This window comes from Thermostichus sp. OS-CIW-33 (assembly GCF_054059615.1).
On sequence record NZ_JBSSCH010000002.1, the window covers coordinates 228,907 to 271,685 of the forward strand.

General features: G+C 58.7%; 39 protein-coding genes, 1 pseudogene and 1 riboswitch (1 of these 41 running past the window's edge). Of the genes and pseudogenes, 21 read left to right on the plus strand and 19 right to left on the minus strand.

Annotated elements, in window-relative coordinates; all coding sequences use genetic code 11:
* Both ACVWZG_RS02430 and ACVWZG_RS02435 read left to right on the plus strand, forming a co-directional pair.
* Positions 1–1,138, plus strand: partial view of a DUF3769 domain-containing protein gene (locus tag ACVWZG_RS02430; protein ID WP_457405532.1) — the 3' portion only. 695 nt of this gene lie to the left of the window's left edge; the window shows 1,138 of its 1,833 coding nt (coding positions 696–1,833); the start codon falls outside the window, past its left edge; the stop codon is at positions 1,136–1,138.
* A gap of 278 nt (positions 1,139–1,416) precedes the next feature.
* Positions 1,417–1,701: a DUF1830 domain-containing protein gene (locus ACVWZG_RS02435; protein ID WP_457402739.1), complete on the plus strand. Its 285-nt coding sequence runs from the start codon at positions 1,417–1,419 to the stop codon at positions 1,699–1,701.
* A 24-nt stretch (positions 1,702–1,725) separates the two neighbouring features.
* On the opposite strand, the gene ACVWZG_RS02440 is transcribed toward ACVWZG_RS02435, so the two are convergent.
* From ACVWZG_RS02440 to ACVWZG_RS02465, 6 genes are all read right to left on the minus strand, one after another.
* Entirely contained in the window at positions 1,726–2,115 is a 390-nt protein-coding gene (locus ACVWZG_RS02440; protein ID WP_457415177.1) for a hypothetical protein, read from the minus strand.
* Between the two features lie 31 nt (positions 2,116–2,146).
* Entirely contained in the window at positions 2,147–2,872 is a 726-nt protein-coding gene (locus ACVWZG_RS02445) for a hypothetical protein (RefSeq protein WP_457405535.1), read from the minus strand.
* Between the two features lie 41 nt (positions 2,873–2,913).
* Positions 2,914–3,483 (minus strand): DUF3110 domain-containing protein, encoded by a 570-nt coding sequence (locus ACVWZG_RS02450; protein WP_414343197.1) that lies wholly within the window; start codon positions 3,481–3,483, stop codon positions 2,914–2,916.
* Between the two features lie 89 nt (positions 3,484–3,572).
* Positions 3,573–3,800, minus strand: coding sequence for a hypothetical protein (locus tag ACVWZG_RS02455; RefSeq protein ID WP_457405538.1), 228 nt, complete (start codon positions 3,798–3,800; stop codon positions 3,573–3,575).
* Positions 3,801–4,047: 247 nt separating this feature from the next.
* Positions 4,048–4,392: an ArsR/SmtB family transcription factor gene (locus tag ACVWZG_RS02460; protein ID WP_457405583.1), complete on the minus strand. Its 345-nt coding sequence runs from the start codon at positions 4,390–4,392 to the stop codon at positions 4,048–4,050.
* A 376-nt stretch (positions 4,393–4,768) separates the two neighbouring features.
* Positions 4,769–5,962 carry a metallophosphoesterase gene (locus ACVWZG_RS02465; protein WP_041437268.1) on the minus strand — a complete coding sequence of 398 codons (1,194 nt, stop codon included), beginning with the start codon at positions 5,960–5,962 and terminating at the stop codon, positions 4,769–4,771.
* Positions 5,963–6,181: 219 nt separating this feature from the next.
* Here ACVWZG_RS02465 and ACVWZG_RS02470 point away from each other — a divergent pair, with 219 nt between their 5' ends.
* Complete coding sequence (locus ACVWZG_RS02470; RefSeq protein ID WP_414331897.1) at positions 6,182–6,616, plus strand: Fur family transcriptional regulator; 435 nt, start codon at positions 6,182–6,184, stop codon at positions 6,614–6,616.
* A gap of 47 nt (positions 6,617–6,663) precedes the next feature.
* Here ACVWZG_RS02470 and ACVWZG_RS02475 read toward each other — a convergent pair whose 3' ends face one another.
* The 3 genes from ACVWZG_RS02475 to ACVWZG_RS02485 all read right to left on the minus strand — a co-directional run bounded on the left by ACVWZG_RS02475 (position 6,664) and on the right by ACVWZG_RS02485 (position 9,920).
* A complete protein-coding gene (locus ACVWZG_RS02475; RefSeq protein ID WP_457405539.1) occupies positions 6,664–8,769 on the minus strand; it encodes a thioredoxin domain-containing protein in 2,106 nt (701 codons plus the stop codon).
* Positions 8,770–8,875: 106 nt separating this feature from the next.
* Positions 8,876–9,379, minus strand: coding sequence for a GNAT family N-acetyltransferase (locus ACVWZG_RS02480; protein WP_414329522.1), 504 nt, complete (start codon positions 9,377–9,379; stop codon positions 8,876–8,878).
* A 73-nt stretch (positions 9,380–9,452) separates the two neighbouring features.
* Positions 9,453–9,920 carry an SRPBCC family protein gene (locus ACVWZG_RS02485; protein ID WP_457415180.1) on the minus strand — a complete coding sequence of 156 codons (468 nt, stop codon included), beginning with the start codon at positions 9,918–9,920 and terminating at the stop codon, positions 9,453–9,455.
* A gap of 294 nt (positions 9,921–10,214) precedes the next feature.
* Between ACVWZG_RS02485 and ACVWZG_RS02490 the strand changes: the two genes are divergently transcribed.
* Complete coding sequence (locus ACVWZG_RS02490; protein WP_238376947.1) at positions 10,215–10,991, plus strand: DUF502 domain-containing protein; 777 nt, start codon at positions 10,215–10,217, stop codon at positions 10,989–10,991.
* On the opposite strand, the gene ACVWZG_RS02495 is transcribed toward ACVWZG_RS02490, so the two are convergent.
* Both ACVWZG_RS02495 and aroA read right to left on the minus strand, forming a co-directional pair.
* Positions 10,988–11,338 (minus strand): TIGR03792 family protein, encoded by a 351-nt coding sequence (locus ACVWZG_RS02495; RefSeq protein WP_457405542.1) that lies wholly within the window; start codon positions 11,336–11,338, stop codon positions 10,988–10,990. The two genes, ACVWZG_RS02490 and ACVWZG_RS02495, sit on opposite strands and share 4 nt — an antisense overlap.
* 35 nt (positions 11,339–11,373) lie before the next feature.
* Complete coding sequence (aroA, locus tag ACVWZG_RS02500; RefSeq protein WP_457405545.1) at positions 11,374–12,708, minus strand: 3-phosphoshikimate 1-carboxyvinyltransferase; 1,335 nt, start codon at positions 12,706–12,708, stop codon at positions 11,374–11,376.
* Between the two features lie 234 nt (positions 12,709–12,942).
* Here aroA and rsmH point away from each other — a divergent pair, with 234 nt between their 5' ends.
* The 14 genes from rsmH to ACVWZG_RS02570 all read left to right on the plus strand — a co-directional run bounded on the left by rsmH (position 12,943) and on the right by ACVWZG_RS02570 (position 31,708).
* Positions 12,943–13,854, plus strand: coding sequence for a 16S rRNA (cytosine(1402)-N(4))-methyltransferase RsmH (gene rsmH / locus ACVWZG_RS02505; RefSeq protein WP_457405548.1), 912 nt, complete (start codon positions 12,943–12,945; stop codon positions 13,852–13,854).
* Between the two features lie 176 nt (positions 13,855–14,030).
* Entirely contained in the window at positions 14,031–14,579 is a 549-nt protein-coding gene (locus ACVWZG_RS02510) for a hypothetical protein (protein ID WP_414423782.1), read from the plus strand.
* Between the two features lie 328 nt (positions 14,580–14,907).
* A riboswitch (cobalamin riboswitch) is annotated at positions 14,908–15,060 on the plus strand.
* 42 nt (positions 15,061–15,102) lie between these two features.
* On the plus strand, positions 15,103–17,073 hold the full coding sequence (locus ACVWZG_RS02515; RefSeq protein WP_457405550.1) for a TonB-dependent receptor plug domain-containing protein: 1,971 nt from the start codon (positions 15,103–15,105) through the stop codon (positions 17,071–17,073).
* A 128-nt stretch (positions 17,074–17,201) separates the two neighbouring features.
* The gene (locus ACVWZG_RS02520) at positions 17,202–17,609 is read left to right on the plus strand and encodes a DUF1636 domain-containing protein (protein ID WP_457405551.1); all 408 of its coding nucleotides are present in this window, start codon (positions 17,202–17,204) and stop codon (positions 17,607–17,609) included.
* 11 nt (positions 17,610–17,620) lie between these two features.
* Positions 17,621–18,490: a (2Fe-2S) ferredoxin domain-containing protein gene (locus tag ACVWZG_RS02525; protein ID WP_011432955.1), complete on the plus strand. Its 870-nt coding sequence runs from the start codon at positions 17,621–17,623 to the stop codon at positions 18,488–18,490.
* A 237-nt stretch (positions 18,491–18,727) separates the two neighbouring features.
* A complete protein-coding gene (locus ACVWZG_RS02530) occupies positions 18,728–19,135 on the plus strand; it encodes a hypothetical protein (RefSeq protein ID WP_457405554.1) in 408 nt (135 codons plus the stop codon).
* Positions 19,136–19,239: 104 nt separating this feature from the next.
* A complete protein-coding gene (locus tag ACVWZG_RS02535) occupies positions 19,240–21,306 on the plus strand; it encodes an ArsA family ATPase (protein ID WP_457415183.1) in 2,067 nt (688 codons plus the stop codon).
* Between the two features lie 32 nt (positions 21,307–21,338).
* On the plus strand, positions 21,339–23,399 hold the full coding sequence (ligA, locus tag ACVWZG_RS02540) for an NAD-dependent DNA ligase LigA (RefSeq protein ID WP_457405559.1): 2,061 nt from the start codon (positions 21,339–21,341) through the stop codon (positions 23,397–23,399).
* An 828-nt stretch (positions 23,400–24,227) separates the two neighbouring features.
* Positions 24,228–25,574 carry an ATP-dependent protease ATP-binding subunit ClpX gene (gene clpX, locus ACVWZG_RS02545; RefSeq protein WP_414343692.1) on the plus strand — a complete coding sequence of 449 codons (1,347 nt, stop codon included), beginning with the start codon at positions 24,228–24,230 and terminating at the stop codon, positions 25,572–25,574.
* A 70-nt stretch (positions 25,575–25,644) separates the two neighbouring features.
* A complete protein-coding gene (locus ACVWZG_RS02550) occupies positions 25,645–26,334 on the plus strand; it encodes a potassium channel family protein (protein WP_011432960.1) in 690 nt (229 codons plus the stop codon).
* An 11-nt stretch (positions 26,335–26,345) separates the two neighbouring features.
* Complete coding sequence (locus ACVWZG_RS02555) at positions 26,346–27,818, plus strand: TrkH family potassium uptake protein (protein WP_457405561.1); 1,473 nt, start codon at positions 26,346–26,348, stop codon at positions 27,816–27,818.
* Positions 27,819–27,896: 78 nt separating this feature from the next.
* Positions 27,897–29,003 carry a phosphotransacetylase family protein gene (locus ACVWZG_RS02560; RefSeq protein WP_414343695.1) on the plus strand — a complete coding sequence of 369 codons (1,107 nt, stop codon included), beginning with the start codon at positions 27,897–27,899 and terminating at the stop codon, positions 29,001–29,003.
* Positions 29,004–29,468: 465 nt separating this feature from the next.
* The gene (locus tag ACVWZG_RS02565) at positions 29,469–29,969 is read left to right on the plus strand and encodes a ribonuclease H family protein (protein ID WP_457405563.1); all 501 of its coding nucleotides are present in this window, start codon (positions 29,469–29,471) and stop codon (positions 29,967–29,969) included.
* Between the two features lie 95 nt (positions 29,970–30,064).
* Entirely contained in the window at positions 30,065–31,708 is a 1,644-nt protein-coding gene (locus tag ACVWZG_RS02570; protein WP_457405566.1) for a DUF3352 domain-containing protein, read from the plus strand.
* A gap of 47 nt (positions 31,709–31,755) precedes the next feature.
* On the opposite strand, the gene ACVWZG_RS02575 is transcribed toward ACVWZG_RS02570, so the two are convergent.
* The 6 genes from ACVWZG_RS02575 to ACVWZG_RS02600 all read right to left on the minus strand — a co-directional run bounded on the left by ACVWZG_RS02575 (position 31,756) and on the right by ACVWZG_RS02600 (position 38,809).
* Positions 31,756–32,499, minus strand: a complete 744-nt coding sequence (locus ACVWZG_RS02575) for a response regulator transcription factor (protein WP_011432966.1) — start codon at positions 32,497–32,499, stop codon at positions 31,756–31,758.
* 68 nt (positions 32,500–32,567) lie between these two features.
* The gene (locus ACVWZG_RS02580) at positions 32,568–33,326 is read right to left on the minus strand and encodes a sensor histidine kinase (protein ID WP_414343700.1); all 759 of its coding nucleotides are present in this window, start codon (positions 33,324–33,326) and stop codon (positions 32,568–32,570) included.
* Between the two features lie 109 nt (positions 33,327–33,435).
* Positions 33,436–34,914: a sensor histidine kinase gene (locus ACVWZG_RS02585; RefSeq protein WP_011432968.1), complete on the minus strand. Its 1,479-nt coding sequence runs from the start codon at positions 34,912–34,914 to the stop codon at positions 33,436–33,438.
* 143 nt (positions 34,915–35,057) lie between these two features.
* Complete coding sequence (locus ACVWZG_RS02590; RefSeq protein ID WP_457405568.1) at positions 35,058–36,044, minus strand: pentapeptide repeat-containing protein; 987 nt, start codon at positions 36,042–36,044, stop codon at positions 35,058–35,060.
* A 140-nt stretch (positions 36,045–36,184) separates the two neighbouring features.
* Positions 36,185–37,744, minus strand: a complete 1,560-nt coding sequence (locus ACVWZG_RS02595; RefSeq protein ID WP_457405570.1) for a hypothetical protein — start codon at positions 37,742–37,744, stop codon at positions 36,185–36,187.
* A gap of 147 nt (positions 37,745–37,891) precedes the next feature.
* A complete protein-coding gene (locus tag ACVWZG_RS02600) occupies positions 37,892–38,809 on the minus strand; it encodes a CoB--CoM heterodisulfide reductase iron-sulfur subunit B family protein (protein ID WP_457405572.1) in 918 nt (305 codons plus the stop codon).
* A 319-nt stretch (positions 38,810–39,128) separates the two neighbouring features.
* On the opposite strand from ACVWZG_RS02600, the gene ACVWZG_RS02605 reads away from it, so the two are divergent.
* The gene (locus ACVWZG_RS02605) at positions 39,129–39,881 is read left to right on the plus strand and encodes a hypothetical protein (protein ID WP_457405573.1); all 753 of its coding nucleotides are present in this window, start codon (positions 39,129–39,131) and stop codon (positions 39,879–39,881) included.
* Positions 39,882–40,053: 172 nt separating this feature from the next.
* On the plus strand, positions 40,054–40,803 hold the full coding sequence (locus tag ACVWZG_RS02610) for a YebC/PmpR family DNA-binding transcriptional regulator (RefSeq protein ID WP_011432973.1): 750 nt from the start codon (positions 40,054–40,056) through the stop codon (positions 40,801–40,803).
* A 53-nt stretch (positions 40,804–40,856) separates the two neighbouring features.
* On the opposite strand, the gene ACVWZG_RS02615 is transcribed toward ACVWZG_RS02610, so the two are convergent.
* Entirely contained in the window at positions 40,857–41,168 is a 312-nt protein-coding gene (locus tag ACVWZG_RS02615; RefSeq protein ID WP_457405575.1) for a YbjQ family protein, read from the minus strand.
* 388 nt (positions 41,169–41,556) lie between these two features.
* Between ACVWZG_RS02615 and rbsK the strand changes: the two genes are divergently transcribed.
* The gene (rbsK, locus tag ACVWZG_RS02620) at positions 41,557–42,474 is read left to right on the plus strand and encodes a ribokinase (RefSeq protein WP_457405576.1); all 918 of its coding nucleotides are present in this window, start codon (positions 41,557–41,559) and stop codon (positions 42,472–42,474) included.
* Positions 42,475–42,701: 227 nt separating this feature from the next.
* On the opposite strand, the pseudogene ACVWZG_RS02625 reads toward rbsK, so the two are convergent.
* Positions 42,702–42,779 (minus strand): annotated as a pseudogene (locus ACVWZG_RS02625) (IS5-like element ISSoc13 family transposase); the annotation flags it as partial.

Sequence of the window (42,779 nt, forward strand, 5' to 3'; positions counted from 1 at the left end):
TCAGCCTCCGGTCAGCATCTTCTACGATGATTTCGACAGGGAAGAATTGCGGCGCGGCTTGATCCTCCAGTCCAACATCGAGCTGCTGCGGGATCCCAATGTGAGCTTGGTGCTCTCCCCGCAACTGTATCCGCAGCGCCTTTGGGGCAGTGAGCAGGGCCTTTTGGATGGGATCGGGCTGCGGGCCGATTTGCGTTGGCGGCAACCGGAAGCCAACGCTCAAACCTCGCTGTTTGCCGAGCTGCGGGGGATCGTCTTCCAGGAGTTTGCTCAGCGCTTGCGAGCCCAGGTCGAACACCGCATCACCACCGGCGATGGCGGAGAAGTCGCCTACACCTACGCCTATCGGGAACGCTTCTTCAGCGGTCGCCTGGGGTTTCAAATTGTGGAAAACCGCCTCGGTGCCAGCTACCGCTCACCCACCCTCCGCCTGGGCAATACCGGCTTGGATCTCAGCTATCGCATAGCCGCTGACTACATCGATGCCTTGGGGCAGCCGGATGAAATCGACACGGATCCGGAGTTGGCCTTAGCCAACACCACCGACCGCATTCAGCTCTCCCGCCTGCAACTGGGGGCAACCTTGAATCGCTCCTTTCCCCTCTGGAGCCCTCCCAAGACGGCGGCGGATCCCCCACCCCGCTTTTCCGCTCTGCCCATCGAGCAAGGGATCTGGCTCAGCACCGGTGTGAGCAGCAGCCAGTCTTTTTACTCCAATGGCCGAGCCCAGAGCTATACTGCCGGCAGTATTGGTATCGATGCGGTGATCGGGGCTTTTGTGGCCGATACCTTCGACTACACCAACCTGAGGGTGACCTACTCCAACGGTTTTTTGGCCGGAGCCTCGCCATTTTTGTTTGACCGCATCACCACGCGGGAACAGCTCGTCCTGGGCTTTTTGCAACAACTGTACGGCCCGCTGCGGGTAGGGGCAGAGACAACGGTAGATTTGCAGTCGGGCCAACAGGTGGATGTCGTCTATCGCCTGGGCTACGACCGCCGCACCTATGGCTTTAGCCTGCAGTACAATCCGGTGCGCCAGTCGGGGGCTCTGGAGCTGCGGGTGGAGGGCCTGAACTGGGATCCCGGCCAATCCTCGCCGCAGCCGACGACGGGATCGAGGATCCAAGAGCCCTGATCCCCAAACTCCAAGGCAGCTTAAAAGTGTAGTCTTGACTACTACTCTGCGGAGATTTTCTATGAGAAATTGTCCCATATTGGGGAAAAATCCTAATTCAAATCTTCCTCGAATTGCAGAACCCTCTTGGAAATCGAAACAGTAAGGTAAAATACAGAAGTTATTTTTTCCAGGATTGATTTCTGCCAGTTGGGATCGCCGTATCGCAGACTACCGCAGTGATCCCCAGACGGTGTTAGGGTAGATGATAGGCTGAGCAAAGTGGGCTGGTAATCTGAATTATGCAAACACTCGATGCAATCCCCGATAAAAAACGAGCAGAGCGAATAACCTGTAGCTACATCAATGCGACCAGCTCCATTCAGGTGGTTCGCATCACGAATATCGAAAACTGGTACTTTGAGCGGGTGGTCTTTCCAGGCCAGCGGCTGCTGTTTGAGGCGGTGCCCGGAGCCAAACTGGAGATTCACACGGGTATGATGGCCAGCTCTATTCTGGCGGATACCATCCCCTGTGAAAAGCTGCGCGTTCGAGAAACGGAGCCGGTGACTGCGGGCGCCTAAATCCCCAGAGGCCAGGGGTGCGGACTAGGTTTCGCGGCCTTGCTGCCTTCTCTCCTCACTCTCTGGGCTGGGGGAAGGCTGAGGTGAGGGGCTGGCGGAGCGGCGGGGCTTGGGAGGTAGGGGGATCTCCAGGAAACGGGCGCTCAATCTCACCAGGCTGGTCTCTTGGGGCGGCCAAGGGATCCCCAACCAACGGGCTGTGAGCTCCAGCAAGCTGGGGGGTGGTGTCGGGGTAGGAGTTGGTGTTGGTGATGGGGTGGGATAGAGATCCAGGCGCGGTGGCCGTGGGGTGCTAACCCGAAAAGCATCGGGGGGCGGTTGGGTCAGAGGTACATTCGGATCCCCGCATCCCAGCAAGCCCAGCCCGCCAGCAAGCAACAGGCCGTACAATTTTCGAGTGCCTCTGCTGCCCATGAATACGCTGCTGGACACCTCTAACAGGGTATCATCGGGATCCCAAGGCTCTGAGCTGGGCTTGCAAATCTTCCTCCAGCACAGATAGCTGGCGAGCCAAGGTCACGTAGCGGTTGGCGGTCAGGTTTTTGGCGGTAAACTGCTCCAGCAGTTGCTGATCCCGGGCAACCATTTGGTTGAGATACTGAGCCACAGAGGCTTGTGGATCCTCGATCAAAGCTCGGCACACCTGTAGGGCCATCACCAGTTGGGCCCGCACCTGCAAAAACAGCGACTGGATGTACTTTTGCTCAGCCTCGCTGAGTTGCCGAAAATCCCGCCAATGCTGCCCCCCCTGCAGGGATTGTTGGAGCTCGTTGACCCAGTGGTTGTAGTCTTTTACTTTGCGGGCCAGATCGGTGGCAAACTTCATCACCTCGGGGGTGCTGTTGAGCAGATGGGCTTCCTGCCAACGCTGGCGGATGCGATGCAGGCTTTTTCCCAAGCGCAGGCTGACTCTCAGGATCCCCAGCACGAGCAGCAGCAGGATCCCGGTAGCTGCGGCATAGGACACCCAAGAGCCGGGATCCCGCATCCCCAAGAAGATGACCAAGGCTATTGCCACCCAACCAAAGGCCAGCATGCCCCAGAAGCGTAGCCGCTGTTGCTGCAAACGCAGGTACTCTGCCCGCAGATCAAAGGCCTCGCAGCAAGCGTCCAGATCGGCGGCCATGAGCTGGCGAAACTCGTCCGCGGAGATCGGTTCCACACTAATCATCGAGGGCACCCTTAACGCAAGTGGATCGAGGCCAAACGGCATCAAGACCTGCCCTGCCAATCACGGGCAGCTTCCGTGCTTTCTTGTAGGGGCTCCAGGGTTTCGCTGGCCGGAACCACCATCAACCCATACCCTCCGCTGCGGCAAAAATCGACGATCTCCTGCGTGTCAAAGCGTTCTGCCACGGGCTTGGGCAGTCCCTGTTGAGCCAACCGCTGCGCATATTTTCTTGCCGCAAACGAGCTCTCGAAAGCAATGACGATATCTTGACCCCCAACCTGGCGCGTGCAGATTCCCTCCTGCCCATTGGCTTGGTAAAGCAGCACAATCACCTGGGGGGGCAAGTCCTCTGGGCTGACCCAAGACAAACCCTTCTCAGCCTGGGATCCCCCGCTGAGCAATACATCCCGCGCCTCATTCAGCCGCGCCAGTTGCGCCTCTAGCAAGGGTCTTTGTCGCTCGTCCTCCAGTTCTGCGAGGGCAGTACTGAGGGTTTGGTATTCCTGAAACAGTCGCCCCCGGATCTGCCGCTCGGTTGCGTCCGGCGGAAGGTTGAGAATCTGAAGGGCTTCGGCGGTGTTCATCATGGGCTCTGATTTATTCAAAATCATTGCCTAGACTAGCTGCTTTGAGAGTCTCTGGAGAGAAATTCTCCCATGACCGTGGCTGCTCGTTTTCTCGGCCAGAAGAGAGGGTGGACTCACCGAGTGTGGCGATGATGACTTCCATCTTGGGGCTGCTCAGCAGGGGAATTGACCTGGGGTTGGTCAGATAAAGAGGGAAGGGGAAAGCCCAACTCAAAAGCCTCTCGTGCCAGCAAAGCCAGCAGAGATGGATTCAACTGGGCGCGTTTCACCCGCTCCTTGAGGCGATTCCACAGGTGTGCTCGGTGGATGCGTTCCAACTCTTCTCGCTGTTCACGTATCATGTTGTTCCCACCTCTCTTGTATCAATCCTAACTAAGCAACAGGGGAGCTGGTGTCAGGGAACTTTGATGGATTTTAGGAGATGGGATCCTCATTTTCTCCGAGTTGACCCGCCGGGATCCCTGGAGTTGCCAGCAGGGAACACCATTCACATCTGTAATTTCTTGTGTTGCAGCAAGCCCGTCTTCGGAATGTACAAGGGCGGGATCCGACAGTTTTTCTAGGGACATTTTGGGATCCCTGCGCGCCTTAGAGGTCTTCCACACAGGGAACTGCGGCCTTGACAGGGCCAGCTTGCCCCAATCTATCCAAAAAATGCTGCAGGAGCTGAAAACCGGGTGGGTTGAGGCTGTAGTAAATCCAGCGGCCCTGCTGGCGAGCATTGACCAATTTCGCATCCCGCAGGGTTTTTAGGTGAAACGAGAGCTTGGATTGGCTCACCTTCAGCTCCTCGCAGAGATCACAAACACACAACTCACGCCCCTGCAGCAGTTGCAGCACACGCAGGCGAATCGGGTCAGAGAGGGCGTGGAACCCCGCCCGCACCTGCTCATCTGTCAAATTCCCCTCTACCTCAACCAGGAACGAAACCATCATTCAACCAGGGTAGCAGGAGTTTTGCGCTCCAGTTGTCGATCAGTTGGACGGCAGGGAAAAGGCGCAACAGTCAACCGGCTCAGCGACGGTAGGTCAACCGCGCTTGAAGATAACACTGCCAACATTCCGTTGCCAACTTTGTGTTCTCTTTAACGTTTCTTGTTGCTGCCTTCACAAGCTCTCCACAGTTTCGCTGAAATCAATCACTGGGATCCGTTATGCGAGAGACACAGTTGCACCGGCTATGGCTGGTGTTGCTGGAAAAAGCTGCTTTGAATCATCTGTTGAAAAGCCTGGGCTGCTCGCGAAGTGTGCAGAACCCTCGCGAGAGCATCTACAAACGGCTCATCAATCTTTTGCCAAGACGGAGACGTTAATCCCGACACAGGGATCCAATACGAGCTTGGCAGGTGGCGATTTCTTGGGGGGTGAGGTTGTCCCAATTGACGTCGCGGCGCAGCACCAAGCCATTATGCCCAGTGATGAAACGGGGCAGCTCTGCTTGGTCGATCACGCTCAGATCCCGCATGTGATAGGTAGTGTAATAGGTAACATCTGGGCTCTCGAAATCCACGTCGATAAGGGTGAGGGTCTTGCGGGGGGGCAGAGGGCTGCCCAAGAGGGGACGAGGGCCAGAGCCGAGAATGCCGCAGTGAAGCAGTTGCAGTTGCCCTTTGTGGCCAGGGTAGTAGCCGTGGTCGTGGCCGCTGATGTAGGTGTGGACGCGGTACTTCTCCAGCAGAGCCCGTTTGGCATCCGCCTCCAGCAGCACTTCTCCCGGATCGTCGCGCCCGACGGTGATGGCGTAGAGGGGCAGATGGCCGATGACAATGCGCAACTTGGCCTTCTGAGCCCGTTCGCTGGCCAGAGCCGCTTCCGCCCAGGCCATTTGTTCGGGCGGGATGTAATTGCAGGTGGCATCCCAGACTAGGTAGAACACATCGTCTTTTTCAAAGGTGTAGTAGAAGGGAAAGTCCCCCCGATCCACAAAGTTCAAACCTGGGTCGTGGGCCGGATCGTTCCAAAACTCGCGGGCCAGATCCCGTTCTTTTTGAAAGAGAAAGCCGCCCCGCGTGGTGCGGGCACAGGAAGCATCGTGATTGCCCAAGGTAAAGCCGTAGGGAAGTTTGGCCGCACGGATTGGGCCAGCCACATGCCGGTCGAAGGCTGCCCACATGGCGCGAATGCGCTCCTCCGACAGGCGGGGATCCTGACCGGCCACCATATCTCCTCCTCCCAAAACAATATCCGGCTGAAGATAGGGGATGAGGCCGATGCCCCGATCCACCTCTGGGTCGTATTCCACCGAGCCGTAGATGCCGTTCATGTCACTGATGACCAAGAGGCGCAGATCTCGGCGGGGGGGGATGTAGAGGCCATGGGGGGCATCTGGATGGGGGACGACGGTGGGGGTGGGCTGGGGGGTAGGAGAGGGGAGAGCGGCTCTAGGGGATCCCATCCCTGGGGCTAGATGAGAGGGCTGCTGCCGACTGGCCCAATAGGCTCCTGCCAATCCACTGCTGCTGGCCAACCCCAACAAACCCAGAATTACCTTGCGCCGCTGCATGATCTTTGCCCCCAACACTCCAGCGGTATTGTAGAAAATCAAAAGGCTGATGTTGGGCTCTTCCATCTGCGCACGGCCTGGACTCGGCTCGAAGATGGCTATGCGCGGCAGCTCTTGTAGAGTTCGGGGTGTTTTTTGAACAACTGTTGACGCACAAATGCTACCTTGGTAGAGATGAGCAACTACCTATCTCAGACTCGGTATGACTTGAGGTTTTCCATGCCTCGCCCCTTGGATTCTTTGGAAGCTGCTTTGGAACGGTGCCGGGAGTGCAATCTGCGTTTGAGCCGACAGCGCCGTTATATCCTGGAGCTGCTGTGGCAGTGTGGCGAGCACCTCTCCGCCCGCGAGATTTACGATCGCCTAAATCAGCAGGGCAAACCGATTGGCCACACGTCCGTTTATCAAAACCTGGAAGCTTTGGCCAGCCACAACATTGTCGAGTGCTTGGATCGTGCCGATGGGCGCCGCTACGGCAACCGCACCCATCCCCACAGCCACGTGAACTGTCTGGATAGCAACCGCATCTTGGATGTGGACGTGGAGCTGCCGCCTGAACTGCTGGCCCAAGTGGAGCAACAAACGGGCACCCGCATCCAAAGTTACCGCATTGAGTTTTTTGGGGTGGAAAAGCCTGCGGAGCCCCAGCAGTAACCTTGGCAAAGGGATCCCTGCTGCCCTGAGCAAAAGTTGGGCAAAGGTCAGTAAGCTCGATTTTGGCCTTTGCCGATTTGCGACTGGATTTGCTCGAGAGAACTGGCAGGGGCCAGGCATTTGTTGCCCCAGCACACCAGCCCTAGAGCTCCTTCCGGCAGAGGTTCGGCTTCGGTGGGGAGAGCAAAGACGGTGGTGGGCCAAGATCGTTGCTGAAAGGCGGGAATGGAATCGGCCTCCAGGGTGACTTTCACCCAATTGCTATACCAATCCAGTCCGGCAAAAAGGCTGGGGCAGGTGCGCGGCTGGGTGCTCATGATGTGGGCAAAGGTTTTCAAGGCCTGCTCTGCCCGCTCCAGGTAGTCCAGATCTCCAGTGAGGGCGGCAAGGCGCACCAGGTTGGCAATGGCCACCCCATTGGCTGCAGGGGTAGCGTTGTCCTGGAACTCCTTCTCTCGCACCAACAGCTCAGGGGCACTCTGGGCATCGCTGACAAAGTACCCTCCCCTGGCCGGATCCCACAGTTGCGCATCCATCTCCTGCTGGAGCTGGAGGGCAGCCTGCAACCAGTCTTGAGGGGTGGGATCCCCCACCAGAGGCAGGCAGGCTTGCTGCAAGTCCAACAGGGCCTTGATCAGCAGGGCGTAATCTTCTGACTTGGCGGGCACCTGAGCTGTGCCATCGTAGTTCAGGCGCAACAGGGATCCGGTCTCAGGGTGGCGCTGCTGGCTGAGGATGAATTGGGCAGCCCGCAGAGCGAATTGCAGATAGTCTGCGTTGCCGAACACTTGATAGGCCCGCGCCAGGCCGGAGATCATCAAGGCGTTCCAAGAGACGATCATCTTGGTGTCGGTGACAGGTGGGATTCGCCCTGGCCAGGATTGCAGACGGGCCGACTGGGCATCCACTGCCGGAGGGAAGGGAACTCGTCGCTCCGCAGAGCCATAGCGTGCCTGAAACAGATGGGTGGTCAAGGCGGCTTCAACTTCTGGCGGCAACGCTCCTCCCTGTTTGCGCTGCAAGACGATGCAGCCGGGCCGATCAGGGAAATTGCCCCCCGGCGATAGGTCAAACGCCTGCTGCAAGGCGCGGAAGGTTTCTTCCCCCAAGAGATCCTGCAGCTCCTGCCAGCGCCAGACGTAGAACTCTCCCTCCTCTGGCTCTCGATCTTCTGCCCGGGCAAAGCTGTCGGCATCTTGAGCGGCGTAGAAATACCCGGCAGGGGCGGTCATCTCTCGCGCCACCCACTCCACCGTCAGCCGCACCGCCCGCTCAATGGCCGGATCTTGGATACCGTGCGCCCACAGATCGGAGAGAAACTCTAGGATCTGCCCGTTGTCGTAGAGCATCTTTTCAAAGTGGGGCACCGTCCAGGTGGGATCCACGGTGTAGCGGTGAAATCCTCCGGCCACATGGTCGAAGATCCCTCCCAGCACCAAGGCCATGCCTCGCTCTTTGGCCCGTTCCAGAGCGCTCTGCGAGCCGGGGATCCCTTCTGGTGGGTCGAAGCGGGCCGAACGCAATACCAACTGAGCGTAGGGCATCATGGGAAATTGCTGCACCGCCCCGGCATTGGCGAGCAAAGGCTGGATCTTAGGGATCCCAGAGCGCAGCAGGTCGGCGGGAATGTGGTCTTCCGGCACTAAGTCGCTGAGGGTGGTCAGAGCCGTCAAAATCTGGCCTTTCATCTCCTCTATTTTTTCCTTTTCCTGCCGGTAAAACTGCAGGATGCGCTGCAGCAAGGCCAGAAACCCCGGGCGGCCAAAGCGGGGCTCTACGGGAAAATAGGTGCCGGCGTAAAAGGGCACCAGGTCATCGGGCGTGAGGAAAACATTGAGGGGCCACCCCCCCTGCCCGCTCATGAGCTGCAACGCCTGCATGTAGATGCTGTCGAGATCCGGCCGCTCCTCGCGATCCACCTTGATGGGCAAAAAATGGGCATTCAAAAAGGCGGCAATTTCAGGGTTGGAGAAGGCCTCGCCCTCCATGACCGTACACCAGTGGCAACTGGAATAGCCGATGGACAGAAAAATCGGCCTATCCTCGGCCCGGGCTTTCTCCAGAGCTTCTGGGATCCAAGGCCACCAGTCCACCGGGTTCTCGGCGTGCTTGCGCAAGTAAAGGCTGGAACTTGTGGCGAGGCGATTGGCCATGAGTACACCCTCTCACCCTTTTTGCTTTTCAGGCTAGCGCGTCCTCCTCCCAAGGCAGAGCCAACCCACTGTTGTTCAAGATACACTCACCCAGGATCCCTGTCGGTCAAGCCTGCTCCTGCTCGGCAGCCGGGACTAAAAACTCCAGAGGGCGCCCGTGTAAAACCAAGGTGGTGCTGGGATTTTCCACAAAGCCGATTCGCTCGTAAAAGCCACGCTGATGGGTTGTGAACAGGTAGATGCGCTCCACCGACTGCAGGTGGGGATGGCTGATCAGGGTTTCCACCAACTTGCGGCCAATGCCCTGACGTCGGTAATCGTGATCAACCACGATATCCCAGAGGACGGCTCGGTAAACCCCATCGGAAGTGGCGCGGCCAAAGCCAATCAGGCGCTCCCCATCCCAGGCGCTGACCACCGGATGGCTGTGGGCAACGGCCCGCTCCATCTCCTGCCGCTGGCGATTCTGCGCCCAAAAGGCATTGCGGTTCAACAGCAGGAGAAGTTGATCCAGATCCAGCTCGCCCCGCTCCAGAGAGAAGCGAATGTTGCGGTTGTCCACCGGCTGACGAGAGAGGGCAATGACAGGCTCAGGAGAGGGATCGGGCATGAAGCGGCCTTTGCAGTGGCGAGGGTTGACAATGGGGAAGGTCGGCGAAACACTTGGGCCTGACGAACGGAGACTAGCTGGCCGAGGCATTGTCGGCGGCTGGCCCCGCCTGCTCTAGGGCATAGGCTTTGAAGCGCTCCAGATCTGCCTGGATGGTGCTCTCCACCACTTTGCCCACAAACAGGCCATCCAAGATTTTGCCGAGGATCCCCGGGATCTTGTAGGCCACCGACAGCTTCACAATGGTACTGCCTTTGCGGTCGTAAAAGCGCAGCGCGCCCCGATTGGGCAGCCCCTCCACCGAACTCCAGCGGATGTGTTGGTGTTTCACCACCGTGTGGGTGCGGGAGATCCAACTGAAGGTGAGGCCGCGGGTATCCAGTGTCCACCGGGACAGCTCCTGATCCAGCAATTCCACCGAGCGGATCCACTTCATCCAACGGGGCATGAGGGTGAGGTTGGCCCACAAATCCCATACCTGCTCAATGGGAACAGGCACCTCCACCTGACAGGTATGCTCTAGCCAATCCGACTCTGACATAGGGCCTCCCACGCAACACCCAGCAGAAACACAAACCATCCAGGGGCTTGGCCACAACGCCTCGGGACGGGATCCCTGCCTTTACAAAATTTTATATCGACCTAAGATAGCATTATCGGCCTGATGAAAGTTTGGGGCTCTGCGCTTTTTGGCAGCCCGATTTCTTTTGCCGGCAAGTTGCGGCTGCCCCCCATGAGGGCAACGCAGAAGGCAGGTATCATGATTGCCATCTGCAAGCTCCACTTGCAAGGGTTCGATGCATCCACTCGGTTGACTCGACGGGACGACCTCACCATGGTTTCACAATGGAAACAGCATCTTAAGAACTACTTCGTGGCGGGGTTGCTGGTGGTGATCCCTCTGGCAACTACCATTTGGCTGACGGTGGAGGTGGCCACCTGGAGCATTGGCTTTCTGACCAGCATTCCGAAGCAGTTCAATCCCATCCAGGGTTTGCACCCGATCTTGATCAACCTCATCGATCTGGCGGTGGGCCTGTTGACGCCGATTGTGCTCATCCTGTTGATTGGCTTCATGGCCCGCAACATTGTCGGCCAGTGGCTGCTCAATCTCAGCGAACAGTTGCTCCATGCGATTCCGGTGGCGGGGCTGGTGTACAAGACCTTGAAGCAATTGGTCAGTGTTTTGTTTGCCCCCAACAATCAGCGCTTTCGGCGGGTGGTGCTGGTGGAATATCCCCGACCAGGAGCTTGGGCGCTGGCCTTTGTGACGGGCACCATTCAAACTCCCATTCGGCCCGATGGGCCGCAGCGCTCCCTTGGCCTGTTTGTGCCCACCACCCCCAATCCAACGACGGGCTGGTACGCCATTGTGCCGGAAGACCAGGTGGTGGAAGTGTTCATGCCGGTGGAAGATGCTTTTAAGATGCTCATTTCCGGCGGCATTGTCACCCCTGAGAGTTTTGAAGCGGGGCTGCAGCGGCGAGAAGGAGCTTTGGCCGTGACCATGCCCAGTTTGCGGGAGCTGGTGGAGCAGGAGCGGGTGGCAGGATCCCCCAGGGCTGACTCGGTGGGCTCTGAGGTAGGTTTTGAGACTGAAGGGATCCCTTAATCCTGCTTTCCTGTCCCTGCAGAAGGGCCGGGCTGCCAGAGCTGGTATTCTTTGGCCTGTTCCAAGCGCACATAAAAAGGCCGCATTTGCCGATCCAATGCCTCCACTTGCTCGGAGGGAAAGGCCTTCCAGTCAGCACGGTTGGCCCAGCGGAGGATGAGGTGGACAAGTTCGGGATTCTCTTGATCCAGCCAAACTTCTTTGCCCAGAAAACCCGGATGCCGGCGCAGGGCGGATCCCCAAACCCGCTCGTCTTGCTCAAGAAAGGTTGCTTGCCCACCGGGAGGAACCCGGAAGCAGAGATGTTCAATAGCGATAGGGCCGGGCGGGCTGGGGCAGGTCGACATAGGAGCAGAGGCGGCAAAGTTAAAGATGGGCCCTCTCAAGACTCCAGGGGGGAAGCAGTCAATCGTTGCAGGGTGGGAATGAAGTCGGGGTAGGAGATGCGGGCACAGTCGGCTCCTCTGAGGAGGGTGGATCCCTGCGCTCCTAGAGCTGCCACCATCAGGCTCATGGCGATGCGGTGATCCTCGTGGCTGTCGACCTCGGCCCCGTGAAGAGGGATCCCTCCCTTGATTTCCAGGCCATCAGGATATTCAGTGACCTGGGCTCCCATGCGGCTCAGCTCTTGGGCTATGGCAGCCAGACGGTCGCTTTCTTTGACCCGCAGCTCTGCGGCATCGCGAATCACGGTGATCCCCTCGGCAAAGGCCGCCGCCACCGCCAAAACCGGGATCTCGTCGATCAGGGTGGGGATGAGATCGCCGGCGATGGTGCAGCCGCGCAAGCGGGCCGAACGCACCCGCAGATCTCCCAGGGGCTCGCCGGCCATTTCCCGGAGGTTCTCAATTTGGATGTCAGCCCCCATCTCCTGCAACACCCGTAGTGCACCGGTACGGGTGGGGTTGAGGCCCACATCCCTTAGCAGCAATTCGCTCTCGGGCACAATGGAGGCGGCCACCAGCCAAAAGGCTGCCGAGCTGATATCTCCCGGCACCTGAACTTTTTGGCCCACCAGGCGGGATCCGCCCACCACGGCCACGGTTTTTGTTTCCGGATCCACCTGAATGTTGGCCCCGAAGGCCCGCAACATCCGTTCCGAGTGGTCCCGAGAGAGAGCCGGCTCGGTGACTTGGGTGGTGCCTTCCGCCAGCAGACCCGCCAGCAAGAGGCAGGATTTTACCTGCGCTGAAGCCACCGGGGAGCGGTAGTGAATGCCCTTGAGGGATCCCCCTTGTACGGCCAAAGGTGCCAACGTCCCACCGGCCCGTCCCCAAATGCTGGCCCCCATCTGCCGCAGCGGTCCTACCACCCGCCCCATGGGCCGCGAGCGCAGGGAGCGATCGCCGGTGACGGCAAAAAAGCGCCCGGCCTGGCCAGCCAGGATCCCCAGCATCAGGCGCAAGGTGGTGCCGGAGTTACCTGCATCCAACACGTCTGCCGGTTCTTGCAGCTGGCCCAGGCCAACTCCCCGAATGCGAACACACTCGCTGTTGAGCTCCGAAATATCTGCCCCCAGCGCCCGAAAACAGGCTGCCGTACTGCGGGGATCCTCTCCCAGCAACAGCCCTTGGATGGTGGTTTCTCCTTCGGCCAGGGATCCCAGCATCAGGGCGCGGTGGGAAATGGACTTGTCACCGGGGATGCTCACTTGGCCGCGCAGGCCCTTGGCCGGCGAGAGGGTCAAGATATCAGCAGCAGAAGAGTGAGTCAACACAGCAACCCTGACGGCAGACTAGGCAAAAGCGGGAGCAGTCTCATCATACTCAGAGCGGGACTCGCGCCCCAGAGATTTTGCCGGGGATCCCAAGACAGCCTGTCTTTTGACGGCCACCCCTCTTTTCTCAGAGGATCACCTTAACAACATGGATTCCTCGGTCGGGGCCTGGCCTCGGCCTTTTTTTTGCAGATACTGAACTTTGTAGCAGCAGAAATAGAACCCCCGCAGACCGTGCTTGGCAAGGTGTATCAACACGACTCTGTTTTGACCGAGGAGGTGATGGCCTACCTGCAACCCCAGGGGGGCGGCACTTTTCTGGATGTGACGTTGGGAGGGGGTGGGCACAGCTTGGCGCTGCTGCGGGGGGGAGCTGCCCGAGTGGTGGGGTTGGATCGGGATCCGGCGGCTCTACAGGCGGCGCAAGCGCGTTTTGCAGCAGAAGGGATCCCCAGTAGTCGCATCCAACTGTGGCACCTCAATTTTGCCGATTTCGATCTGCAGCAGCACGGCTTTCGGGATGAGCAGGGGCAGGGGATCCCCTTCGATGGCATCGTGGCCGACTTGGGGGTGAGTTCGCCGCAACTGGACTGTCCTGAGCGGGGATTTAGCTTTCGCGGGGAGGGGCCGCTGGATATGCGCATGGATCCCAGTACAGCTCAGGAGACTGCCGCCGATTGGGTTAATCATCGCCCGGTCGAAGAGTTGATCGAGATTTTCACCCGTTACGGCGAAGAGCGATTTGCCCGCCGCATCGCCCATCACATCGAGCAGGCTCGTCCCCTCGCCACAACCACTCAGTTGGCCCAGGTGGTTTGGCAGGCAGTACCTCCGGCAGCTCGGCGAGGCCGCATTCACCCGGCCACTCGGGTCTTTCAGGCGTTGCGCATTGCCGTGAACCGAGAACTGGAGGCTTTAGAAACCTTGCTGGCCCAAGCCCCCACTTGGTTGAAACCCGGCGGCAGGTTGGCCGTGATCAGCTTCCATAGCCTTGAAGATCGCTTGGTGAAATGGGCCTTCCGCAGGGATCCTCGTTGGCAGGTGCTCACCCCCAAGCCCTTGTCCCCTTCCGAACTGGAACGGCAACGCAATCCACGGGCCCGCTCTGCCAAACTGCGAGTGGCTGCCCGCAGCAGTCAGATGTAGGTTTAGGTTGGTTCTCCCGCTCTCAAGAGATCGGCTACCGTGAAGCGGACGGCTAGCCCGCCGAGACCAGGAATCGGGAGAAGGGGGTTGCTGTTGGGGGGCGCGGGGAACTAGGGTGAAGCGGAACCGGCAGTCCTGCACCGTCGGATCCCTTGGTGTGTGTGAGGTTAAGCCCTATGGTTAGCCAGCCTTTGAACGCAGGTCTTGATCGTCCCAAGAGCCCTCGTCGCCACAGACAGCCTTCTGCTCTGAGCCGACCCCTCTCCGGTACAGTTCAAGCCAGCCGCACCCAGCCTTTGGATTTGAAGTTGAAATCAGCCCATCCTCGCAGCCAGCATCTTGCTTGGGCAGAACACCTAGCCTGGTGGAAGCAAATCTCCACAGGGATGGCTATCCTCTCCGGCGTTTCAGTGTTGAGCCTTTACAGTTGGACTGTGCATACCCAAAGCCGGTGGAGCCAGCGTTACCAGGTGTGGCAGCAGATGCAGCGCAACGAACGACAGTTTCTGCTGACTCAAGAATCCATTGCCAATTCTCTGCGGGAAATCGCCGACCGCTCCGAAATGGTGCCGCTGGTACCGGATCGGATGATTGAGGTGCCAATTGCCTCTCCCAGCCAAGTTGAGCCGGATCCAGCCCACCAGGCAACGGCTTTGCCAGAAAGAGCGCTCCGCGCCGCTCACGCGACCGAAAAAGCCCCTCTTTTCTATCCGGTTGGGTACTAATTCATACGGATCCTGCCCATGACGGCTAGGCCAGCGTCCCCATCTTGCTTTCCCAAAAGCTGTGGGTCTTGTGAAGTCTCAGCGTATCTCTGTTCTCTAAAAGGCTAAGGGATCCCTGGGCCTCGCGATCTGGAGTAGCAGCGGGCTATCCTTCAACTGCTTACAAAGCAGTGAAGAAATCTGGCCTAAATGGGATGTGGCCCATCCGAAGCCCTGGGATTGCCGTTGGGATCCCGTTCACCCCTGGGGATGACATCCCCCCTGGCAGGATAGGAACTCCAGAGCAGGGGATGTATGATGCCTAGCACGGCTTTTTCGGAGCAATCGCAGAGAAAGCTGTACCGACAGGTTGTCCTGGGGATCAGCCAGGGCATGTAAAGGGGAAAGTCCGGTGCAAATCCGGCGCTGTGCCGCAACTGTGATGGGCTTGGGCTAGACCTATGCCCTCAGTCAGGATGCCCGCCTGCGGTTCTGGCTCGTCTTTCTTCCGCGTCGCACGGAATCAGGAGCTTCAAGAAAGAAAATGAATCCCATTCTAGGTCTCAGCCTGGCGCTGGGGGGTCTTGTTTTGGGGATCCCAGCGTGGGCGCAGCCGGCGGCCTCTTCACCTTCAGCTCAAGAGGTGTTGGAAACCGGTGTTAGCGCCGAGATTTTAAATCAACCCGTCACCACACCTTTTCGCCGTCCTGGTTTGCTGCGGGATTCTTCCCGCCCGGTTTACGTCATTACCCGCCAGCAAATTCGAGAGCAAGGGGCAAGAACGGTTCAGGAGGCCCTGCGCTACCTGCCCGGGATCCTCAGCGACGGCACGGCAGGAACCCAGTTGGGAGCCCTTAGCTCCCAGTTTATGCGGGGAGGACGAACGGCCCAGGTTTTGGTGCTCTTGGATGGCCGCCCCATTAACGACCTGGGCTTTTTTGGCGGGTTCGATCTGTCTCAGATCACTACAGATGTGGTCGAGCGTATTGAGATCTCTCCAGGTGGGGGCTCCACCTTATACGGCTCCGATGCCGTTGGCGGGGTCATGAACATCGTAACCCTGGAGCCAAAGCCGGGATCCGAGACCGTGCTGGAAGCGGCTATCGGCAGCTACGGCCTCAACGAGCAAGGGATCCAGAACCGCGGCCAGGTGCAGGATCTGGGCTGGGTGGTCAGCTATCGCCGTCTGCAGAGCAACAACGACTTTCCTTTTGAAATTAGGCGTTTGGGCAAAGCCGGCAGGCGGGAAAACTCGGCGGTGGAGTACCACAACCTACAAGCCAAGCTCACCTGGCAACTGGCAGAAGGCCAAGTCCTAACCGGAAATGCCCTTTATCTCAACAAAGCGTTTCAGGTGCCTGGCAGCACCGAGTTTCCCTCCCCCGATGCAGTGCAAAACACCAACGACCTGCTGTTAGATCTCAGTTGGCTGTGGGATCAAGAGAAGGGATCCCTGCAAGCCAGGGTATTTTTTGACGACCTCAACTATCGCTTCAGCGCCCCACAAAGCCAGGGATCCCGGGATGAGATCCTGCGAACGGGGTGGGGATCCCAACTGCAATACACCTGGAAGGCTGCTGAAAACCTGGAGCTTACTCTAGGAGCAGACTACCGATCCATTTCAGCTCGCAACACCACCTTCTCCTTTGCCAGGGGATCCACCAATGTCAACTACGACAATACCGTGAACCAAGGGGCCCTCTTTGCCCGCCTGGATTACAAGCCACAGCCCAACTTTTATCTCAACTTAGGTGTTCGCCAAGATTCGAGCAATCTGGTCAACGGTTCGGCCACCTCTCCTGCCGCAGGGATCCGCTGGGTTTTGGCAGAAGGCACCACCCTGAGGGCCAATTATGCCGGCAGCTTTCGCACTCCCTTGATCTCAAACTTATTCTTTCGTTTGCGGGGCTTTTTTGAAGTCGACGGCAACCCCAATTTGCGCCCGGAGCGGGGAGAGAGTTTTGACATTGGCCTGGATCAGGCTTTGGGAGATTTTGGCCTACTGCGCTTGACCTTTGCCCATAACCGCATCCGCGATGGCATTACCTTTGTCAGCACCGGCCCGCGCAGGGGAACCTACGAAAACATTGAGCTCGTGGAATACACGGGCTTGGAAGCAGCCCTGGATTTGCGATTGGGGGAAAACTGGACTCTTTTTGCCAACTACACCCTGAACGATCCCATCATCCGCTCGGCGCTGGATCCCAAAGCGGTTGGCAAACAGCTAGCCTTCGTGGGAGCAGACAGCTTCAACCTGGGCCTGAGCTACCGCGATGCAGAGGATCGGTATGCCTCAGTTTTCCTGCATCACATTGGCACTTTCTTTACCAACAACGCCAATACCCAATCTCTGCCCGGCTACACCAACCTGGCTCTGCGGGGAGGGATCCCGGTTGCAGAAAATCTCGCTCTCGAGGTGGGAGTCGATAACCTGCTGGATGAGCAATATGAGGTTTTCCCCGGCTACCCCGGAGTGGGTCGCACCGTTCGGCTTAATTTAAGGGGCCAATTTTAGAGCGACTTGAGGCTGACTTTTAGCTGTCTAACTCACTGCTGAATCCTTGGCCAAGACATTGAGATCGTCTTTGCCTCTTCTCACACCCTTTGCTTGGACAGAAACCTATGACTATATCAAGGAGCACCATGTCTCGATCAACTTCCCAGTTGCCCATCCAAGCTGGCAGCGCTGCCCAGCAACCCAGCAGCCATTGTCTTTGGGTTTGCATCACCTGCGGATCTCGGTGGGTTAACGGCCAAAAAGAAGGGACTAGCAAGGGAGAAATGCTGCTGTCTGCCCTGCAATCTCAAACCCTCAATCCTCAACTGACCCTGAAGCCGGTTGCCTGTATGAGCGGCTGCAGCCATGCTTGTGTCGTTGCGTTGGCAGCACCTCAAAAGATGACCTATGTTTTTGGAGATCTCGATCCAAAAGATGTGGATCTCATTCTGCAGACAGCAGAGCTCTACCTCACCAAGCCAGATGGGATCCTACCCTGGGCCGAGCGCCCTCTCAAAAAAGGGGTGATTGCTCGTATTCCACCACTGCACTGAGGAGCTTTCTCATGGCCACTTTTACCCCCTGGATAACCCCCCTCCATCAAGCTTGGCAGGAAGTTTCTTTGACGGGTTGGACAACCCTTTATGAAGGGATCCCTGCCCACATCGACTGCTTGGGGCCGTTGCTCTACGAGCTGTTTCAAGAGCACTGGGCCGAGATCCAGGTGGGCCATGTGGCGGAAGGCGGGGTGCTGGAGCTGGCTTTCAAGAAACCTCCAGCTTTGTGCGTGCTCTACGATGGCTATCTAACCGTTGCCACCGAAACTTGGCACCTGCATTTGTGTCTGGAGGAGCACCAAGGCGGCCCCCACCGCAAGACCCCACCCGAGCTGCGCCGCAAAAGATTGGTTAGCCGTGCTGCCCTCTACCGGCGTCTCAATCCCCAAGGTCAGCCCCGCATGTGGGGGATCCAATTCTGGAATGGAGCAGAAGAGCCTTTGCTGCAGATTTTTCTGCCCAGCCCCTTTTTGGGGCCAGAGGAAGACTACCTGCCGGAAGGCAAAGCTGACTACCAAAAGCTTTCTCTTTACGAGCGCATCCGCGCCATCTATGTGCAGGGGAAAGAGCGGATCCCCTATGAGGATAACCCTCTTAAACGTCCCTACCTTGCCGTCTGTCGTTCCAGCCGTTGTTATCCTTCCCGCAACTACCAACCGGTTGTGGAAGCTCTGGAATCGGCTCTTCGAGAAGCCAACCTGGACGTACAGGTTATCACCTCAGGCTGCTTGGAAGTTTGCCAACAGGGGCCCGTGGTTTTTTACTCTGGGGATCGCACCTGGTACAAGCGGGTTACTCCCCAAGTAGCTCGGCAAATTGTTTTTGAGCATTTGCTTAATAGCTGTCCTCTGAAAGACCACCTTTTTCCAGGAGATTAAAGCATGATTGGCCTGCAATCGAGTGCTCAACCTATCCCCAGATCTTGCCGCTTGATCTCAGCCCCACTTTGGATACAAGCTGCTCAAGATTTGGCCCAAGGCTGGTTCTGGCCCAGCTTGTTTACCACCGTCGGCTGTCTCAGCAATATTGCTTATACATGTACCCTTCCCTTTGTAACTGTTGGTATTGTTGCAGGCACAACTTTAACCCGCCAAAGGGCAATCATTAGTGCTTTGATGATTTGGCTGGCCAACCAAATCTTTGGCTACACCTGGCACAACTATCCCCGCACTCCCGATTCGTTTGCCTGGGGGTTGGTGCTGGGGATCGGCACGGTGGGGATTGCTCTTGCTGGCGGTTACCGACCTCTGTTTTCTCAGTCCAAGCCGCTTCGGCCAAAGCAACTGCTGCTGAACTATCTCTGGATCCCGGCCATGCTCATCTTGGGGTTTCTGGCTTTTGAAGGGCTGATTTTGGCCGCCGGCCTGGTTTTGGGGGGAACGGAGGGCCTGACCCTGCCCATTCTGGGCAAAATCTGGCTGCACAACTGGCTGTGGACAGGACTTTGGATCGGGATCCACGCGCTGCTGGTGTGGGACAGAGGACGTCGCCGGGTGTGGCTTGGAGAGGAGAAACTGCGGTGAGCTGCTTCCGTACAAGCTCTTCCCATCCCGTCAGCGGTGCGGAGCACTTTTGCAGTGATCTGGAACATCCCCAAGAGGGATCCAGGCCAAAATAGGGGCGACCTATGTGGGAGGGGATCCCTTTGCAACTCAGTCGCGTTAACAGTGAGGAGCATTCCTGCCATCCTCTGCTCTTGGCTTCCCAACGCCTCTTGCTGTTCAGCGGCAAGGGAGGAGTGGGCAAAACAACCTTGACCTGCGCGCTGGCTCGCCAACTGGCCCAGGTGGATCCCCAGCGCCGTCTGCTCCTGATGTCCACAGATCCCGCCCACTCGTTGGGGGACGTGCTGCAAATCTCGGTTACGGATGTGGCCCAACCCCTGCCGGATCGCCCCAATTTACAGGTGCGGGCTTTGCAAGCGGAGATTTTGTTGCAATCTTTTCGGCAAACCTATGGGCCGGCCCTGGAGCTCATTGCCGAGCGGGGCAGTTGGTTTGGCCGAGAGGATCTGCTGCCGATCTGGGATTTAGCCTGGCCGGGGGTGGATGAGCTGATGGCGATTCTGGAGGTCAACCGGCTGCTGGCTGGGGAGGAGGTGGATACCGTTATCTTGGACACGGCCCCCACCGGGCACACCCTGCGGCTGTTGGAGCTGCCCGACTTTTTGGATAATCTGCTGGCCGTGTTTGCCACCTTTCAGGCCAAGCACCGGGAAATCGCCCAAGCCCTGACGGGCACCTATCGACCGGATGAGGCGGATGCGTTTTTGGCCCAGTTGCAGGGGGAACTTGAGGGGGGCAAAGCCCGCTTGACCAGTCCGGAGAGCACCTCTGCTTGGCTGGTGATGATCCCGGAGCAGTTGAGCGTGGCGGAAACCCGCCGCTTTTGTCAGCAACTGCAAAACCGCCGCGTGCCCATCGGCGGTCTTCTGGTCAATCAGGTGCTGCTTGCAAGAGAGAATAACAGCCAACCTTCGCTGCCCGCTGCTCTCCCCTCTCCTCTCTACTCGGCGCGGCAGCAAGAACAGGGGCGCGTGCTCAAAGCCCTGCAGGAGGAGCTGCCCGGATATCCTATCTGGATCTGTCCCTATCAACTGCAGGAGCCGGTTGGGTTGGCGGCCCTGGATGAGCTGGTTCAGCAGCTTCGCCCCTTGCCAGAGGTGCTGCTGGAGTTGGAAGGGATCCCAGAGCAAAAAGCAGAGAGCCAAGAGAAGAGAAAGTCTCCCTTCTCTACCCTCTTCCCTTCCTTCAGGGGGATCCCGGCTCTACCGGACTTTTTGGCCCAAGGGATCCGACTGGTGTTGGTGGGGGGCAAAGGGGGTGTGGGCAAGACGACGGTGGCCGGGGCCCTGGCTTGGAACTTGGCCAAGCGCCATCCCGACAAGCAGCTGTTGCTGGTCTCTATCGATCCGGCTCACTCGCTGGGGGATCTGTTTCAGACGAAACTGGGTCAGGATCCCATTCCCCTGCTGCCCAACCTGCTGGGGCAGGAGGTCGATGCGGCGGCGGTGCTGGAGCAATTCCGGCAGGATTACCTGGAGGAGGTGGCGGCCATCTTGGCGGGGGAGGGGACGGCAGGGGTGGAAGTCCAATACGACCCGCAGGCGTGGCGGCAACTGCTGCAGATGCCTCCACCCGGCCTGGATGAGGTGATGGCCCTGTTGAGTGTTCTCCGACAGGAGACGAGCGGGCAGTTTGACCTGGTGGTGCTGGACACGGCCCCCACAGGGCATCTCCTGCGGTTTCTGCAGATGCCCCAGGCTCTGGAGGGCTGGGTAAGCTTGGCCCTGAAGCTGTGGCTGAAATATCGGGATGTGGTGGGCAGGTCGGAATGGGCGCAGCGGATGCGGGAGCTCTTGGCCCAGGTGCGACAGCTCCGGCAGCAGCTCCAGGATCCCCAGTTTGTTACCTTTATCCCCGTCTTTAACCCCGAGCAAGCAGTTCTGGCGGAAACCGAGCGTCTCTTGGCGGAACTGGATGCTTTGGGGATCCCTCATCCCTACGCCGTTCTCAATCGGGTGTGGTTGGAGGATTCTACCCCCTTTGGAGAGGCCCTCCGCCGTCGTCACCAGACTCTTCTGGCCCAGCTCCCCCAGCCATTTTCCCAGCAGGCCATCTTGACCATCCCCTTCCTACATCCTCCCAGCTTGGAGAATATCGGCTCCTACTTATTGGCTCCTCAGGAGCCCTAACCTAGGGGTAGACCTTGCTCACCCAAGGAGTTATGGATCCCAAGTTGGAAGAACGCGCCCGCGAGCTGCGCACCCTGCTGCAGAAGGCCAGCATTGCCTACTATGTCCACGATGCTCCCATCCTGGAAGACAGCGTTTACGACCGCCTTTACCGCGAGCTGCAAGAGCTGGAGCGGGCTTACCCTGAACTGGTCACCCCCGATAGCCCTACTCAGCGGGTGGGAGAAAAACCTGCAGAGCATTTTCCCACCGTCTTCCACCGCATCCCCCTCTACAGCTTGGAAAACGCTTTCAACCCAGAAGAGCTAGAGGAGTGGCAAGAGCGTCTGCTGCGAGTTTTGGGCCGTGCCCCTGTTCCCGACAGCAGGACAGAGGGAGAGCTGGAATATGTATGTGAGCTGAAGATTGATGGTGCTGCCTTGGCCCTAACCTACATCAATGGTCTTTTGGAGCGGGGTGCTACTCGGGGGGACGGACAGGCCGGAGAGGACATCACCCCCAACGTGCGCGCCATTCGTTCGATTCCCCTGCGGCTGGCGACAGCAGATCCGCCTCCCGTTTTGGAGGTGCGGGGGGAAGTCTATCTGGCCCTAGCCGAGTTTGAACGGATCAACCAAGAGCGTCGTTCCGCTGGGGATCCCCCCTTTGCCAACCCGCGCAACTGTGCTGCCGGTACCCTGCGGCAGTTGGATAGCCGCGTTGTGGCCGCCCGCAAGCTCAGCTTCTTCGCCTACGCCCTCCACTGGCCGGAGGGATGGCCTGCCGGGGATCCCCCGCAAACCCAGTGGCAGTGTCTGCAGCAGCTCAAGGAATTGGGATTTCCAGTCAACCCCCTTTCCCAGGTCTGTCGGGGCTTGGGAGAAGTGATCCAATTCTATGAGCGATGGCGGGGTGCCCAGCTCCCCTACGCCAGCGACGGGGTGGTGGTGAAATTGAACTCCTTGCGGCTGCAGGAGGAGGCCGGCTTTACGCAAAAATTTCCCCGCTGGGCCATTGCCCTCAAATACCCTGCCCAGGAAGTCCCCACCCGCATCCGCGCCATCGTGGCCAGCGTGGGCCGTACCGGCGCCGTCACTCCAGTGGCAGAGCTGGAGCCGGTTCCTTTGGCCGGCACCCTTGTCAGCCGCGCCAGCCTGCACAATGCCGATCGCCTGCGGGAGCTGGATGTGCACATTGGCGATACTGCCATCGTGCGCAAAGCCGGGGAGATCATCCCGGAGGTGGTCGGGATCCTGAAGGAATTGCGCCCTGCCGACGCTGTTCCCTACAGCCTGCCCAGCCAGTGCCCCGAATGCCACGCCCCTTTGGTTCGTCCCCCCGGCGAAGCCGTGACCCGCTGCCCCAACCCCGAGTGCCCGGCTAAGTTGCGCGGCCAATTGCAGCACTGGGCCAGCCGCGATGCTTTGGATATCGAAGGCTTGGGGGAAAAGCGGGCAGCCCAATTGGTGGAGAACTTGGGAGTGCGCACCGTAGCCGATCTCTACCGCCTCACCCCAGAGCAGTTGCAGGGTTTGGAGGGAATGGGATCCCGCTCCAGCCAAAAGCTGGTGCAAGCCATTCAGCGCTCTCGCCAGCAGCCCTGGGAACGAGTGCTCTACGGGCTGGGGATCCCCCATGTGGGGGTGGTCACTGCCCAGATTTTGGCTGGCCATTTTCCCACCCCTGAGCTTTTGGCCCAAGCCAGCGCAGAAACCATCGCCCAGATCTATGGGATAGGCGCGGAAGTGGCGGAAGCGGTGGTGGCCTGGTTTGCCGAGCCGGCCCATCGTCGCCTGTTGCAGGAGTTGCAGGCGCTAGGGATCCCCGCTCTTCCTCAGCAGGAGAACCCTGCCGTCTCCCAGATCCTGGCCGGGAAAAAATTCGTAATCACCGGCACCTTGCCCACCCTCTCCCGCCAGCAGGCCAAGGCTTGGATTGAGAGTCGGGGGGGCAAAGTCACCGCCAGCGTCAGCCGCCAAACCGACTACGTGGTGGTGGGCTCTGACCCCGGCTCCAAGCTGGAGCAAGCCCAACAACTGGGGATCCCCCTGCTGACCGAAGCGGAGCTGTTGGCGCTGGATCCCACCGTGGAATCCGGTGATCTGCATCCTTGACAGGGTGGATCCCCGAAAAACTTGGGTAGGGTGGGTTGTCTTAGCGGCAGGGATAGTTTATGATTCACCTCTAGTGAGGAGTGGACGCCAATAGGGGGAAGCGAACGAAACACGGACAGTTCCTTCCCCTTTTTGGTTGGAGAAAGGCGCGATTACTCCCAAAAGTATCCAACTTAGCTGAAAGATTCCTTTGCCTTCGATGACTGCCTTTGCCAGTGCCAGGTGAGTTCAACTATGATGGGATCAGCGGAGACGCATGTTTCCGTTCACTCCTCACACCATCTTCCGCTCGGCGTCAAGTCGGGCGGTTTTTCTATAAATCCGTCCAAAGGATGTATGACCATTCCCGATAGCAGCGAAACGGCTCACCCCTTCCATTTCCAGTTTTCCTCCTTGTAAGACACTTGGGGAGAACCGAGGCTGTGGCGTTTGCACGGGTAGCGCAGAGCGCTGGAGAAGCTTATGGTCACTTTGAAGCAAGAATGAAACACCTCCGTTGCATTGCTTCCCAGCTCCCTTTTGAAGAGTGGGTGGTCGCAGAAGCGGCACGGAGCGCTTGGGAAGTGTCTCAATCCAGTTTGAAATGACTATATCTCCAGTCTTTCCAGTTGATCCCCATGGGACTCTCTTGGCACCCTGCCCCCTTGGGGATCCGGAAACAAGCCCTACGAGCCCAGTGGAGATGCTAGACTAGTAGGTCAGTGAGATTCCACCAACTTCGGCCTCCTTACGCTTTCGCAGCCAATTTGCGACTGGATTGGAAGGTTTAGTTTTCTTCTGGCTTTTGCCGGATTAGGATAGCCAAGAGCAAGCAGCAACGAGGATCCCATGGCCAAATATGACTCCCATCTAAAGTGCTCCTTCTGCAACAAGTCACAGGATCAGGTGCGTAAGTTGATTGCGGGGCCGGGGGTCTACATCTGTGACGAGTGCGTGGAGCTCTGCAACGAGATTTTGGATGAGGAACTCTACGACGGCAACACTCCTCCTGCTGCCGCCCCTGCCGGCGGCCGGCGTGAAGCTCCTAAAAAATCCTCCCGCAGCCTGCCTTCTTTGGCGCAGTTGCCCAAGCCGCAGGAGATCATGCGCTATCTCGACCAATATGTGATTGGCCAAGAAAAAGCTAAGAAGGTTTTGTCGGTGGCGGTTTACAACCACTACAAGCGTCTGGCTGCCAAGGCCAACCCCGGTAGCGTCGGAGTTTCGGAACTGGATGAGGTGGAGCTACAGAAGTCCAACATTTTGATCATTGGCCCCACTGGCTCCGGCAAAACCCTGCTGGCGGAAACCCTGGCTCGCATGTTGGATGTGCCTTTTGCGGTTGCAGATGCTACCACCCTTACGGAAGCTGGCTATGTGGGCGAGGATGTGGAAAACATCCTGTTGCGCCTGCTGCAGGTGGCGGACATGGACGTAGAAGAGGCCCAGCGCGGCATCATCTACATCGACGAAATCGACAAAATTGCCCGCAAAAGCGAGAACCCCTCCATTACCCGCGATGTCTCCGGCGAGGGGGTGCAGCAGGCTTTGTTGAAGATGCTGGAAGGGACAATAGCCAACGTGCCTCCCCAGGGAGGGCGCAAGCACCCCTATCAAGACTGCATTCAAATCGACACTTCCAACATCCTCTTCATTTGCGGGGGGGCTTTTGTTGGCCTGGAAAAAGTAATCGAGCAGCGCATTGGCAAGAAATCGATGGGCTTTATCAAGCCAGGGGAGCAATTGTCGGTTAGCCGCGAGCAACGTATGGCCAATGCCCTCAAGGCTTTGGAGCCTGAAGACTTGATCAAGTACGGCATGATTCCCGAATTCACGGGGCGGCTCCCGGTAGTGGCGACTTTGGATCCGCTGGATGAGAAGGCGCTGGAGGCGATCCTGACGCAGCCCAAAAACGCCATTCTCAAGCAGGCGCAGAAGCTGTTGCGCATGGACGGGGTGGAACTGGAGTTTGAACCTGCCGCCATTGCTGCCATTGCCAAAGAGGCTTATCGCCGCAAGACCGGGGCTCGCGCCCTGCGGGCCATTGTGGAAGAGCTAATGCTGGATGTGATGTACGAGGCACCCTCCCGCCGCGACCTAAAGCACATCCGCATCACCGCAGAGATGGTGGAGCGCCGTTCCACCCGCGAGCTGATTCCTCACCCCTCTACGCTGCCCAAGCCTGAGTCGGCCTAGAGTCGCGGCCCTTCCGATCCCTGCTGGATGAACTTATGATCTGTTCTTGAAAGAGGGGGCAGGAGATCCTATGGCAGGGACTGCGTTCCGCCGGCGCGAACGACAGCGGGTGGATCGTGAATATGCGGTAATTGGTCTGGGGCGCTTTGGTTCTAGCTTGGCTCTCACCTTGATGGAGCGAGGGCACAATGTCTTGGGGATCGACCGCAGCCGTGAGATCGTGCAGCGCCTGGCGGATCAGCTGACGCAGGTGGTGGCACTCGATTCCAGCGATGAAGATGCGCTGCGAGCGGTGGATATCCTCTCCTTCGACACGGTGGTGGTGGCCATTGGCAGCGATTTTGAGAGCAATTTGCTGACGACGGTGGCCCTGAAAAGTCTGGGGGTGCGCAATGTGGTCTGTAAGGCGTCGACCGAGCGGCAACGCTCTATTCTCCTGCGAGTGGGGGCAGATCGGGTGGTGTTGCCGGAGCAAGAGGCAGGGCGCCGTTTGGCTCAGGTGTTGACAGCACCGGGGATCCTAGATCAGCTAGAGCTGGAGCCGGGCTACAGCATTACGGAATTACAGGTGCCGGAGGCGTTGGTGGGCCATACGCTGGCGGAGTCGGATCTGCGTCGCCGCTTCGGCATCACGGTGCTGGTGGTGAAGCGAAAGCAATCGCTGGTGGTCTCTCCCCCCGCAGACTACCTGCTGGAAAAGGGGGATTTGCTGGTGGTTCTGGGGGCCAATACCAACATCTCGCGGCTGAATGAAATGTAGGGAGGGCTCCGATGAGAGAGGGCTCCGTCCCGCTTCCGCCAGAGGAGGGCTCTGAGCGCTTGGTTCCACCGGTACCATCCCGCGCCCGCCACCTGCCGACACCGGGCTCGGCATTGTCTCAGTCCTCTAGGGCCTTTGGGAATCGTCTGCAGTGGTTTTTCGGGGGGGACAGGCGTCGCCCGCTGCCGCCGCCATTGCGCCTGGTTGTAGGGTTGGGGCTCTTGGCAGTGGTGGGAACTTTGGTGCTCATGTTGCCGGGGATCGGGCGTGGGGATCCCTTGAGCTGGAATGAGGCGCTGTTTACGGCCATGTCGGCCCTGAGCGTGACGGGGCTCTCGACGATTGTGGCGGCGGAGGATCTCACCCTGTTGGGCCAGATTGTGCTGCTGATCCTGATTCAGATTGGCGGGGTGGGCTTCATGGTGTTGGCGGTGGTGGTGTTTCAATTGATCGGGCGGCGCATTTCCCTCCTCAATCGCTTGGCGCTGTGCAATTCGCTGGGGCTCATCGATCCGGGGGCGATCCTGGAATTGACTCGGCGGGTGCTGCTGGGGGTCACTCTCATTGAGTTGGGGGGGGCTCTGCTGCTCTGGGTGCACTGGCGGGATCTCTATGGGCCGGGGCGGGCAGTTTTTCTGGCTATTTTTCACGCGGTGTCCGCCTTTTGTAATGCGGGATTTGACCTGTTTGGCCGGGAAGGGATCCCTACAGATGGTCTGTCGCTGGCGATTTTGGCCGGTCTGATTTTTATCGGCGGTTTGGGCATCCCGGTTTTGTCGGATTTGTTAACCTGGCCACGGGGCCACCGCCCCTCTCTGCACACCCGGATTACCCTGGGCGTGGTGGTGGTTTTGCTCTGCACGGGCGGCATTGGCTTGTTTTTGGGAGAGAGCTTGCCCGGCGGATCCCTGCTGGAGGTAAGCTGGCCCCACCGCTTGGGCCTGACGTTTTTTCAGTCGGTTTCTGCCCGAACGGCTGGGTTTGCCGCGATCCCCATTGAGGATTTGACCCCGGCAAGCCAGTTGCTGCTGATGGCTCTCATGTTTATTGGGGCAGCCCCAGCTTCTATGGGGGGCGGCATGACCACCGGCACCTTGGCGGTGTTGGTGTTGGCCTTGTGGGGCTATGCCCGCGGTTTGCCCAGCGCTCAGATTGCCGGGCGCAGCTTGGATCCCTCCATGGTGCGCAAGGCGGCAGCGGTGTTGACGGTTTCTCTGTTTGTGGTATTGTTGGCGGCTTGGTTGATTTTGCTGACCCACAGTAACAGTAGGTTGGATCCGGTGTTGTTTGAAGTGATCTCCGCCTTTGCCACCTGCGGCCTCTCGACGGGCTTTACCGGGGAGCTCAACTGGTTTGGCCAACTGATCATTGTGCTGGTGATGTTCTGGGGCCGGTTGGGGGCATTGACGATTGTCTTGGCCTTGGCTCAACAACAGCCCCGCCCGTTGGTAACCTACCCTGAAGAGTCGATCCTAATCGGTTAGTCCAGAACTGAGGAGAGAGCAGCCTCCGTTAGACTGAGTAAGGGATCCCTTCGTCCCTCTCGTTACCGGGAGCCATCCGTGTCCAAGTTCCTTTTAATTGGTTCTACTGAGCCCTTCAGCGGTAAGTCGGCTGCCATCTTGGGTTTGGCCAAGCATCTGCAGCAGCAAGGGATAAAAGTCACCTATGGGAAGCCCATCGGTTCTTGCGAGCGGGAAGATTGCTCGCTGGAAGGGGGCGATCCGGATATGCGCTTTGTGGCGGAGTCTCTGCGGCTGACGATGGATCAAATGCCGCCGATGCTGCTCCGGCTCAACGAAGAGGCTTTGCTGGCTCAAATGAAGCGAGCTCCCGGGGATCCAGCTCCAGAGTGCCCGGTTGCCCCTCTGTTGGAGTTTGTCCAGCGCTCCCCTGCCGATTTGGTGCTGCTGGAAGGCCCAGCCGATCTTTACGAGGGGGAATTGTTTGGCCTGTCGCTGGCCAAGATGGCCCAAGCCCTGGATGCTCCGGTACTGCTGATCAGTCGCTACCATTCCTCCTTGGCTGTTGATTCTCTTCTCTTTGTCCATCGTCAACTGGGATCCCGCTTGGCAGGCGTGCTGCTGAACGATGTGCCACCTGACCAAATGCAACCGGCAAAAACGATCATTCGGCCTTTTTTGGAGGGACACGGGATCCCGGTGCTGGGGATTTTGCCCTCCCATCGCATTTTGCGCAGCATCAGCGTTGGGGAGTTGGTGCGGCAACTGGATGCCGAGGTGCTCTGCTGTCCGGATCGGATGGACCTGATGGTTGAAGACATTGCGGTAGGGGCGATGAACGTCAACTCGGCCTTGAAGTACTTCCGTAAGCTGGATCACAAGGCGGTGATCACCGGCGGAGACCGCACCGATATTCAACTGGCCGCCCTAGAAACTTCCACCCTCTGCCTGATCTTGACCGGCAAGCTCCCTCTGGATCCCCGCATTCAGTCTCGAGCAGAAGAGCTGGAAGTGCCGATCCTCTCGGTGGATCTGGACACCTTCACCACCATCAACCGCATCGAACGGGTTTTTGGGCAGATTCGCCTGCACGAGGAGGTGAAAGTCCGCTGCATCCAAGAGCTAATGTCAGCGAATTTTGACTTTTCCCGTCTCTATGCTCATTTGGGCTTGACACAACCCCTAGTGTCGGCGGTAGGTGCATAAGAAAAGTTATTACTGGCTTCTCTATATTTGGTGTCTAAATAGGTAGTTCTCCGAGAGCGAGCACTATACCTGATCAAGATGAAATAAGCTCAGTTTTGATGCGCTGGCTTCTAGTGTCTGATGCTTTCCAGTATCTGCAATGATTTCTGCAAAAAAACGCAGGGATCTCTCGCCGGTTTGGCCTACTCACCGAATTCGAGAGATATCATGCGAGTATTCATCACCTCAACACACCACTCCTCCCCCAGATTTTCTGGGGGTTTTTGTTCGTACTGTTTTTAACCTTGTGCGTCAGTGTCACGTAAGCTGATGTTGACGGGGTTTATGCTGCTAATAGTGTGAAACAAAGCTTTTCTGAAGCTGAATACACTAAACAGTGGTGCCGGCACGCCCTTCTGCAATAAGATGCAGTGTCTGTTGTCGAGCCGGGATCCCAAATGTTGCCGTTAGCGCCGGATGAGCACCATGGCCAAGGTTTCACGGATGCACAGCCGCAAAGGAGCGGGCCCCAGCCGTCTGGTTGCCTGCCCCCACAGTGGCATCTTCACCGACGGGGGATGTTCTCCCAATCCGGGGCCAGGGGGATGGGCCGTGGTGGTGGTTCAAGATGATCGGGTTGTGGAAGAGTTTTGGGGAGGGGATCCCGATAGCACCAGCAACCGCATGGAACTGACCGGCCTCATCCGGGCTTTGCGGTATTGCCGTGACACCCAAGGCAACAGCGTGGACACCATCTACAGCGATTCCCACCTCTGCGTGCAAACCTACAACGACTGGATGGATCGCTGGGCAGCGCAGGGGTGGCGGCGGCGCACCAGGCCGGTGGAAAACTTGGATCTGGTTCAGGAACTGTATCAACTAAAGCAGCAGTGCCCTCAGGTGCAGGTGGTTTGGATCCCAGCCCACCAAGGTCTGCGCTGGAACGAGTACGTGGATGAGTTGGTCGCTCGCGCCCGGCCAAAGTAACAATTTCTACATATTCCGATGTATGAGGCTGCGATCACAGACAGGCTCTGAGTCCATCGCCTATCCTCAAGAGGACGGCTCGTCGCAGGTGTGATATGAAGACCCAACTTCAGTGCCGGTTTCGTCCTCTCTCCCTTACGTTGATGGCGGTGGGGGGCTCTTGGCTTCTGGGATCCTGCCAACTCAGAGGGCCACAGGTACAGTTGCCCGGCGATGTTCTGCCGGAAACCGCGCTGGTTCCCCAGTCGGCGCCCCTGGTGCTGACCTTTTCTACCCAACCGGAAGAATCTTTTCGCACTCACCCTGACCTTTTGGCCCAGTGGGAGAGCTGGACGGCAGAAGCTTTGGCTGAAACCGGCAAGGAGTTCTCTCGGGAAGAGATGCAAGCTTGGGCTGGCGAGCAATTCACGATGGCAGTGGTGATCCCCAATCTGGTGCCCGGAGCTGCCGAGCCGGTGCCTGGGATCCTGTTTGGAGCCAGCACCCGCAACGCTGATTTGTCTGGGCAATTCTTGGCCCAGGTGCGGCAACAGGCAGCAGCAGAAGGGGCGAACTTCGAGCAGCGCCAGGAGCAGGGGGTCACCTTGTATGTGCAAACCAACGGAGAGCCGGGCGAGCGATGGGTAACTGCTGAGTTTGGCAACCGCTTTGTGGCAGTGGCCAACGACCCAAGGGTGATGCAGCAGGCGATTGCTGTGTATCGCGGCGAAGCAGAGCCGATTGGCCGCTCCGAAAGTTTCCGCACCGCTGTTGGCGATCTGTATAAGAGCGGCACGCTGGCCTTTGCCTACTTCAACTTCCAGGCTTTGCAGGAGGATCCCGAATCTTTCAAAGACTGGATGCAGGATCTGGATCCGGCGACGCTGGGATCCCTGCAACCCCTGCGCTCTTTGGCCATGGCTGCCCACTGGCAAGAGCAGGGCCTACGGCTGCGCATGTTGACCCAGACCGATCGGAAAACCCAGGGGCAGGGGGGGTGGCAAACGGCTCGCGGCGAACTTATTCAGCGGCTGCCCGGCAATGCCCTGGCGGTGCTGACCACCCAACAGATCGCCCAGCGCTGGCAAGCCGTTATGCCTGAGCTGGAGAAAGATCCGCCGGTCAAGGAGTCGTTAGAGGAGCTGCGGGCTGAGTTTCGCGCCAATACCCGTTTGGACTTGGAAAAAGATCTGTTGGCTTGGATGGATGGGGAGATGGCCCTGCTGGTGGCACCGGATGCCCAGGCCCATCCCCTGTTGCAGGGCATGGGAGCAGCCTTGGTGATCGAGACCAGCCAAAAAGACAAGGCCAACGCGGCCCTGACTCAGTTGGATCGGCTGGCCCAAGAATCGGGAGTAGGGGTAACGGAGGCGGGTGGACAGGTGACGTGGGCGGATCCCTTGTTTAACCGCCCGCTTTTGACCCGCGCCTGGGAAGGCAACTATTTGATCGTGACCAGCAGCACGGCGGCGCTGCAAACCCTCGCCCAACGCCAGGGCAATTTGCTTCCCCAAACCGAGCCGCTGAAAACCCTCTACGATCAGTTGCCCAAGCCCAACTACGGCTACTTTTTGCTGAATTGGCAAGGGATCCGCACAGTGCTGGAGGCTACGCTGCCGGGCGGTTTGGCAAGCTTAGAGCCGGAGGCCCGCGAGCTGCTGACCCGCGTCGATGGGCTGGGCATTACCAGCTACCCTGCCGGGGATCACGCCTTTGGGTTGGAGCTGCTGGTTACTGTGCCACCAAAGCCCCAGCGATAAAACCGTGTCTCACGTTCTTCAGTCTTCCTAGGGGTTGGGGGTGAGGGCTATAGCCGAATTAGGCCATAGGTAAGGGCATAGCGAACCAGCTCGGTGCGGCTGCTGGTGCCCGTCTTGTTCAGCAGGCGGGTCACGTATTTTTCCACGTTGCGCACGCTGGTTTGCAGCTGCTTGGCAATCTCCTTGTTCATCAGCCCTTCTGCCACCTTCTCCAACACCTGTTGTTCCCGCGGCGTCAGCTCTACCTTGATGGGTGGGGGCAGGGGGGTGGGGGCAGAGGTCTGGGCAGGCGTGGCTGTGGCAAGGGTGCGCTCCGACAGCAGGGCGCGAATCGAGGCCAGCTCGCGGGCCACCACCTCCGAAGGGCTGGCAGCGCGGGATCGCTCAATGAGATTGGAGACGATGGCCACCAGCTCCTCCGGATCGAAGGGCTTGGGCAAATAGGCATCGACACCGGCCCGGTAACCCTGGATGCGGTCGGCGGTCATCCCCTTGGCGGTGAGGAACACCACCGGCAGATGGCTGTAGGGCTCGAGTTTTCGCAGTTGGGCCAAAAATTGATAGCCATCCATGCCCGGCATCATGATGTCGGAGATGATCAACTGAGGCTGGGCCGTGCTGAGCAGTTGCAGAGCCTGCTGGGCGTTGGCCGCCGGGATCACCTCAAAGCCGCTGTCCTCGAGGTAGGCTTGCACCGCTTCCCGTAAGCCGGGTTCATCATCTACTAGCAGAATGCGGGCTGCTGGACTGGCAGCAGGGGGTTCGGGTTTGGCTGGGGGAGAAGAGGCCATCTGCAGCTCCTGGGTAGCGTTCAAGCGTTTGGCGGCACCTGCCATCCCATATCTCTACAATCTTCCTACTAACCTGTGGGCAATCTCAGGCGAAAACAGGAGCCTTGGGGGGAGCTTTCCACCTGGAGATCTCCGCCCATCCGGGTGGCCAGGTCGCGGCTAATGGCCAACCCCAGCCCCTGCCCTGGCTTAGAAAGATCTGCCCGAAAAAAGGGATCGAAGATCCGCTCCAGGTTCTCAGGGTGGATGCCGGGGCCGTTGTCGCAGACGGCAACGAACACTTCCCATTGCGAAGCAGTTGAGGGATCTTCACCCAGCTCCACCTTCAGCCGGATCTCACCTGGGGGCGGGGTGTACTTGCAAGCGTTGTCGATCAAGTTATCAAGCACCTGCCGCAGGGCACGCGGATCGGCTTGTACAGGGGGTAGGGAAGGGGGCAGGACGGCTTGAAAGTGGTGTCCCTGGGTTTCGGCCAAGGCTTGATAGATGGGGATCCACTCCCGCAGCAGGTCGGCCAAGGAGAGGGGCTGAAGCTGGAGGGGGGCCGGGATCCCGTCCAAACGCTCGAACTCCGCGAGCAGCTCCTGCAAATGCTTGCACTCCTGTTCAATGCTCAGGCCAATCCAGTGGTTGCGATCCTCGGGGGGCAAGCGTTTTTGCAATAACTTGGCCAGCGTGCTCAGGGCGGTGAGAGGATTGCGCATTTCGTGAAGCAAAGTGGAAAGCTGCTGGGCAGAAAGAGTGACCCCCTTAACCTTGGGTTCTCCGGCTCCGCAGACGGGTTCAGGCTCTGGATGGTGTTCAGCAACTTTTCTGGCTCTCGGCATGGATCCAATCCCTAGACTCTCCCGGCGCTGGCAGATCGATCCTAGCCCTACCTCCCCTGCAATCCGCCATATCAATCCTGAGACGCTATCGGGATCCCAACTGGGTGGCTTATAGCTGGCGGGGCAGGTAGATGTTGAGAATTTCCCCCCGACGGGCGCGATGGCGCACGGTGAGGTAGCCCCCCAAGGCGCGGAACAGAGTTTGGGTGACGGGAAGGCTGAGGCTCACTGCACCGGTATCCGGCTGCACGACCAACAACTGCCCAATCGCCTGAGGGGATTTGGGCTCTGAGGCAACAGTGGCGTCGCTGCCCTCAGGGGTGTTGACCTGAAACTGGAGTTTGACCAGTTCCCCTGCGCTGACCAACTGGGCGCGAATGTGGCTGCCAGCCGGGGTGCTGCGGGCAATGCGGTCGACCATGCCAAACAGCACCGCTTCCAGCGCCTTGGGATCGCTGACCACATCCGGCAGCTCATCGGGAATCTCCAGCTCCAGTTGGGATCCCCGCCGTTCCACCTGCTCCTGCCAGCGAGGCAGGTTTTGCCGCACCAAGTCCACCAGCGCAATGGGCTCTAGCTGAAGCCGACGCCCCTCCTGTGGGGTAGCAGCGGGCATCACCGTTTCTGTAGCCTGGAAAAACAGCCCGAAGCGGTTGATTTGCTCGGTACATTCGCGGTCAATTTTCTCCACGTATTCCCGTACCCGCGACGGCAGATCGTGCCGCTTCAGGATGAGACTAACCAAGGTGCGGATGGTGCTGAGGGGCGTCTGGATCTCGTGGATGAGAGCCCGCAACAGTTCTGCCTCCGAAAGGCTGTTCTGTTGGCCTTGACCGGCAGGCTGGCCATGGGAAGGAGGAGACCGCCGCTTCTGCCAATCTTCTGGCCGGGTTGTGGGCGCAGGGGAGTTCTCGGCTCTGGCGGGGGGTAAGCGAGCGGGCGGGGATCCCGACTCGGCTAGGTTTCCCAGCAGAAGAAGGCTGCTGAAGCGGGCCAGCACCCGCACATGAGGCTCCATGAGGGGATGGTGCTTGATCAGCTCCTGCCAGAAGGGCAAGCGATCCGGCCTACCCTGTTGAACCCGCTGCTCTAGGATCTGCCAAGCCCGATGCACCACTTCCGGCTCAAAAGACACCATCATCCCCCTCTGCCGCGTGTGGGGGTGATGCCCTTGGGCGGCCACCGCCGAAAAAACAGGGGTGAGCACCAGCAAAAAAGGCTCCTCCACCAGGGGATCCTGCGGCAGGAGAGGGATCACCGTCTGGCCAGGGGTCAGAATCGACTCAGGGGACAAGTCAGGGGTAAACAGCCAGGGATCTTCACGGGCCAGCTCCCGCAGCTTCAGGTTCGGTTCTGGAGCGTCAATGGGCGACGGCAGTTGAGGCAGCGGATCCCGAACCACCCAGGGGGGCCACCAAGACACCGGCCCACCGATCACCACCCCAAACTGTCCAACTTCTTGCCAGAGCTGGAGCAGGGCTGCCACCGTCTGCTGCCAGGAGCGCTCTCCTGCCCCCGGCAACCATTCCGGCAAGGGCAGATCGGCCCACAAAGCTTCCATCAAGGACAGAAATCGGCGGCTGTTCACGGATCTCTTTGACCCATCCTTCCCTTGTAGGGTAGCGGTTGTGGCCCCTCTGGGGCAGGGGAAAACCTCACCTTTTCCGGGGCGGATCCCCGTCTTAGCCAGTGATAAGAATCCTCGTCTTGTGAGGCGGCGAGCCGGTCAAATCAGCCTATCCGTCCATCCGGCAGAGTTGCCCCGCGCAAATTGGCCCCGCTGAGGTTGGCTGTGCTCAGATCGGCTCGGGTTAGGATTGCCTCGCCGAGATCGGCATTTTCCAGGTTGGTGCGGCCCAAATAGGCATCCACCAGGTTGGCACACCGCAAATCGGCCCCGGCCAGATTGGCCCGACTGAGATCCGTCCGCGCCAGTTTGGCCGAGCACAGACAACTGGCGGACAGATCGGCTGCGGCCAGATCCGCCTCGCTCAAGTTGGCCTCTGTCAGATTCACCTGGCGAAGTATCGCCTCCTTCAAGTTGGCCCGCGCCATCTGCACCCCTTGCAGGTCTGCCCCCAAAAAAGAAACCCCCCTCAGGTCGGTCTCGCTCAGGATGGCTCCCTGCAAACGGGCTTGCTGCAGGCTGGCCCCTTGCAAGTTGGCCTTGATCAAACTGGCCTCTTTTAGGTTGGCCCCGCTCAGGTCGGCCCGCGTCAAATCCGCTCCCGACAGGTTGGCTCCGCTGAGATCAGCGCGGCTAAGATTGGCGTTGCGCAATACCGCTCCCCGGCGGCTATCGAAACGGAGATTGGCCCCCCGCAGGCAAGCCCCTCCCAAGTTGGCACTGGTGAGGTTGGCCCAACGCAAATCCGCATCCAGCAGGTTGGCATCGATCAACAGAGCCAGCGTCAGGTTGGCCCCATGCAAATCTGCCCCTTGTAGGGTGGCGCCGTGCAACTGGGCATCTCTGAGATCCGCCTCGCTCAAGTCCGCCTGGCTGAGGTTGGCCCCCCCGAGGTTAGCCCCGACGAGGTTGGCCTTCTGCAGCTTGGCCCGCCCCAAGAAGGCGAAGATCAAGTTGGCGCTGTGCAGGTCTGCTTGGGAGAGATCCACCCCGATTAAATCGGCCCGGCTCAGGTCAAGGGCGGCCAGGTTCTCGCCGGCAAAGTTGATCCGTCCTGCCCGGTAAAGCCGAAGCAGATCCTTGGCATCCATAGAAGAGAGGGGAGAGCTCAGAGAAGTGAGAGAGGAGCTGCACTGGTGGTTATTCTAGATAAGGATCCGGGCGTTTCCCCAGCACTCTGCGCAGCTGATCGCCAGTGTTGAACGGGATCCCCAAACAGCGGGTTTGAGCTTCAAACCAGCCCGAACAGACGGCGCTCTGCCTCCTCCATGCGATCCAAGAAAGCAGCAAATTTGGTGGAGATCTCCCCCACTTCCTGCAAAAAGGCGCGTAGTGTTTGGTACTTGAGAACCAAGGCTTCCTCTAGGGTGCAGGTTTGGAACTGCTCATCCAACGCCTTGCCCAACTCGCTCAGGGCCTGTTCGATAGCAGTTTTGACAGAGCCGACGCTGCGCCGCACCAAACGCATCACCTCCTGCTCCAACTGCGGCTTTTGCTGGGCCAGCTCGCTGCTGGCCAACACCTGTCTTAGGGAAGCATAGGGATCCGCCAGCTCAGCGGGCATTTCGGTAACCGCCTCCGGCAGAGCCTGTTTTGCATTGCTGACGCGCAGGGGCTGCACCAGGCGCCACTCCGATTGTTCTAGCTTTTTCAAGATCCCCATGAACATTGCGGCGGATCCCTCGACATCCCTCAAGAAGCCGCGCAGCACCTGGTGTTTGAGGGTCAGATATTGGACGGGATCCTCATCCTGCAGACCTTCGTCCAGGGCGTTGCCCAACTCGCTTAGGGTGTTCTCGATGGCAACCATCAAGGATCCGGCGCTGTGATGGAGCAGTTGGCGGCAGGACTCTGGGATCTCCTGTCGCAGGTCAGAAGAGGGGCCGGGTGGTGTTGTCCAGGTTGCAAAAGCCAGAGGATCTGCAGGTTCTTCCTCATCTTCTGGGATCCCAGCGTCAATCCAAGTCATGGGGCTGGCCAGGGACTCTGCCTCGCCCGCGCGAGCGGCATCTTCGGTATTCAGCCAATCCAGATTGGCGGAGAGAGGCTCAGCAGCCAATCCTCCGCCGGGGAGGGTCGCTGGGGGCACGTCAACGTAAAGAGGCTTCAGCATCTGCAGCACAGCATTGGCGGCTTGGCCATCCTGATCCGGCTCCTGCAACTGCTGCACCGCCTCCTTCAGCCGGGCTTCCAGTTCTTGGGGGGAGGCGCAGGCATCGTAGAGGGCTCTGAGCAGCTCGTCCAGGCTGTAGCGCCGCAGGGCCGCCAACCCCTGCAGAGTAGGCTCTACTTTGTGGTACAAAGCCGTGAACAGAACCAGCTTGGCCCGCAAAGGGCTGGTTTGCCGCATCACCCCTGCCCGCAGCTCGAAGGGATCGTAGTCTTGCTTTTGCAGTCGTGGGCTTCCATACTCCAAGGACAAGATAGGCGAGGGTGCGGCCCAAGCTGATGGCTCCTTGGGCGAGGGCATGAGTGGGCTAGAGGGATCCGCTTGGGGCTGTTGATACAGGGGCTGTAGCTTGCTTAGCAGCATCTTGGCGATGCGAGCATACTCGGCTTTTTTGTTGATGCGGCTAATGGCATCTCGAAAGCGCTGGCCCAAAGCATCAAGGGTAGCGTGCTGGCGGCAGAGCTGCTCCAGCAGAGCTTTCAGGTCTATTTGGTTCAACTTGCTGACATCGCTTTCCCAAGTGCTGGTGCAGGCAAAGTAAACCAGCTTTTTCACTCGGTCTGCGTACCCGCCCTGCTGCACTTCTTGCACAACAAGGCCAAAGGGATCCGAGACTACCATAGGGAGCTGCCAAGCAGGAGTAGGTGGATCTAAGCTTACGAGGATCTTTGCGGTTTTTGAACAAGGACAGGTACCTTGCTGGGCAGAATAACACATCCTTCCCAGACCTGATGTTTGCCCAGGGATCCCCCAGCCATCAAGTGGGATTTAGCGGCCTATTTTTTGCAGGGCTCTTTCCACCTGTACTACATGGCGGTTCAGTCCCAAGTTTTTCGCCGGGATCCCCAGGGCCAGGCCCACCAATTGTGGCAAATGCAGGATCGGGATCCCCAGCTTGCGCCCGATCACCTGTTCCACCTCCGGCTGCCGAGAGTCCAAGTTGAGGTGACATAGGGGACAGGGGGTAACCAAACAATCGGCTCCCGCCTCTATTGCCTCTACGAGATGCCGGCCTGCCATCGAGAAAGACTGCTGCGGGGCGTAGCTGGAAATGGGCCAGCCGCAACACTGGGTGCGCCCGCGATACCAAACGGGGGTGGCCCCCAAACGCTCGAAGAGATCCTCCATCAAACGGGGATCCCGTGCCACATCAAAGCGGGAGATGTCGTAGGCCCGCAACAGATAACACCCGTAGAAGGCAGCGCAGCGCAGTCCCAGGAGAGGCCGTTTGACCTGTTGGGCCAATCGCTCCAGGCCGTAGTCATGAGCCAGCACCCACAGCAAATGGCGCACATCGCCTGTGCCCTGGTAGCAGCTCTCGCAGCCTCCTTTCTGGCACAGGGCCTGCACCTGGTGAAAGTACTCTGGACTCGCGGTTTTCGCAGCTTTTAACTTTTCATTCACGCGGCCCAACACCCCCTGACAGGTGCTGCAGTGGGTGAGCATCGGCAGCCCCAGCGCTTCCGCCAAAGCCAGGTTGCGGGCATTCACTGTATCTTCCAGCAGCTCCGATTCTTCTTTGAAGGTGCCCGAACCACAGCAGGAAGCGGCTTCCAGCTCCACCAGTTCAATGCCCAGATGCCGCGCAATCTGGTCGGTGGAGTCATACAGCTCACGACAGGCCCCCTGGGCCACACAGCCGGGGTAGTAGGCGTAGCGCAAAGGTGAAGGAACAACCGCGGTCATGAGAAGACGTGAGAAGAAGAAGAGAATTGGGTTTGCGATCTCAACGGTAATAACAATCCATGGATCCATTGCCCACACAGCAGAGCACTGGCCTGCCTGCAGAGCGGGAACCCAGAGCCTAAGATCCTACACCCATGCGCTGCCACAGCACATCCGTTGCTGCCCAGGACAGGGAGTTTGTCAAAGCTTCCCTATTTATCTGCCCCTATTTTGAAACCATTCGGAGCCGATACCCTATTTTTCTCCCTGCCTAGTGCCTCCCTAGCCGATGTCGGGTAGATTTGGCGGTAGCCATCGCTGAGGAATCGGTCAACGCTTTATGAACAGCCCGATCCAGGATTGTGAGCCCCCCTTTTCACCCCGCTCTAAGCAGGGCAGTCTGGGTTGGAGCCTTCCCCTGAAAGGCTTGGGATTTGGCTTGTTTTTCGGATCCCTAGTTTGGGCAGGATGGGCAAGTCAACTCCAGCTATGGGCCCAGCCGGTCGAACAGCAACCTCAGGAAGAAGTCCTTGTGCCGGGGCGCAATCTGGATCCTGGGGCGCAAATCCGGGTGCGTAACGAGCTGGTCAAGATCTGTGGGGACTATCGTTGCGAAGATTACCGCTTTTCGGTGCGGGTACTGATCAGACCTGAAGACACTCTGGAAACTCTGCTGGGGCGGCTGGATACGGAGATGCTGCGGGAGGTGGATCGGGTGTTTCAAACTCGGCCCGATTTGAATCGAGTCATTGTCGATGGCTACGTCTTCTCGGGTACTCCCGCTTTTGTCAGCCGGGAAGTGCTGCTGCAAACAATGTTTGTGCCCCGTCACCGTTGGGAAGTGGGGCGCTTTGGGCCAGAGCAAGATGCGATTTTCTATGCCGAGCTGTTCGGACAGGTGACGCCCTTTCTAACTCCATCCCCAACCCCCACGCCTACACCTGGGCCTGTGCCTGGAGAAGGTGTGCCCCCTCTGCCCCCGCCTCCTGGGGAAACTCCTCCCATAGAGGCAACGCCTACCCCTCAAGAAACCCCAGCCGCTCCACCTCCACCTCAAGGGGATGTAATTCAGCGGCAGCCGATCCAGCCCTGAGGGGGTTATGGGGTGGCTAAGTCTGGGTTGTGAGGGATCCTCAGGATCCCTTGTTTTGTGACCAGGCCGGTACCCTCCCAGTTGCCGTGGGGTTGAGTCCTGAGCCGAGGTGATCTAGGCTTCAAAAGTGGAGGGATCCCTCCAATTCATTGCTTGACTGGTGTGTGGCGGCATGGCAGGACACAGCAAGTGGGCCAACATTAAACGGCAAAAGGCCCGTGTAGATGCCAAAAAGGGCAGCCTCTTTACCAAACTCTCGCGGGCCATCATCGTGGCAGCTCGCAACGGCTTGCCAGATCCGGATGGGAATTTTCAGTTGCGGGCGGCAGTGGAGAAAGCCAAAGCAGCGGGGATGCCCAGCGAAAACATTGAACGAGCCATTGCCAAGGGAGCCGGCAACTGGAGCGACGACAGCCCCCTGGAAGAAGTTCGCTACGAGGGCTACGGCCCCGGTGGGGTGGCTGTGTTGATCGAGGCCATGACCGACAACCGCAACCGCACGGCTGCCGAGGTGCGAGAAGCCTTCAGCAAAACCGGCGGCAGCTTGGGAGAAGCCGGCTGCGTGAGCTGGCTGTTCCGGCAAAAAGGGGTGATCAGCCTGGAGGAGGTGTTGGATCCCGAAGCCCTGTTGCTGGCGGTGGCGGAAGCGGGAGGAGACGACTTCAAGGTGGAAGGCACAGGAGCAGAGGTGTACTGCGACTACTCTTTGCTGGAGCAGGTGGCCACCTACCTGAAAAAAGAGGGCTACCCAGTGCAAGATGCGGCCATCCGCTGGATCCCATCCACTGAGGTGCATGTGGAGGATCCCGATACGGCCAAGTCAGTGCTTGCCCTGATGGAGCGTCTCGACAACCTAGACGATGTGCAGAATGTCTATGCCAATTTCGAGATCGACGAGGCGGTGATGGAAAGCCTGGCCTGAGAACAGGCTGCCATCATCTTCCGAGAAAGGGAAACCTTCAACAGAAGCATCCGTCAGCGGAGCTTAACGGCGGTGCCGGTGGCGGTAACGAGGATCATTGTCGTGCTCATGTTGGTATGAATGCTAACGCCTAGGATGCCATTTGCTCCCAAACGTTTGGCTCGCTGCTCCAACTCTTCCAAAACCTTTTTCTGGGCATTCTCGAAAACTTCTTCATAGGTTCTTGTGCGTCCCCCGATGATGTTGCGGAGGCTAGCAAGGAAGTCCCGTAGAACATTGGTGCCATAAACTACCTCGGCGGTAACAATGCCCAAGTAACGCTCAACCTCTCTACCTTGGAGCACGTCTGTAGTGGTCAGCAGCATGGCTTGCTTCCTGGGTCAACACCCACCAAGATAGTCGGGATCCTCAACCTTTGGAATCGGGTTCTTGCCCTGTGTTTTCAGCAGAGTGGCGATATGTCGAAGGGCGACCAATCCCTACAGATAACCGTTCCACAACGCATAGTCATTTATCTCACCGTTGAGGTGAAACAAACGACCGGTTGCTTCCTGCTAAGGCCTCCGGCCCGCTAGCGCGATCAGTTGAAATAGATGGTAATAAAAACCACGACTGCTATCAGCCCTTGCCGCGTGGTAGGGCGCTCAAGGGGATCCCTGGCCAAGACCGGCGGCTGATACAATAGCTGCCCAGGGATCCAAACCAAAGATCTCTAGATCTCTGCTTTTCCAACAGGATTTCCCCACAAGCCCGATGGCAGGCCCGATCCGAGTGGTGGGTAGCTTGAACATGGATTTGGTGGTGCAGGTGCCCCATCATCCCGGCCCTGGGGAAACGGTGCTGGGATCCGACTACGCCACCTACCCTGGCGGTAAGGGAGCCAATCAAGCGGTGGCAGCGGCGCGGGCGGGAGCCCAGGTGGAAATGTGGGGAGCGGTGGGATCCGATGAGTTTGGGCGTCTGCTCCAAGAGAACCTGGAGCACAACGGCGTGGATACCCGCCACCTGAGGCAGTTGGAGGGGCCCAGCGGCCTAGCTTTGATCACAGTGGATCCCGGCGGGCAAAACAGAATCGTGGTCAGCCCTGGAGCCAATGGTCGCTATCTGCCGGAGCATTTGCCTCCCTTTACCCCGGCGGCCCTGCTCCTGCTGCAACTGGAAATCCCCCTGCCCACCGTGCAAGCTGCAGCAGAACAAGCCTTTGCCCAAGGGATCCCGATTTTGCTCAACCCTGCGCCCATCGTGCCATTGCCGGGATCCCTGTTGCGCCGGGTTCGCTACTTGGTGCTCAACGAAAGCGAAGCGGCTGCCCTTGCCCAATCCCCTGTGGAGACGCCGGAACAAGCCCAAAAGGTGGCTCAGGAACTGCAGAAACACGGGATCCCAGCCGTTATCCTTACCTTGGGAGGGGCAGGGCTGGTCTGGGCAGATGGGGAAGAAAGTGGCCATTGGCCAGCTCATCCTGTGGAAGTGGTGGATACCACCGCTGCCGGAGATGGGTTTTGTGGGGCCTTAGCTGCCTGTTTGGCTGCCGGCAGATCCCTGAGGGAAGCCCTGCGTTTTGCCAATGCCGCCGCTGCTTTGGCCGTAACCCGTGCAGGAGCCCAACCTAGCTTGCCCCAACGCTCTGAGATCGAGGCATTTTTGGCCTCTGCCGTAGAAACAGCATAGACTGCTGCTTATCAAAAGTTTTCGACGTCTGCGGTGGAGAAGTTCATTGGCCGTTTGCGTGAGCGCTATGGGGAAACCGCAACCTCCACAGGACAGAGCGGGGCCAAATCCTTTTTCCGAGCTGCTACTCATAGCCGGCGGAGGGGATCCCTTGCTCCATTGAGTACTGCTCAATAGTGCCTTGTCTTCCCTTGTGGGTGTTTTTAGAGTTAGGTTGTGTTGATCTTTCATTTGAGCCAAAAGAGAGCACTGACGAGATAGAGAAAACTCAAGAAGTTCCTGGCCAATTTGTCAAAACGAGAAAA

Excerpts from the sequence above, each read along its gene's own strand:
- ACVWZG_RS02440 (WP_457415177.1), bottom strand. The coding sequence starts at position 2,115 with ATGGGCAGCAGAGGCACTCGAAAATTGTACGGCCTGTTGCTTGCTGGC.
- ACVWZG_RS02445 (WP_457405535.1), bottom strand. The coding sequence starts at position 2,872 with ATGATTAGTGTGGAACCGATCTCCGCGGACGAGTTTCGCCAGCTCATG.
- ACVWZG_RS02450 (WP_414343197.1), bottom strand. The coding sequence starts at position 3,483 with ATGATTTTGAATAAATCAGAGCCCATGATGAACACCGCCGAAGCCCTT.
- ACVWZG_RS02455 (WP_457405538.1), bottom strand. The coding sequence starts at position 3,800 with ATGATACGTGAACAGCGAGAAGAGTTGGAACGCATCCACCGAGCACAC.
- ACVWZG_RS02460 (WP_457405583.1), bottom strand. The coding sequence starts at position 4,392 with ATGGTTTCGTTCCTGGTTGAGGTAGAGGGGAATTTGACAGATGAGCAG.
- ACVWZG_RS02465 (WP_041437268.1), bottom strand. The coding sequence starts at position 5,962 with ATGCAGCGGCGCAAGGTAATTCTGGGTTTGTTGGGGTTGGCCAGCAGC.
- ACVWZG_RS02470 (WP_414331897.1), top strand. The coding sequence starts at position 6,182 with ATGCCTCGCCCCTTGGATTCTTTGGAAGCTGCTTTGGAACGGTGCCGG.
- ACVWZG_RS02475 (WP_457405539.1), bottom strand. The coding sequence starts at position 8,769 with ATGGCCAATCGCCTCGCCACAAGTTCCAGCCTTTACTTGCGCAAGCAC.
- ACVWZG_RS02480 (WP_414329522.1), bottom strand. The coding sequence starts at position 9,379 with ATGCCCGATCCCTCTCCTGAGCCTGTCATTGCCCTCTCTCGTCAGCCG.
- ACVWZG_RS02485 (WP_457415180.1), bottom strand. The coding sequence starts at position 9,920 with ATGTCAGAGTCGGATTGGCTAGAGCATACCTGTCAGGTGGAGGTGCCT.
- ACVWZG_RS02490 (WP_238376947.1), top strand. The coding sequence starts at position 10,215 with ATGGTTTCACAATGGAAACAGCATCTTAAGAACTACTTCGTGGCGGGG.
- ACVWZG_RS02495 (WP_457405542.1), bottom strand. The coding sequence starts at position 11,338 with ATGTCGACCTGCCCCAGCCCGCCCGGCCCTATCGCTATTGAACATCTC.
- ACVWZG_RS02510 (WP_414423782.1), top strand. The coding sequence starts at position 14,031 with ATGGTTAGCCAGCCTTTGAACGCAGGTCTTGATCGTCCCAAGAGCCCT.
- ACVWZG_RS02515 (WP_457405550.1), top strand. The coding sequence starts at position 15,103 with ATGAATCCCATTCTAGGTCTCAGCCTGGCGCTGGGGGGTCTTGTTTTG.
- ACVWZG_RS02520 (WP_457405551.1), top strand. The coding sequence starts at position 17,202 with ATGTCTCGATCAACTTCCCAGTTGCCCATCCAAGCTGGCAGCGCTGCC.
- ACVWZG_RS02525 (WP_011432955.1), top strand. The coding sequence starts at position 17,621 with ATGGCCACTTTTACCCCCTGGATAACCCCCCTCCATCAAGCTTGGCAG.
- ACVWZG_RS02530 (WP_457405554.1), top strand. The coding sequence starts at position 18,728 with ATGATTTGGCTGGCCAACCAAATCTTTGGCTACACCTGGCACAACTAT.
- ACVWZG_RS02535 (WP_457415183.1), top strand. The coding sequence starts at position 19,240 with ATGTGGGAGGGGATCCCTTTGCAACTCAGTCGCGTTAACAGTGAGGAG.
- ligA (WP_457405559.1), top strand. The coding sequence starts at position 21,339 with ATGGATCCCAAGTTGGAAGAACGCGCCCGCGAGCTGCGCACCCTGCTG.
- clpX (WP_414343692.1), top strand. The coding sequence starts at position 24,228 with ATGGCCAAATATGACTCCCATCTAAAGTGCTCCTTCTGCAACAAGTCA.
- ACVWZG_RS02550 (WP_011432960.1), top strand. The coding sequence starts at position 25,645 with ATGGCAGGGACTGCGTTCCGCCGGCGCGAACGACAGCGGGTGGATCGT.
- ACVWZG_RS02555 (WP_457405561.1), top strand. The coding sequence starts at position 26,346 with ATGAGAGAGGGCTCCGTCCCGCTTCCGCCAGAGGAGGGCTCTGAGCGC.
- ACVWZG_RS02565 (WP_457405563.1), top strand. The coding sequence starts at position 29,469 with ATGGCCAAGGTTTCACGGATGCACAGCCGCAAAGGAGCGGGCCCCAGC.
- ACVWZG_RS02570 (WP_457405566.1), top strand. The coding sequence starts at position 30,065 with ATGAAGACCCAACTTCAGTGCCGGTTTCGTCCTCTCTCCCTTACGTTG.
- ACVWZG_RS02575 (WP_011432966.1), bottom strand. The coding sequence starts at position 32,499 with ATGGCCTCTTCTCCCCCAGCCAAACCCGAACCCCCTGCTGCCAGTCCA.
- ACVWZG_RS02580 (WP_414343700.1), bottom strand. The coding sequence starts at position 33,326 with ATGCCGAGAGCCAGAAAAGTTGCTGAACACCATCCAGAGCCTGAACCC.
- ACVWZG_RS02590 (WP_457405568.1), bottom strand. The coding sequence starts at position 36,044 with ATGGATGCCAAGGATCTGCTTCGGCTTTACCGGGCAGGACGGATCAAC.
- ACVWZG_RS02595 (WP_457405570.1), bottom strand. The coding sequence starts at position 37,744 with ATGGTAGTCTCGGATCCCTTTGGCCTTGTTGTGCAAGAAGTGCAGCAG.
- ACVWZG_RS02600 (WP_457405572.1), bottom strand. The coding sequence starts at position 38,809 with ATGACCGCGGTTGTTCCTTCACCTTTGCGCTACGCCTACTACCCCGGC.
- ACVWZG_RS02605 (WP_457405573.1), top strand. The coding sequence starts at position 39,129 with ATGAACAGCCCGATCCAGGATTGTGAGCCCCCCTTTTCACCCCGCTCT.
- ACVWZG_RS02610 (WP_011432973.1), top strand. The coding sequence starts at position 40,054 with ATGGCAGGACACAGCAAGTGGGCCAACATTAAACGGCAAAAGGCCCGT.
- ACVWZG_RS02615 (WP_457405575.1), bottom strand. The coding sequence starts at position 41,168 with ATGCTGCTGACCACTACAGACGTGCTCCAAGGTAGAGAGGTTGAGCGT.
- rbsK (WP_457405576.1), top strand. The coding sequence starts at position 41,557 with ATGGCAGGCCCGATCCGAGTGGTGGGTAGCTTGAACATGGATTTGGTG.